This window comes from Achromobacter sp. 1012554356, assembly GCF_059760815.1.
Genome location: NZ_JCBANC010000029.1, coordinates 1 through 56922 on the forward strand (window position 1 = coordinate 1; position 56922 = coordinate 56922).

At 65.2% G+C, this 56922-nt stretch carries 50 protein-coding genes (1 of these 50 only partly in view); 33 read left to right on the forward strand and 17 right to left on the reverse strand.

All coding sequences use genetic code 11. The features are described from left to right. The first annotated feature begins 26 nt into the window (after window positions 1-26). A complete protein-coding gene (locus tag AC6LJW_RS16210) occupies window positions 27-794 on the forward strand; it encodes a phosphatase PAP2 family protein (protein WP_498087780.1) in 768 nt (255 codons plus the stop codon). On the opposite strand, the gene AC6LJW_RS16215 is transcribed toward AC6LJW_RS16210, so the two are convergent. The 3 genes from AC6LJW_RS16215 to AC6LJW_RS16225 are packed head-to-tail and all read right to left on the reverse strand — an operon-like array spanning window position 765 to window position 2250. Then, on the reverse strand, window positions 765-1199 hold the full coding sequence (locus tag AC6LJW_RS16215; RefSeq protein ID WP_498087756.1) for an NAD(P)-binding domain-containing protein: 435 nt from the start codon (window positions 1197-1199) through the stop codon (window positions 765-767). The genes AC6LJW_RS16210 and AC6LJW_RS16215 overlap by 30 nt on opposite strands. Continuing rightward, window positions 1196-1639 (reverse strand): PaaI family thioesterase, encoded by a 444-nt coding sequence (locus AC6LJW_RS16220; protein WP_056568297.1) that lies wholly within the window; start codon window positions 1637-1639, stop codon window positions 1196-1198. Before AC6LJW_RS16220 ends, AC6LJW_RS16215 begins: the two co-directional genes overlap by 4 nt. Next, a complete protein-coding gene (locus tag AC6LJW_RS16225) occupies window positions 1636-2250 on the reverse strand; it encodes a TetR/AcrR family transcriptional regulator (RefSeq protein WP_498087757.1) in 615 nt (204 codons plus the stop codon). Before AC6LJW_RS16225 ends, AC6LJW_RS16220 begins: the two co-directional genes overlap by 4 nt. Window positions 2251-2706: 456 nt before the next feature. Here AC6LJW_RS16225 and AC6LJW_RS16230 point away from each other — a divergent pair, with 456 nt between their 5' ends. The 17 genes from AC6LJW_RS16230 to AC6LJW_RS16310 all read left to right on the forward strand — a co-directional run bounded on the left by AC6LJW_RS16230 (window position 2707) and on the right by AC6LJW_RS16310 (window position 21729). Continuing rightward, complete coding sequence (locus tag AC6LJW_RS16230; RefSeq protein ID WP_498087758.1) at window positions 2707-3834, forward strand: porin; 1128 nt, start codon at window positions 2707-2709, stop codon at window positions 3832-3834. A 293-nt stretch (window positions 3835-4127) separates the two neighbouring features. Beyond that, a complete protein-coding gene (locus tag AC6LJW_RS16235; RefSeq protein WP_006217959.1) occupies window positions 4128-4487 on the forward strand; it encodes an NADH-quinone oxidoreductase subunit A in 360 nt (119 codons plus the stop codon). Window positions 4488-4526: 39 nt separating this feature from the next. Further along, a complete protein-coding gene (locus AC6LJW_RS16240) occupies window positions 4527-5003 on the forward strand; it encodes a NuoB/complex I 20 kDa subunit family protein (protein WP_006217960.1) in 477 nt (158 codons plus the stop codon). 79 nt (window positions 5004-5082) lie between these two features. After that, window positions 5083-5709 (forward strand): NADH-quinone oxidoreductase subunit C, encoded by a 627-nt coding sequence (locus AC6LJW_RS16245; protein ID WP_056568292.1) that lies wholly within the window; start codon window positions 5083-5085, stop codon window positions 5707-5709. Between the two features lie 3 nt (window positions 5710-5712). Beyond that, window positions 5713-6969, forward strand: coding sequence for an NADH-quinone oxidoreductase subunit D (locus AC6LJW_RS16250; RefSeq protein ID WP_056568290.1), 1257 nt, complete (start codon window positions 5713-5715; stop codon window positions 6967-6969). 47 nt (window positions 6970-7016) lie between these two features. Next, on the forward strand, window positions 7017-7511 hold the full coding sequence (nuoE, locus tag AC6LJW_RS16255) for an NADH-quinone oxidoreductase subunit NuoE (protein WP_105237725.1): 495 nt from the start codon (window positions 7017-7019) through the stop codon (window positions 7509-7511). Next, entirely contained in the window at window positions 7508-8875 is a 1368-nt protein-coding gene (gene nuoF / locus AC6LJW_RS16260) for an NADH-quinone oxidoreductase subunit NuoF (RefSeq protein WP_056568284.1), read from the forward strand. The genes nuoE and nuoF overlap by 4 nt, the downstream gene beginning before the upstream one ends. Window positions 8876-8890: 15 nt before the next feature. Further along, window positions 8891-11218: an NADH-quinone oxidoreductase subunit NuoG gene (gene nuoG, locus AC6LJW_RS16265; protein WP_056568281.1), complete on the forward strand. Its 2328-nt coding sequence runs from the start codon at window positions 8891-8893 to the stop codon at window positions 11216-11218. After that, the gene (gene nuoH, locus AC6LJW_RS16270; protein ID WP_056568279.1) at window positions 11218-12291 is read left to right on the forward strand and encodes an NADH-quinone oxidoreductase subunit NuoH; all 1074 of its coding nucleotides are present in this window, start codon (window positions 11218-11220) and stop codon (window positions 12289-12291) included. The genes nuoG and nuoH overlap by 1 nt, the downstream gene beginning before the upstream one ends. 20 nt (window positions 12292-12311) lie before the next feature. Further along, the gene (gene nuoI, locus AC6LJW_RS16275; RefSeq protein WP_008161196.1) at window positions 12312-12800 is read left to right on the forward strand and encodes an NADH-quinone oxidoreductase subunit NuoI; all 489 of its coding nucleotides are present in this window, start codon (window positions 12312-12314) and stop codon (window positions 12798-12800) included. Between the two features lie 17 nt (window positions 12801-12817). Beyond that, complete coding sequence (locus AC6LJW_RS16280; RefSeq protein ID WP_056568276.1) at window positions 12818-13468, forward strand: NADH-quinone oxidoreductase subunit J; 651 nt, start codon at window positions 12818-12820, stop codon at window positions 13466-13468. Then, the gene (gene nuoK, locus AC6LJW_RS16285) at window positions 13465-13773 is read left to right on the forward strand and encodes an NADH-quinone oxidoreductase subunit NuoK (RefSeq protein ID WP_006217969.1); all 309 of its coding nucleotides are present in this window, start codon (window positions 13465-13467) and stop codon (window positions 13771-13773) included. The genes AC6LJW_RS16280 and nuoK overlap by 4 nt, the downstream gene beginning before the upstream one ends. A gap of 17 nt (window positions 13774-13790) precedes the next feature. Further along, window positions 13791-15836, forward strand: coding sequence for an NADH-quinone oxidoreductase subunit L (nuoL, locus tag AC6LJW_RS16290; protein WP_498087759.1), 2046 nt, complete (start codon window positions 13791-13793; stop codon window positions 15834-15836). After that, window positions 15833-17335, forward strand: a complete 1503-nt coding sequence (locus AC6LJW_RS16295) for an NADH-quinone oxidoreductase subunit M (RefSeq protein WP_056568271.1) — start codon at window positions 15833-15835, stop codon at window positions 17333-17335. The genes nuoL and AC6LJW_RS16295 overlap by 4 nt, the downstream gene beginning before the upstream one ends. Before the next feature lie 9 nt (window positions 17336-17344). Further along, entirely contained in the window at window positions 17345-18829 is a 1485-nt protein-coding gene (gene nuoN, locus AC6LJW_RS16300) for an NADH-quinone oxidoreductase subunit NuoN (protein WP_056568268.1), read from the forward strand. A gap of 15 nt (window positions 18830-18844) precedes the next feature. Then, window positions 18845-19174 carry a DUF2818 family protein gene (locus AC6LJW_RS16305; RefSeq protein WP_056568266.1) on the forward strand — a complete coding sequence of 110 codons (330 nt, stop codon included), beginning with the start codon at window positions 18845-18847 and terminating at the stop codon, window positions 19172-19174. Between the two features lie 293 nt (window positions 19175-19467). Beyond that, window positions 19468-21729: a TonB-dependent receptor gene (locus tag AC6LJW_RS16310; protein WP_498087760.1), complete on the forward strand. Its 2262-nt coding sequence runs from the start codon at window positions 19468-19470 to the stop codon at window positions 21727-21729. A gap of 562 nt (window positions 21730-22291) precedes the next feature. Here the strand turns inward: AC6LJW_RS16310 and serB are convergent. Continuing rightward, entirely contained in the window at window positions 22292-23149 is an 858-nt protein-coding gene (gene serB / locus AC6LJW_RS16315) for a phosphoserine phosphatase SerB (protein ID WP_056568259.1), read from the reverse strand. Between the two features lie 25 nt (window positions 23150-23174). After that, entirely contained in the window at window positions 23175-26657 is a 3483-nt protein-coding gene (gene mfd, locus AC6LJW_RS16320; protein WP_427984184.1) for a transcription-repair coupling factor, read from the reverse strand. A gap of 29 nt (window positions 26658-26686) precedes the next feature. Here mfd and ispD point away from each other — a divergent pair, with 29 nt between their 5' ends. From ispD to AC6LJW_RS16335, 3 genes are all read left to right on the forward strand, one after another. Next, the gene (gene ispD, locus AC6LJW_RS16325) at window positions 26687-27370 is read left to right on the forward strand and encodes a 2-C-methyl-D-erythritol 4-phosphate cytidylyltransferase (protein WP_056568254.1); all 684 of its coding nucleotides are present in this window, start codon (window positions 26687-26689) and stop codon (window positions 27368-27370) included. Continuing rightward, window positions 27367-27858, forward strand: a complete 492-nt coding sequence (ispF, locus tag AC6LJW_RS16330; RefSeq protein WP_498087761.1) for a 2-C-methyl-D-erythritol 2,4-cyclodiphosphate synthase — start codon at window positions 27367-27369, stop codon at window positions 27856-27858. Before ispD ends, ispF begins: the two co-directional genes overlap by 4 nt. A gap of 176 nt (window positions 27859-28034) precedes the next feature. Beyond that, window positions 28035-30140 carry a DUF4344 domain-containing metallopeptidase gene (locus AC6LJW_RS16335; RefSeq protein WP_498087762.1) on the forward strand — a complete coding sequence of 702 codons (2106 nt, stop codon included), beginning with the start codon at window positions 28035-28037 and terminating at the stop codon, window positions 30138-30140. Window positions 30141-30240: 100 nt separating this feature from the next. Here AC6LJW_RS16335 and AC6LJW_RS16340 read toward each other — a convergent pair whose 3' ends face one another. From AC6LJW_RS16340 to risA, 4 genes are all read right to left on the reverse strand, one after another. Further along, on the reverse strand, window positions 30241-30759 hold the full coding sequence (locus AC6LJW_RS16340) for a carboxymuconolactone decarboxylase family protein (protein ID WP_013392160.1): 519 nt from the start codon (window positions 30757-30759) through the stop codon (window positions 30241-30243). Window positions 30760-30835: 76 nt separating this feature from the next. After that, window positions 30836-31384 (reverse strand): peroxiredoxin, encoded by a 549-nt coding sequence (locus AC6LJW_RS16345; RefSeq protein ID WP_006217982.1) that lies wholly within the window; start codon window positions 31382-31384, stop codon window positions 30836-30838. A gap of 60 nt (window positions 31385-31444) precedes the next feature. Beyond that, the gene (gene risS / locus AC6LJW_RS16350) at window positions 31445-32842 is read right to left on the reverse strand and encodes a sensor histidine kinase RisS (protein WP_056569466.1); all 1398 of its coding nucleotides are present in this window, start codon (window positions 32840-32842) and stop codon (window positions 31445-31447) included. A gap of 34 nt (window positions 32843-32876) precedes the next feature. Continuing rightward, window positions 32877-33611: a response regulator transcription factor RisA gene (gene risA, locus AC6LJW_RS16355; protein ID WP_003813882.1), complete on the reverse strand. Its 735-nt coding sequence runs from the start codon at window positions 33609-33611 to the stop codon at window positions 32877-32879. A gap of 131 nt (window positions 33612-33742) precedes the next feature. Here risA and tsaB point away from each other — a divergent pair, with 131 nt between their 5' ends. Together tsaB and AC6LJW_RS16365 are read left to right on the forward strand one after the other, a co-directional pair. Then, window positions 33743-34999 (forward strand): tRNA (adenosine(37)-N6)-threonylcarbamoyltransferase complex dimerization subunit type 1 TsaB, encoded by a 1257-nt coding sequence (gene tsaB, locus AC6LJW_RS16360; protein ID WP_498087763.1) that lies wholly within the window; start codon window positions 33743-33745, stop codon window positions 34997-34999. Next, window positions 34996-36027, forward strand: coding sequence for a uracil-DNA glycosylase (locus tag AC6LJW_RS16365; protein ID WP_498087764.1), 1032 nt, complete (start codon window positions 34996-34998; stop codon window positions 36025-36027). Before tsaB ends, AC6LJW_RS16365 begins: the two co-directional genes overlap by 4 nt. A gap of 74 nt (window positions 36028-36101) precedes the next feature. On the opposite strand, the gene lplT is transcribed toward AC6LJW_RS16365, so the two are convergent. Beyond that, entirely contained in the window at window positions 36102-37415 is a 1314-nt protein-coding gene (lplT, locus tag AC6LJW_RS16370) for a lysophospholipid transporter LplT (protein WP_056568239.1), read from the reverse strand. A gap of 264 nt (window positions 37416-37679) precedes the next feature. On the opposite strand from lplT, the gene smc reads away from it, so the two are divergent. Genes smc through ligA form a run of 3 tightly spaced genes read left to right on the forward strand, consistent with a single transcriptional unit; the run spans window position 37680 to window position 44432 of the window. After that, the gene (gene smc, locus AC6LJW_RS16375; protein ID WP_498087765.1) at window positions 37680-41213 is read left to right on the forward strand and encodes a chromosome segregation protein SMC; all 3534 of its coding nucleotides are present in this window, start codon (window positions 37680-37682) and stop codon (window positions 41211-41213) included. A 46-nt stretch (window positions 41214-41259) separates the two neighbouring features. Further along, the gene (locus tag AC6LJW_RS16380; RefSeq protein WP_498087766.1) at window positions 41260-42333 is read left to right on the forward strand and encodes a cell division protein ZipA C-terminal FtsZ-binding domain-containing protein; all 1074 of its coding nucleotides are present in this window, start codon (window positions 41260-41262) and stop codon (window positions 42331-42333) included. Next, window positions 42333-44432: an NAD-dependent DNA ligase LigA gene (ligA, locus tag AC6LJW_RS16385; RefSeq protein WP_427984046.1), complete on the forward strand. Its 2100-nt coding sequence runs from the start codon at window positions 42333-42335 to the stop codon at window positions 44430-44432. Before AC6LJW_RS16380 ends, ligA begins: the two co-directional genes overlap by 1 nt. Window positions 44433-44636: 204 nt before the next feature. Here ligA and AC6LJW_RS16390 read toward each other — a convergent pair whose 3' ends face one another. The 4 genes from AC6LJW_RS16390 to msrB are packed head-to-tail and all read right to left on the reverse strand — an operon-like array spanning window position 44637 to window position 46689. Next, complete coding sequence (locus AC6LJW_RS16390; RefSeq protein ID WP_056568229.1) at window positions 44637-45413, reverse strand: peptidylprolyl isomerase; 777 nt, start codon at window positions 45411-45413, stop codon at window positions 44637-44639. A 17-nt stretch (window positions 45414-45430) separates the two neighbouring features. Continuing rightward, window positions 45431-45700, reverse strand: a complete 270-nt coding sequence (locus tag AC6LJW_RS16395) for a BolA family protein (RefSeq protein ID WP_056568226.1) — start codon at window positions 45698-45700, stop codon at window positions 45431-45433. 6 nt (window positions 45701-45706) lie between these two features. After that, window positions 45707-46291: a septation protein A gene (locus AC6LJW_RS16400; RefSeq protein ID WP_056568223.1), complete on the reverse strand. Its 585-nt coding sequence runs from the start codon at window positions 46289-46291 to the stop codon at window positions 45707-45709. Next, a complete protein-coding gene (gene msrB, locus AC6LJW_RS16405; RefSeq protein WP_056568221.1) occupies window positions 46291-46689 on the reverse strand; it encodes a peptide-methionine (R)-S-oxide reductase MsrB in 399 nt (132 codons plus the stop codon). The genes AC6LJW_RS16400 and msrB overlap by 1 nt, the downstream gene beginning before the upstream one ends. 52 nt (window positions 46690-46741) lie before the next feature. Here msrB and AC6LJW_RS16410 point away from each other — a divergent pair, with 52 nt between their 5' ends. The 7 genes from AC6LJW_RS16410 (at window position 46742) to AC6LJW_RS16440 (ending at window position 53820) form a co-directional block, all read left to right on the forward strand. Further along, the gene (locus tag AC6LJW_RS16410; RefSeq protein ID WP_056568218.1) at window positions 46742-47419 is read left to right on the forward strand and encodes an energy-coupling factor ABC transporter ATP-binding protein; all 678 of its coding nucleotides are present in this window, start codon (window positions 46742-46744) and stop codon (window positions 47417-47419) included. Beyond that, complete coding sequence (locus AC6LJW_RS16415; protein ID WP_498087767.1) at window positions 47416-48012, forward strand: energy-coupling factor transporter transmembrane component T family protein; 597 nt, start codon at window positions 47416-47418, stop codon at window positions 48010-48012. The genes AC6LJW_RS16410 and AC6LJW_RS16415 overlap by 4 nt, the downstream gene beginning before the upstream one ends. Window positions 48013-48050: 38 nt before the next feature. Beyond that, window positions 48051-48608, forward strand: a complete 558-nt coding sequence (locus AC6LJW_RS16420) for a biotin transporter BioY (RefSeq protein WP_498087768.1) — start codon at window positions 48051-48053, stop codon at window positions 48606-48608. A 231-nt stretch (window positions 48609-48839) separates the two neighbouring features. Beyond that, window positions 48840-50003 carry an ABC transporter substrate-binding protein gene (locus AC6LJW_RS16425; protein WP_056568210.1) on the forward strand — a complete coding sequence of 388 codons (1164 nt, stop codon included), beginning with the start codon at window positions 48840-48842 and terminating at the stop codon, window positions 50001-50003. A 177-nt stretch (window positions 50004-50180) separates the two neighbouring features. Further along, the gene (locus AC6LJW_RS16430) at window positions 50181-51218 is read left to right on the forward strand and encodes a branched-chain amino acid ABC transporter permease (protein WP_056568208.1); all 1038 of its coding nucleotides are present in this window, start codon (window positions 50181-50183) and stop codon (window positions 51216-51218) included. Window positions 51219-51223: 5 nt separating this feature from the next. Then, the gene (locus tag AC6LJW_RS16435) at window positions 51224-53059 is read left to right on the forward strand and encodes a branched-chain amino acid ABC transporter ATP-binding protein/permease (RefSeq protein ID WP_056568205.1); all 1836 of its coding nucleotides are present in this window, start codon (window positions 51224-51226) and stop codon (window positions 53057-53059) included. Beyond that, window positions 53059-53820 (forward strand): ABC transporter ATP-binding protein, encoded by a 762-nt coding sequence (locus AC6LJW_RS16440; protein WP_056568204.1) that lies wholly within the window; start codon window positions 53059-53061, stop codon window positions 53818-53820. The genes AC6LJW_RS16435 and AC6LJW_RS16440 overlap by 1 nt, the downstream gene beginning before the upstream one ends. A 60-nt stretch (window positions 53821-53880) precedes the next feature. Here AC6LJW_RS16440 and AC6LJW_RS16445 read toward each other — a convergent pair whose 3' ends face one another. From AC6LJW_RS16445 to AC6LJW_RS16455, 3 genes are all read right to left on the reverse strand, one after another. Next, complete coding sequence (locus AC6LJW_RS16445) at window positions 53881-54597, reverse strand: IclR family transcriptional regulator (RefSeq protein ID WP_056568201.1); 717 nt, start codon at window positions 54595-54597, stop codon at window positions 53881-53883. Window positions 54598-54616: 19 nt separating this feature from the next. Then, on the reverse strand, window positions 54617-55513 hold the full coding sequence (locus tag AC6LJW_RS16450; protein ID WP_498087769.1) for an NAD(P)-dependent oxidoreductase: 897 nt from the start codon (window positions 55511-55513) through the stop codon (window positions 54617-54619). A 75-nt stretch (window positions 55514-55588) separates the two neighbouring features. Next, window positions 55589-56922, reverse strand: the 3' portion of a protein-coding gene (locus AC6LJW_RS16455; RefSeq protein ID WP_498087770.1) for an aldehyde dehydrogenase. It continues 121 nt past the right edge of the window; the window shows 1334 of its 1455 coding nt (coding positions 122-1455); the start codon falls outside the window, past its right edge; the stop codon is at window positions 55589-55591.

The following is a 56922-nucleotide window of genomic DNA, read 5'->3' on the forward strand; positions in this document are numbered from 1 at the left end:
CCACGTTCCTTTTTGATGGCGCTTTCATGACCGATGTCTACGCGGCATGGGCTGCGGCCCATGCCCTCTCTTTGTTTGTCGCGTTGCCGCTGGCTGCTGGCGGCGTGGCGCTACTGTTCATGCGTTGCCACGGCCGGCTGTCCGGCAACGGCCGCGCGGTACTGTTCGCCGCGACGGCGGGCGTGTCCTTTGCGGTGTTCCTGGCGCTGGCGCTGGCCGTCGAACGGCGCGGGACCGTCGTGGCGTTCGACAGCGCGCTCGCCAACGCGCTCAGCATGTCCATGTCGACGTCGATGCTCTGGCTGCTGTCCTGGATCACGTACCTGGGCGACCGCAACCTGCTCACGGTCGTCGCCGTGCTGATGACGCTAGCGCTGCTGTGGCGCGGGTCATGGCAGCTCGCGCTCTTTTGCGCCATCGCGACCGGCCTGAACGGCGCGCTCAACTGGCTGTTCAAGCATACGTTCGAACGGGTGCGCCCCGACCACGACCACGGCTACGCCATGGCAACCGGCTGGAGCTTTCCCAGCGGTCACTCCTCTGCGGCGATGGCTGTTTACGGCACGGCCTGCTACCTGATGTGGCGATTCGCGCCGCCCGGCTGGCGCCTGCCGTGCGTGGCGTTCATGGCCGCGCTCATCATGGCCATCGGCCTGAGCCGCATCCTCTTGCAGGTGCATTTCGCCAGCGACGTCGCCGCCGGGTTCGCGGTCAGCCTCGGGTGGCTGGTCCTGTGCGTGGCGGCCGTCGAGCGGCTGCACGTCTCAGGCAGGACGGTTCAGCGCGTCCAGTAGGCGCGCCTCGACGCCGGCAACGGCGCCCGCCTGCAGCGGCGCGCAGGTGTAGCGCCCGCCCGCGCACGCTATGGCCCGGTCAAGCTGCCGCATCCGGTCGGCGGGCGGCGGGTCCAGATCGATGATCAGCTTGCCGGCAATGGGCGCCGTGACCTGCCCGTCGCTGAAGCGTTCCAGCGTGCGATCGATCTCGCGTTCCCGGGGCAGGGCCAGCACGATGGTGTCGGACTCGGCCAAGGCTTCGCGCGCCGAGGTCGCCAGCGTTGCGTTGCCGCGAAAATCCTCGCAGCGGTCCGCTTCGATGTCGTAAAGCGTCAACGCAATGTCGGGATCGGCGGCCAGCAGCCGCCGCGCCGCACGCGTGCCGATCCTGCCCATGCCGACGATGCTGACGCGCGGACTCATGGCTTGGGCACCGACCACGTGCTCACGATATGGGCGACCGGCTCGTCCGAGCCTTCGCCCGTCAGCACGACTTCTCCCGCGGACAGACGGCCCACCTTGAGCAGGCGGGCGTGGGCATGGATGGCGCCCGCGGGGCTCTTGCGCAAAAAATTGATGGTCAGGCTGGCCGTGACCGCGTGGGCCTGCCCGGTCGCGCCCACCACGGCTGCATACATGGCCAGATCGGCCAGTCCCATCAGCATTGGCCCGGCAACGATGCCGCCCAGCCGCTGGTGCGTGTCCCGGGCGGGCAGCACGGCGTGCGCCGTGCCGTGGCCGATGTGCAGGATATCGATCCCCAACAGCATCGAGAACGGGTGCTGGTCGGCCAACAGCACGTGAAAGTCGGCAAGGCTGATCAGCGGCGCGCGCGCATCGGCGGCGAGGGCGGTTGCGGTCATCGTTGTTCCAGGGCGTGGCAATAGTTGTCCAGCAGCGCGTCGGCCTGCTGGCCCAGGGACTTGAGGCGGCGGGTATGCACCAGCAGCAACAGTCCCATCAGATAAGTGAACACGTTCATCTGCTCGGCCTGAACGAACTCGTCGCGCCAGCCCTTCGTGCGTGCCAGCGCCTGTCCGATCAGATCGATGCATTGCCGCAACCGGCTATTGAGCTTTTCGTCCATGTCCCGACCCAGCCCGCGCGGGCCAAGTCCCTGGAACAGATACATCCCCAGCGAAAAATCCGTGCGCCGCTGCGCGTAATACTCGAAGAACGCCCGGATTACGCCGCGTGCGGCCGACTGCGGCGCCTCGGCCTCGCCCGCCTGCGCCAGATGCGCGTGCAGCCGCTGCAGCGATCCATCCAGCAGTTCCCCATACAGCGCTTCCTTGCCCGCGAACCAGGGATAGATGGCGCCGGTCGTGCAACCTGCTTCCTTCGCGATGGCCCGGATCGTCGTCTTTTCCAGACCATCCCGCTCGAACACGCGCTGCGCGGCGTCCAGGATGATCTGCCTGCGCAGGGCGCTAAGGCGTTCGTTGCGGTCGGCACGGGGGGAGGGTGTTGACATGGCGCTCGGGGGCGATTCGATGTCACCGATCATATCGACGATTTTTATTAATAACAACGTTATTCACCCCGCACGTGATTACGATGATCTTCAGTGCCGGCATCATCCCGGCCGCTCCGGTTTACTGCCGCATGGCAGCCGGAGCCGCGAAGAAAGTAGCGTGACGAATGGGTTTTGGAATTGCCCGGAAAATTGGGGGCAGGGCCGAAAGTCGCATGGTTGCGCGCTCGGGCAGTTCGGTAAGGGTAAGCCCTAGCGATACGCGGCAAGCATCAGCGGGATGTTGCAACTTCCCAACAAGCCTGTCGCAAACCTGCACTTTTCTGATGCCGACCATAGCCAGTCCCCCCGATTTTTGATGCAATAGCGTCAACTTCCCTTCGCGGAGTTAGGGGGGCGGCAGGCTGGTTTGCTGGATTGCTGCTCTTGTCACTCAAATCAACGGAGATTTCTTAAATGAAAAAGACTCTGCTCGCTGCCGCCCTGCTCGCCGGTTTCGCCGGTGTCGCCCAGGCAGAAACGTCTGTCACCCTGTACGGCATCATCGACACGGGCCTCGGCTACAACAAGATCAGCGGCGGTACTGATGCCCAAAACGGCAGCCGTTTTGGCATGATCAACGGCGTCCAGAACGGTTCGCGCTGGGGTCTGCGTGGTTCGGAAGATCTGGGTGACGGCCTGCGCGCTGTTTTCCAACTGGAATCGGGCTTCAACTCGGGTAACGGCAACTCCGCTCAAGGTGGTCGTCTGTTCGGCCGTCAAGCCACCGTCGGTCTGGCCAGCGACAGCTGGGGTCAACTGGACTTCGGTCGCCAAACCAACATCGCGTCGAAGTACTTCGGCTCGATCGATCCGTTCGGCGCTGGCTTCGGTCAAGCCAACATCGGTGCTTCGATGAGCGCTGCCAACACGCAACGCTACGACAACATGGTCATGTATCAGACCCCGTCGTTCAGCGGCTTCCAGTTCGGCGTTGGCTACTCGTTCAGCGCTGACGACACGAAGACGACCGAAACCGGCTTCAAGACCGCCGACAACACCCGCGCCATCACGACCGGCCTGCGCTACGTCAACGGCCCGCTGAACGTCGCTCTGTCGTACGACCAGCTGAATGCCTCGAACCGTCTGCCGACCGCCTCGACCGACGCCACCCCGCGTATGTACGCCATCGGCGGTTCGTACGACTTCGAAGTCGTGAAGCTGGCCCTGGCCTACGCTCGCACGACCGACGGTTGGTTCGCCGGCCAAGGCACCAGCACCAGCACCATCGGTGGTGGCACGGGTTCCGTGAACTTCGGCACCAACCTGTTCGCTGATGGCTTCAAGGCCAACTCGTACCTGGTCGGCCTGTCGGCTCCGATCGGCGGCGCTTCGAACCTGTTCGGTTCGTGGCAGCGCGTTGATCCGTCGAACTCGAACCTGACGGGTGATGATTCCAACATGAACATCTACTCGCTGGGCTACACCTACGACCTGTCCAAGCGCACCAACCTGTACGCTTACGGTTCGTACGCCACGAACTACGCCTTCCTGAACGACCTGAAGTCGACCGCTGTCGGCGTCGGTGTCCGTCACCGCTTCTAATCCAATGCAGGGCGCAAGCCCTGTGTGGATTTAAAGCAAAAGCGAACGGGCCTCGGCCCGTTCGTATAAGCCACCCTTTCGGGGGTGGTTTTTTTTCGTCTGCTGACTGAATTCAGGCATACTACGACTTCGTGTCGTTCGAGCCGCACATGCTCGACATGCACCGACGAAAGCTGCGATTGTTCCATTTGAGGAATGCAGTCTTTCGCCTGCTATTCAAGCTACAGAGTTCAGCCGGAAGTAACCGCGCGAATGCTACAATCCTAAGGTTTGCGCATTTGACGGACGCCTGAATGAACCTGCAACAGTATTTTCCCGTCCTGCTGTTTATCGTAGTGGCCACCCTTATCGGGTTCGCGCTTCTAACGGCCGGCTCCCTCCTTGGCCCGCGGCGTCCTTACGCTGAGAAGCTCTCGCCTTACGAGTGCGGCTTCGAAGCGTTTGAAGATGCACGCATGAAGTTTGACGTGCGCTACTACCTCGTGGCGATTCTGTTCATTCTTTTCGACCTGGAAATCGCGTTCCTGTTCCCGTGGGCCATCGCCCAGGGCACCGTCGGACTCGTCGGTTTCTGGACGGTCATGGTTTTCCTCGCCGTGTTGACCGTCGGCTTCATCTACGAATGGAAAAAGGGCGCGCTGGATTGGGAGTGACCTTCGGGTTCATTTCACAGCACGTTATCAGAGACGAATATGGCTATAGACGGCATTCTCAAGCAAGGGTTCATCACTACCAGCGCCGACAAGTTCCTGAACTGGGCGAAGACCGGTTCGATGTGGCCCATGACCTTCGGTCTGGCCTGTTGCGCGGTTGAGATGATGCACGCGGGCGCAGCCCGCTATGACCTGGACCAATTCGGCATCATCTTCCGGCCCAGTCCGCGCCAGTCCGATCTTATGATCGTTGCCGGCACGCTGTGCAACAAGATGGCGCCCGCGCTGCGCAAGGTCTACGACCAGATGCCCGAGCCGCGCTGGGTGGTTTCCATGGGCTCCTGTGCCAATGGCGGCGGCTACTACCACTACTCGTATTCGGTGGTGCGTGGCTGTGATCGCATCGTACCGGTAGACGTCTACGTGCCGGGCTGCCCGCCCACGGCCGAGGCGCTGGTCTACGGCTTGCTGCAAATGCAGAACAAGATCCGTCTGACCAACACGATTGCGCGCTGATGCTTCGTGCGGTTCGACGGCAGGCCTCAGCCGCCGCGAACCTGCGAAACCAGCGTATCGGTTCACCTAAGCGTACAAGATGATGACCAGGCTCGAATCCCTGAAAAACAATTTGCAGACCACCCTCGGTGCGGACATCGCGCTGACCGAGGCGCTGGGCGAGCTGACGCTCGAAGTGCCCGCGGAGCAGTGGTTCTCCGTCTGCAACAAGCTGCGCACCGAAGCCGGCCTGCGCTTTGAAACCTGTATCGACCTCTGCGGCGTCGACTACCTGACCTGGGGCAACGGCACGCGCCAACTGCCCGAGGAAACCAACGTCCGCATCCACCGCGCGCGTTATGCCGTGGTGGCGCACTTGCTCTCCCTCGAGAACAACTGCCGGCTGCGCGTGCGCACCTGGGCGCCCGACGACGAGTTCCCGATGGTCGCCTCGCTGATGGAATGCTGGCCCACGGTCGGCTGGTTCGAACGCGAAGCCTTCGACCTGTACGGCATCGTCTTCGAAGGCCACCCGGACCTGCGCCGCATCCTCACCGACTACGGTTTCATCGGCCATCCGTTCCGCAAGGACTTCCCGCTGTCGGGCACCGTCGAAATGCGCTACGACCCCGAGCAACGGCGCGTCATTTACCAGCCGGTCACGATCGATCCGCGCGAGATCACCCCGCGCGTGGTGCGCGAAGACACCTACGGCATGGGGCGTTGAATCATGGCAGACATCAAGAACTACACCCTGAACTTCGGTCCTCAACACCCGGCCGCGCACGGCGTGCTGCGCCTGGTGCTCGAGCTTGACGGCGAAGTCATCCAGCGCGCCGATCCGCACATCGGCCTGCTGCACCGCGCTACCGAAAAGCTGGCCGAGCACAAGACCTACATCCAGGCGCTGCCCTACATGGACCGCCTGGACTACGTGTCCATGATGTGCAACGAGCACGCCTACGTCATGGCCATCGAAAAGCTGCTGGGCGTCGAAGCCCCGCTGCGCGCGCAGTACATCCGCGTGATGTTCGATGAAATTACCCGCCTTCTGAACCACCTGATGTCGCTGGGCTCGCACGCCCTCGACGTGGGCGCCATGGCGGTATTCCTGTACGCCTTCCGTGAACGCGAAGACCTGATGGACTGCTACGAAGCCGTCTCGGGCGCGCGCATGCACGCGGCCTACTACCGTCCGGGCGGCGTCTATCGCGACCTGCCGGATTCCATGCCGCAGTATGGCGACTCCAGCAAGTTCCGTGGCGACAAGGAAATGCGCGTCATGAACGACGCACGTTCGGGCTCGCTGCTGGACTTCATCGAAGACTTCACCAACCGCTTCCCCGCCTGCGTCGACGAGTACGAAACGCTGCTCACCGACAACCGTATCTGGAAGCAGCGTCTGGTGGGCATCGGCGTGGTCGATCCCGATCGCGCCAAGGCGCTGGGCTTCACCGGCCCGATGCTGCGTGGCTCGGGCGTCGCCTGGGATCTGCGCAAGATGCAGCCCTACGAAGTCTATGACCTGCTTGATTTCGACATCCCCGTGGGTGTCAACGGCGACTGCTACGACCGCTATCTGGTCCGCATCGCCGAGATGCGCCAAAGCAATCGCATCATCCGCCAGTGCGTGGAATGGCTGCGCAACAATCCCGGCCCGGTCATGATCGAGAATCACAAGATCGCCCCGCCGTCGCGTACCGCCATGAAGACCAACATGGAAGAGCTGATCCATCACTTCAAGCTCTTCACTGAAGGTTTCCACGTGCCCCCGGGCGAAGCGTATGCCTCGGTCGAGCATCCGAAGGGCGAATTCGGCATCTATCTGGTGTCCGACGGCGCCAACAAGCCTTACCGCCTGAAGATTCGGGCGCCCGGCTTTGTCCACCTGCAAGCGCTGGATGAAATGTCGCGCGGCCACATGATCGCCGACGCCGTCACCATCATTGGCACGCAGGACATCGTTTTCGGCGAGATCGATCGCTGATCCGCCCAGACAGTCACGAGCACGCCCGCATAACCCGGATTCAAACTATGCTGCTTTCCGAACAGGCCTACCAGAAAATCGACCGTGAACTGGCCAAGTTCCCGGCCGACCAGCGGCAGTCCGCCATCATGGCCTCGCTTGCCATCGCGCAAGAAGAGAAGGGCTGGTTGGCTACCGAAGTCATCGAAGACGTGGCCAAGTACATTGGCGTTCCGCCCATCGCGGTCCAGGAAGTCGCCACGTTCTACAACATGTTCGACGTCAAACCCGTCGGCAAGAACAAGATCGCCGTCTGCACGAACCTGCCCTGTGCCTTGCGCGACGGCGACCGTGCCGGCGAATACCTCAAGCGCAAGCTGGGCGTCGACTACCGCCAGACCACCGAAGACGGCCAGTTCACGCTGGTCGAAGGCGAGTGCATGGGCGCCTGCGGCGACTCCCCCGTGCTGATCGTGAACAACAAGCATATGTGCGTGCGCATGACCGACGAGAAGCTGGACGCGCTGGTCGCGGCCCTCAAGCAGCAAGGAGAGTCGGCATGAACGCGCCTGACCTGTACAAACAGTTCGCGCAGGGGCTGGATCCCGATCCCCTGAACGACCTGTCCAACTCGATGGCCCTGCACGGCCGCCACCTGCAGCCACAGATCATGGCCGACGTCGACGGCGCCAACTGGCGCCTGGCCGACTACGTCAAGCGCGGCGGCTACGAAGCCCTGAAGAAGATCCTGACCACCGGCATGAAGCCGGAAGACGTGATCGCCGAAGTCAAGGCGTCGGGTCTGCGCGGCCGTGGCGGCGCGGGCTTTCCGACCGGCCTGAAGTGGAGCTTCATGCCGCGCGCCTTTCCGGGCCAGAAATACCTCGTCTGCAACTCCGACGAAGGCGAGCCCGGCACGTTCAAGGACCGCGACATCCTGCGTTTCAATCCGCACATCGTGATTGAAGGCATGGCGATCGCGGCCTACGCCATGGGCATCAGCGTCGGCTACAACTACATCCACGGCGAAATCTTCGAAGTCTACGAGCGCTTCGAAGAGGCCCTCGAAGAGGCGCGTGCCGCCGGCTTCCTGGGCGACCGCCTGTTCGGTTCCGACTTCAGCTTCCAGCTTCACGCTTTCCACGGTTACGGCGCCTACATCTGCGGCGAAGAAACCGCGCTGCTGGAATCGCTGGAAGGCAAGAAGGGCCAGCCGCGCTTCAAGCCGCCGTTCCCGGCCAGCTTCGGCCTGTACGGCAAGCCCACCACCATCAACAATACGGAAACGTTCGCGGCGGTGCCGTGGATCATCCGCAACGGCGGCCAGGCCTACCTGGAAGTCGGCAAGCCGAACAACGGCGGCACCAAGCTGTTCTCGATCACCGGCGACGTCGAGCGTCCCGGCAACTACGAGATCCCGCTGGGCACCCCGTTCTCGACCCTGCTGGAACTGGCGGGCGGCATGCGCGGTGGCAAGAAGCTGAAGGCGGTCATCCCCGGCGGCTCCAGCGCCCCGGTCCTGCCCGCCGACATCATGATGGAATGCACGATGGACTATGACTCCATCGCCAAGGCGGGCTCGATGCTGGGCTCGGGCGCGGTGATCGTCATGGACGAGACGCGCTGCATGGTGAAGTCGCTGCTGCGACTGTCGTACTTCTATTTCGAGGAAAGCTGCGGCCAGTGCACGCCGTGCCGCGAAGGCACCGGCTGGCTCTACCGCATGGTGCACCGCATCGAAAACGGTCAAGGCCGTCCGGAAGATCTGGAGCTGCTGGATAACGTGGCCCTCAACATCATGGGCCGCACCATCTGCGCCCTCGGTGACGCCGCCGCCATGCCCGTCCGTGGCTTCCTCAAGCATTTTCGCGACGAATTCGCGCACCACATCGAGCACAAGTCTTGTGTGGTCCCGCAATATCTGTAGGTCTCAGGAACAGCAATGGTTGAACTAACCGTCGACGGCAACAAGGTCGAAGTGCCCGAAGGCAGCATGGTCATGCATGCCGCCCAGAAAGTCGGGCTTTACGTGCCGCATTTCTGCTACCACAAGAAACTGTCCATCGCGGCCAACTGCCGGATGTGCCTGGTTGAAGTGGAAAAAGCGCCCAAGGCGCTGCCCGCCTGCGCCACGCCCGTGACCAACGGCATGGTCGTCCACACCTGCTCTGAGAAGGCTCGCGCCGCTCAGAAGTCGGTGATGGAATTCTTGCTCATCAATCACCCCCTCGACTGCCCGATCTGCGATCAGGGCGGCGAATGCCAGTTGCAGGATCTGGCCGTGGGCTACGGCGGTTCTTCCTCGCGTTACCAGGAAGAAAAGCGCGTCGTGTTCCACAAGGACCTGGGCCCGCTGGTTTCCGCCGAGGAAATGTCCCGCTGCATCCACTGCACCCGCTGCGTGCGCTTCGGCCAGGAAATCGCCGGCGTCATGGAACTGGGCATGCTGGGCCGTGGCGAACACTCCGAAATCACCACCTTCGTGGGCCGCTCGATCGAGTCCGAACTGTCGGGCAACATGATCGACATCTGTCCGGTGGGCGCGCTGACCTCCAAGCCCTTCCGCTACAGCGCGCGTACCTGGGAACTGGCTCGCCGCCGTTCGGTCAGCCCGCACGACAGCTTGGGCGCCAACCTGGTCGTCCAAGTCAAGGGCGACCGCGTGATGCGCGTGGTCCCGTTCGAAGACGAAGCCGTCAACGAATGCTGGATCAGCGACCGCGACCGCTTCTCGTACGAAGGCCTGAACAGCGACGACCGCCTGTCCGCCCCGATGATCAAGGGCACCGACGGCAAGTGGCAGGAAGCCTCGTGGGCCGACGCCCTGCAGGCCGTGGCCCAAGGCCTGTCGCGCGTGCGTGACAGCTTCGGCGCTGGCCAGATCGGCGCGCTGGCGTCCGAATACGCCACCACCGAGGAATACGCGCTGCTGGGCCGCCTGGTCCGCTCGCTGGGTTCCGAGAACATCGACTTCCGTCTGCGCCAGACCGACCCGGCCTTCGACGCCGCGCTGACCGGCGCGCCGTGGCTGGGCATGCCCATCGCCGAACTCGACAACCTGGACCGCGTCCTGGTCGTCGGCTCGTTCCTGCGCAAGGATCATCCGCTGATGGCCCAGCGCCTGCGCCAGGCCGCAAAGCGCGGCACGCAGATCCTGATGGTCGACAGCGCCGCCGACGATCCCCTGATGCCCGTCACCGCGCGCATCACCGTGGCCCCCTCGGAATTGGCGCGCGCGCTGGCCGAAGTGGCCGTCGCGCTGGCCCAGGCCAAGGAACAGGCCGTGCCGGCCGAATTCGCCTCGGTCACGCCGGGCGAAAACGCCAAGCTCATCGCCGCCAGCCTCGCCTCGGGCGCCAACACCGCCGTCCTGATGGGCAACCTGGCTGTCGCCAGCGCCCAGGCCACCACGCTGGCCGCCAACGGCCGCGCCGTGGCTGACCTGACCGGCGGCAAGTTCGGCTTCCTGACGTCGGGCGGCAACACGGTCGGCGGTTATCTCGCCGGCGCCATCCCGGGCAAGGGCGGCAAGACCGCCGCGGCCATGCTCGCCGAACCGCTCAAGGCCTACATCGTCCTGCACGCCGAACCGCTGCTCGACGCCGACAACGGCCAGCAGGCCATCGCCGCGCTGCGCGGCGCGCAGTTCGCCGTCGCGCTCACGCCTTACCGTTCGGCCGCAGCCGAATGGGCCGACGTGATGCTGCCGGTGTCGCCGTTCACGGAAACCTCGGGCACGTTCGTCAACGCCCAAGGCCTGGCTCAGAGTTTCAAGGGCACGGTCGCGCCGTTCGGCCAGACCCGTCCGGGCTGGAAGGTCCTGCGCGTGCTGGGCAACGTCCTGCACCTGGCTGGCTTCGACGACGAGACCTCCGAGTCCGTGCGCGACGCCGTGCTGGCAAGCGGCGTCGAAGGCCGCCTGTCCAACGACGTCAAGGCCCCGCTGGGCCTCGGCCAGGCCATCACCGGCCTGGAACGCGTCGCTGATGTGCCGATCTACCGCACCGACGCCATGGTGCGCCGCTCGGAACCGCTGCAGGCCTCGCCGGCTTCGAAGAAGCCCGCCGCCGCCATGAACGGCCGCACCCTCACCAGCCTGGGCCTGACGGCCGGGGTCAAGGTGCGCGTGTCGGCCGGGCAGGGCGTCGTCGAACTGGAAACCGTGCAGGATGATGCCGTGGCCGATCGCGCCGTGCGCATTTCCGCCGCCTTCGAAACTACCGCTGCCCTGGGTGGCGCATTTGGTCAAATCAGCGTGGAGCGTGCCTGATGGAATGGCTCAATGTTCTTGAAAGCCACGGTCAGGCATTGCTGGGTCCGACGGTCTGGATGGTCCTCTGGACCCTCGTCAAGATCGTCATCATTGCGGTGCCCATCATCCTGTGCGTGGCCTACCTGACGTACTGGGAACGCAAGATGATCGGCGCCATGCACGTGCGCATGGGTCCGAACCGCGTCGGTTTCAAGGGGCTGCTGCAGCCGTTTGCCGACGTGTTCAAGCTGCTGACCAAGGAAGTCGTGGTCCCCAGCCAAGCCAACAAGGTGCTGTTCATCGTGGCCCCCGTGGTCACGCTGATGCCCGCGCTGGCGGCCTGGGCCGTCGTGCCGTTTGGCCCCGATGTCGTGCTGGCCAACGTCAACGCCGGCCTGCTGTACATCATGGCCATCACGTCCATCGGCGTGTACGGCGTGATCGTCGCCGGCTGGGCGTCCAACTCCAAGTACGCGTTCCTGGGCGCGCTGCGCGCCTCGGCCCAGATGCTGTCGTATGAACTGGCCATCGGCTTCGTGCTGGTGACGGTGCTGCTGGTGTCGGGCAGCCTGAACATGTCCGAGATCGTCAACGTGCAGAACCGCGGCTGGTTTGCCGAAAAGGGCCTGACGTTCATGTCGTGGAACTGGCTGCCGCTGTTGCCGCTGTTCGTGATCTACGTGATCTCGGCCGTCGCCGAAACCAACCGTCACCCGTTTGACGTCGTGGAAGGCGAATCCGAAATCGTGGCCGGCCACATGGTCGAATACTCGGGCATGGCATTCGCGCTGTTCTTCCTGGGCGAATACGCCAACATGATCCTGCTGTCGTGCATGGCATCGATCATGTTCCTGGGCGGCTGGGCTTCCCCGATCGATATCGCGCCGCTGACCTGGATTCCGGGTTGGATCTGGCTGGGTCTCAAGACGTTCTTCGTGGTCTCGTTGTTTGTGTGGTTCCGGGCTTCGTTCCCGCGCTACCGCTATGACCAGATCATGCGTTTGGGTTGGAAAATCTTCATCCCGCTGACCGGCGTCTGGCTGGTCGTGGTGGCGATCTGGATGCAGACGCCCTGGAACATTTGGCGCTAAGCGCCAAGCAGAGGCAGGATATGGAAGCGATCAAGGATTTCTTCGGCAGTCTGATGCTGACCGAGTTGCTCAAGGGCATGCGCCTGACGGGCAAGTATTTTTTCAAGCGCAAGGTCACCTTGCGTTACCCCCAGGAAAAGACCCCTGCGTCGCCGCGTTTCCGCGGCCTGCACGCCCTGCGCCGCTACCCCAACGGGGAAGAGCGTTGCATCGCGTGCAAGCTGTGCGAAGCCGTGTGCCCGGCGCTGGCGATCACGATCGAGTCGGACCAGCGCGACGACGGCACCCGCCGCACGACGCGCTACGACATCGATCTGACCAAATGCATTTTCTGCGGCTTCTGTGAGGAAAGCTGCCCCGTGGACTCCATCGTGGAAACGCACATCCACGAATACCACGGCGAAAAGCGCGGCGACCTGTATTTCACCAAAGACATGCTGCTCGCCGTGGGCGACCGCTACGAAGCCGACATCGCCCGCCGCCGGGCCGAAGACGCGCCTTACCGCTGAAGCCCAGGGTCTGATCCATGACTTTTACCACTGTCCTTTTCTACATACTGGCCGCCGTGCTGGTGATCGCGGCGTTCCGCGTGATCACCGCGCGCAGTGCGGTCACCGCCGTTTTGCACCTGATCCTGGCGTTCGCCAACGCGGCCATGCTCTGGATGCTGCTGGGCGCCGAGTTCCTCGCGCTGCTGCTGGTGCTGGTGTACGTGGGCGCCGTGATGGTGCTTTTCCTCTTCGTCGTGATGATGCTCGACATCCGGATGGACACCCTGCGCCAGGGCATGAAGACCTATCTGCCGCTCGGCCTGGTCATCGGCCTGGTGCTCGTGCTGGAAGTGTCCTTCGTGCTGGGCTCCATCTGGTACGGTTCCGGTCCCCAGGCGCAGCTGCCCAGCGACTACAACAACGCCCGCGCGCTCGGCGAAGCGATGTACACGCAGTACATCTACGCGGTTGAAGTTGGCGCCGCGCTGCTGCTGGTCGGCATGGTTGCCGCGATTGCGCTGACCCTGCGCCGCCGCCGCGACGTCAAGTACAACGACCCGGTCGCCGCTGTCCGCGTGCGTTCGAAGGACCGCTTCCGCATGGTGAGCATGCCCGCCCAGAGCGAGCGCGCCCAGGCCAAGCGTGACGCCTCGAACGGTGCCGCGCCCCAAGGAGAAAAACAATGACGCTGACGCTGGCCCACTATCTGATCCTTGGCGCGATCCTGTTCGCGATCGGGATCTTCGGCATCTTCCTGAACCGCCGCAACCTGATCATTCTCCTGATGTCCATCGAGCTCGTGCTCCTGGCCGTCAACATGAACTTCGTGGCGTTCTCCAGCTGGTTCGGCGACACCGCCGGCCAGGTGTTCGTGTTCTTCATCCTGACCGTGGCCGCCGCTGAAGCGGCGATCGGCCTGGCCATTTTGGTGCTGCTGTTCCGCAACCTGAACACGATCAACGTTGACGAACTCGATCGCCTGAAGGGCTGACGGGGTATTGGAAGAAAATGTCTAGCTCACCCAATCTCTACCTGCTCATCGCGCTGGCGCCGCTGGCCGGAGCAATTCTCGCGGGCCTCTTCGGCACCGGGTTCCTCGGCCGGCCCATCGGCCGCCGCGCCTCGCACGTCATTACCATCCTGGGCGTGCTCATCTCCGCCATCGGTTCGGTGGTGGTGCTGGGCGACGTGCTGAACGGCCTGCGTTTCGACGGCGCCGTCTACACCTGGAGCCTCATCGGTCAGACCAAGCTGGAAATCGGCTTCCTGATCGATCCGCTGTCGGCCATGATGATGGTCGTCGTGACGTCCGTGTCGCTGATGGTGCACATCTACACCATCGGCTACATGGCTGACGATCCCGGCTATCAGCGCTTCTTCTCGTACATCTCGCTGTTCACGTTCTCCATGCTGATGCTGGTGATGTCGAACAACATGGTGCAGCTGTTCTTCGGCTGGGAAGCGGTGGGTCTGGTGTCGTACCTGCTGATCGGTTTCTGGTACACCCGTCCGACGGCGATCTTCGCCAACATGAAGGCGTTCCTGATCAACCGCGTCGGCGACTTCGGTTTCGTGCTCGGCATCGGCCTGCTGTTCGCCTACGCCGGCACCATGCACTACGGTGAAGTCTTCGCGCAGGCCGACAAGCTGGCCGGCATGAAGCTGCCGGGCTCGGACTGGATGCTGCTGACCGTGGCGTGTATCTGCCTGTTCATCGGCGCCATGGGTAAATCGGCCCAGGTTCCGCTGCACGCCTGGCTGCCCGACTCGATGGAAGGCCCGACCCCGATCTCCGCGCTGATCCACGCCGCCACCATGGTGACGGCCGGTATCTTCATGGTCGCCCGTTTTTCGCCGCTGTTCGAACTGTCGGACACCGCGCTGTCGTTCATCATCGTGATCGGCGCCATCGGCGCGCTGTTCCTGGGCATCCTGGGCATCATTCAGAACGACATCAAGCGCGTCGTCGCGTACTCCACGCTGTCGCAGCTGGGTTACATGACCGTGGCGCTGGGTGCGTCGGCCTACTCGGTCGCGATCTTCCACCTGATGACCCACGCATTCTTCAAGGCGCTGCTGTTCCTGGGCGCGGGTTCGGTCATCATCGGCATGCACCACGACCAGGACATCCGCAACATGGGCGGCCTGCGCAAGTACATGCCCATCACCTGGATCACCTTCCTGCTGGGTACGCTGGCACTCGTCGGCACGCCGTTCTTCTCGGGTTTCTACTCGAAGGAAAACATCATCGAAGCCGCCGGCCAGGCCAATGTCTGGGGCGCGAGCTTTGCCTACTATGCCGTGCTGATCGGCGTGTTCGTCACGTCGCTGTACTCGTTCCGCGTGTACTTCCTGGTCTTCCACGGCAAGGAACGCTTCGACACCAGCGATCATGGCCACGGCCACGATGCGCACGGTCACGGTCATGACGACCATGGCCACGACGACCACGGCCACGGCCATCACGGCGGAAAGCCGCACGAGTCGCCCTGGGTGGTCACGCTGCCGCTGATCCTGCTGGCGATTCCGTCGGTGTTCGTCGGCGCGTGGGCGGTCGATCCCATGCTGTTCGGCAAGTTCTTCGACGGCGTCATCAAGGTCCTGCCGCAGCAGCATCCCGCGATGCACGTGCTGAGCGAGGAATGGCACGGCTGGGTCGCCTACGGCCTGCACGCCTTCCAGACCCTGCCGTTCTGGCTGGTCGTGGCTGGCTTCGTCATCTCCTGGTACTGCTACCTGATCAACCCGAAGGTGCCGGCCGCCATCAAGGCCAACCTGTCGGGCGTGAACAAGATCCTCGAGAACAAGTACTACGTCGACTGGGTCAACGAGCAGATCATCGCGCGCGGTTTGCGCTGCCTGGGCCGCGGCCTGTGGCAGACGGGTGATCGCGGCATCATCGACGGCATCCTGATCAACGGCAGCGCCCGTGTCGTGGGCTGGGTGGCAGCCATCAGCCGTCACCTGCAGTCCGGCTTCATTTATCACTACGCGTTCGCGATGATCATCGGCGTCATGGCGCTGGTGACTTTCTTTGTGCTGATTCCCCAATGATGGCAAGCGAGATGGCATCCAACACTTTTCCCTGGCTCACGCTTGCGATCTTTGTCCCGATCGTATTCGGCCTGCTGGTGCTGGCGGTGGGCCGTGACGACCGTCCCGGCCTGACGCGCGGCCTGTCGCTCGTCGGCTCGATCGCCGGCTTCCTGGTCACGATTCCGCTCTACACCGGTTTTGATTCCTCCACGGCCGCCATGCAGTTCGTGGAGAAGGCCTCCTGGATCGAGGCTTTCAACGTCAATTACCACCTGGGCATCGACGGCATCTCGATGTGGTTCGTGCTCCTGACCGCGTTCATCACCATCATCGTGGTGCTGGCCGGCTGGGAAGTGATCACCAGCCGCGTCGCGCAATACATGGCCGCCTTCCTGATCCTCTCGGGTCTGATGGTCGGCGTGTTCTGCGCGCTGGACGGCATGCTGTTCTACGTGTTCTTCGAAGCCACGCTGATCCCGATGTACATCATCATCGGCGTCTGGGGTGGCGCGAACCGCGTATATGCGGCCTTCAAGTTCTTCCTGTACACCCTGATGGGTTCGCTGCTGACGCTGGTCGCGTTCGTCTACCTCTGGCATGCCTCGGGCGGTTCGTTCGACATCCTGACGTGGCAGCAGACCAAGCTGGGCTACACCCCGCAGATCCTGATCTTCGTGGCGCTGCTTGCGGCGTTTGCGGTCAAGGTGCCGATGTGGCCTGTCCACACGTGGTTGCCGGACGCCCACGTGGAAGCGCCCACGGGCGGCTCCATTGTTCTGGCCGCCATCATGCTGAAGCTGGGCGCCTACGGCTTCCTGCGCTTCTCGCTGCCGATCGCCCCTGACGCGTCGCACAGCCTGGCCGGCATGATGATCACGCTGTCGCTGATCGCCGTGATCTACATCGGTCTGGTCGCGATCGTGCAGGACGACATGAAGAAGCTGGTGGCCTATTCGTCGGTCGCCCACATGGGCTTCGTCACGCTGGGCTTCTTCATCTTCAACACGGCCGGCGTCGAAGGCGCCATCGTGCAGATGATCTCGCACGGCTTCGTGTCGGGCGCCATGTTCATGTGTATTGGCGTGCTCTATGACCGCATGCACTCGCGCCGCATCGCCGACTACGGCGGCGTGGTCAACGTGATGCCGCGTTTTGCCACGTTCTTCATCCTGTTCTCGATGGCCAACAGCGGCCTGCCGGCCACCAGCGGTTTCGTCGGCGAATTCATGGTGATCATGGGCGCGGTCGAGCACAACTTCTGGATCGGCCTGCTGGCAGCCACGGCCCTGATCCTGGGCGCGGCGTACTCGCTGTGGATGGTCAAGCGCGTCGTCCTGGGCGATGTCGCCAACGACCACGTGCGCGAGCTGACCGATATCAATCGCCGCGAATTCGTGATTCTTGGCGTGATGGCGATCGCCGTGTTGTACATGGGGATCTATCCCAAGCCCTTTACCGACGTAATGCACGTGTCGGTCGAGGCCCTGCTGCAACACGTTGCCGTCTCGAAACTGTAAGACAAGACAATGATGCAATCCCAAATCGATTTCGCCCTGGCGACACCGGAAATCCTTCTGCTGATTTTCGGCCTGGCTATCCTGCTCGTCGACGCGGTCAGCAATCACCCCGAGCGTAAGCCGACGTTCCTGCTGACCATGCTTGCCCTGGGCGTGCTGACCGTCGTGTCGGCCGTGCAGTGGAAGAACGGCGTGGCTGGCTCGACGTTCAACGGCCTGTACGTCACGGACGAGCTGTCGCACCTGCTGAAGATCGCCTCGTATCTTGCCGTCGGCGTGACGCTGATCTACGGCCGCGTGTATGCGCAGGTTCGCGACATGATGCGTGGCGGCGAACTCTACGTGCTGACGCTGTTTGCGCTGCTGGGCCAGATGGTCATGATCTCCTCCGGGAACCTGATCTCGATCTACCTGGGCCTGGAGCTGATGTCGCTGGCGCTGTACGCGCTGATCGCCCTGCGCCGTGACAACGTCGTGGCCACCGAAGCCGCCATGAAGTACTTCGTGCTGGGCGCGCTGGCCTCGGGCTTCCTGCTGTATGGCATGTCCATGATCTACGGCGCAACGGGCCACCTGGACCTGACCGAAGTGTCCAACGTCATCGCCGCCGGCAAGGCCGAGAAGATGGCGCTGGTGTTCGGCATCGTGTTCCTGGTGTCGGGCCTCGCGTTCAAGCTGGGCGCCGTGCCGTTCCACATGTGGGTGCCGGACGTCTACCAAGGCTCGCCGACCGCCGTCACGCTGATCCTGGGCGGCGCGCCCAAGCTGGCCGCCTTTGCGATCACGCTGCGCCTGCTGGTCGACGGCCTGCACGGCCTGGCCGCCGACTGGCAGCCGATGCTGATGATCCTGGCCGTGCTGTCGCTGGCCATCGGCAACCTGACCGCCATCGCGCAGACCAACTTCAAGCGCATGCTGGCTTACTCGACCATCTCGCACATGGGCTTCGTGCTCCTGGGGCTGATGTCGGGTTCGGTGGCGGGCAAGCCGGAACTGTCGTCGGCCGCCTACGGCGCCTCGCTCTTCTACATGCTGACCTACGTGCTGACCACGCTTGCCAGCTTCGGCATCGTGCTGCTGCTGTCGCGCCAGGGCTTCGAGTGCGAACACATCGACGACCTGAAGGGCCTGAACCGCCGCAGCCCGTGGCATGCCGCCATCGTGCTGCTGCTGATGTTCTCGCTGGCCGGCATTCCGCCGCTGGTGGGCTTCTACGCCAAGCTGGCCGTGCTGCAGGCGCTGATCTCCGCGGGTCACGTCACGCTGGCCGTGGTGGCGGTGCTGTTCTCGCTGATCGGCGCGTTCTACTACCTCCGTGTGGTCAAGGTCGTCTACTTCGACGAGCCGGCGGCCGACGCTGCCCCGATGGTGGCCACGGCCGGTCAACGCGGCGTGCTGTCGATCAACGGCGCGCTGATCCTGGTGCTGGGTCTGTTGCCCGGTGGCTTGATGGCGCTGTGCGTGCAGGCCATCCGCTCGTCGCTGAGCCTCTAAGGACGGATAGCGGCCATGAACCAGACACTGGCGGTATGGCTGTTGATCGCGCTGGCGCTCGTCAGCGCGAATCTTCCTTTCCTGTCCGAGCGCGTTTTTGCCGTGCTGCCCTGGAAACAGGGCGGGGCGGCGGCGGTCAAGCCGTTCTGGATGCGCCTGATCGAAGTGCTGGTGTTCTACGCCATCGTCGGCGCGCTGGGTTTCGCGTTCGAGTCCACGCTGGGCAACCGCTTTGCCCAGACTTGGGAGTTCTACGCGATCACGCTCAGCCTGTTTCTGGTGCTGGCGTATCCTGGGTTTGTGTACCGGTATCTGTTCAAGCGGCATCCGCGTCTGCGGACTTGAAGACGCAGCGGCCCGCCCGCGTATCGATGCACCAAAGACGCCCCCGAACGGGGCGTTTTTTTATGCCGGCAGCAATACCGGCATCGGCCTTGCACGGCAAGAAAATCGCATGCAATCCGGCCCCTTTTTGACGTCTGATCCGTCCTGTGTTTTGCGCAAGATCAAAGCTGTTGTTTTTTTATCCTTTTGATTTGCAAGGACCTTTTGTTCAGGTTTCATTCAGCGCCGCCGTTCAGAATCGCAAACGACAAAAAAACAAGAATCGTTGTTGTTTACATTCTGGAGAAGTCGGTTTGAAGCCCCAAGATTCGTATTCGCTGAATACGCTCGCCACCTCGCTGGCCGCCGCCATTGCAGCGCCCGCGTTGTTCGTCAGCCCCTATGCAGCAGCCCAGTCCGCCGACGCCGGCGTGACGCAGTTGTCGCCCGTCCGCATCGAGGGCGAAAGCTCGTCGTACCAGACCTCGACCGCGCAGTCGCCCAAGATGACGGCGCCCTTGCTGGACACCCCGCGCACGGTGCAGGTCGTACCGCAGCAGGTGATCCAGGACCAGGCTGCGTCCACGCTGCAGGACGTGCTGCGCAACTCGCCAGGCATCACGTTCGGCGCCGGTGAAGGCGGCCGCCCGGGCGGCGACCTGCCGATCATCCGCGGCCAGAATTCCGCCGGCAGCATCTTCCTGGACGGCATTCGCGACAGCAGCACCCAGGTGCGCGATACGTTCAACCTGGAGCAGGTCGAGATCATCAAGGGTCCGGATTCGGTGTATTCCGGACGGGGCGGCGCGGGCGGCAGCATCAACATGGTCAGCAAGGCGCCGAAGGCCACGGACTTCACCGAAGCCACTGCGCAGATCGGGACGGACAACAACTACCGCGCCACCATCGACAGCAACTGGCGCCTGGGCGAGAAGGCGGCGTTCCGCCTGAACGTGATGGGCAACAAGGGCGACACGCCGGGCCGGGATGACGCCGTGGACTTCGAGCGCTGGGGCGTTGCGCCGTCGCTGATGCTGGGCGTGGGCACGCCGACGCGCATTACGCTGAGCTACTACCACTACCAAGACGACAGCATGCCCGACTACTCCATTCCGTATGACCCGAAGTCGGGCCAGCCGGTGACGGAGACGATGGGGGTGAGCCGCAAGTCGTTCTACGGCCTGACTGGCCGCGACTTCATGAAGACGCGCGATGACGTCGCCACGGTGGACTTCCAGCACGACTTCTCCGACAAGCTGCAACTGCGCAACGTGACGCGCTATGGCCGCGGCACAACCGATTTCGCGGCGACCAATCCCGACGACAGCAAGGGCAACATCCCGAATGGGCTGGTGTACCGCGCGCTCAAGTCGGGCTACCACGTCACCAAGACGTTCGCCAACCAGACCGACCTGACCGGCGAATTCGAGACCGGCAGCCTGAAGCATTTTTTCGACCTGGGCTTCGAGTACAGCAATACCAAGCAGGACAAGGACAGCTACACGCAGACGATCGCCCGTGGTCCGATGAACTGCAAGGTGAGCGCCACCGACCTGTCGAACCCGGCGCTGTGCACGTCGTTGTGGGATCCGAATCCCCACGACGACTACACCGGCAGGCTGACCCGCAACGACAATCCGGCCGTCTACAACACGGACACGCTGGCGCTCTACGGCTTTGACACCATCAAGTTCAACGAGCAGTGGCAGGCCAGCCTGGGCGCGCGCTGGGACAACTACCGCACCAGCGGCAGCAACATCGCGCGCGGCCGCAGCGATCCGGCCAGCACCCCCGCGTTCTACAGCACGAGCCGCGAGGACAACCTCTTCAACTATCAGGTCGGCCTGGCGTACAAGCCGGTGCCCAACGGCACCATTTACGCCACGTATGGCACCTCGTCGACGCCTTCCGCCATTGCCGGCGGCGCGATCAGCGATGCGACGTCGCTGTCGACGTCCTCGCTGGAGCCGGAAAAGAGCCGCACGGTGGAACTGGGCACGAAGTGGCAGGTGTTTGACGACAAGCTGACGCTGTCCGCAGCGGCGTTCCAGGACATCCGAAAGAACACCAGCGTGGCCGTGTCGGCAACCGAGGTGGCGCAGGTGGGCGAAGCCAAGGTGCGCGGCATCGAACTCGGATTCTCGGGCGCCATCACGCCGAAGTGGAACGTGTTCGGCGGCTACACCTTCATGGACAGCGAAATGACCAAGGGCGCGTACAACAGCGGCGCCGTCGGCCAGGATCTGCCCAACACGCCGCGCAATGCCTTCAGCCTGTGGACGACCTACAAGGTGCTGCCCAAGCTGACGATCGGCGGCGGCGCGTATTACGTCGACAAGGTGTACGGGAATTCGGACGCCACGAAAAACGCCGACGGCTCGCCCAAGGCACGCTGGGTGCCGTCGTATTGGCGCTTTGACGCGATGGCCGGCTACGAATTCAACGAGCACTTCTCGGCGCAGTTGAACGTATTGAACATCTTCGACGAGACGTACTACACCAAGGCCTATGCCGCGCACTACGCGGCGCTGGGCACGGGCCGGGCGGCGCTGCTGTCCCTGCGCGTACGGTACTGATCAAGGGGCGCCGCGTCAGCGGCGCCGACTTGCATGAAAAAAGCCACCTCGTTTGTCGAGGTGGCTTTTGCTTTTGAAAGGGGGGCTGGCGTCCGCTGCTGCACGGTGTCTGACACCCGTTGAGACATTGCTGCAAGCTGATGGTCATCTCCCTAGGGTGTCAGACACCTTGTCGAAGGTGGGCGTCCGCTGCTGCCCGGTGTCTGACACCCGTTGAGGCATTGCTGCAAGCTGATGGTCATCTCCCTAGGGTGTCAGACACCTTGTCGAAAGGGGTGGGCGGCCGCTGCTGCACGGTGTCTGACACCCGTTGAGGCATTGCTGCAAGCTGATGGTCATCTCCCTAAGGTGTCAGACACCTTGTCGAAAGGGGTGGGCGTCCGCTGCTGCACGGTGTCTGACACCCGTTGAGACATTGCTGCAAGGTGACGGTCATCTCCCGAGGGTGTCAGACACCTTGTCGAAGGTGGGCGTCCGCTGCTGCACGGTGTCTGACACCCGTTGAGACATTGCTGCAAGCTGACGGTTATCTCCCTAGGGTGTCAGACACCTTGTCGCGGGATCAGCTTTCGAACCAGTTCAGCACGCCGTCCAGCCCCGAGACATTCAGCGCGTAGCGCGTCTGCTGACGCACCAGCGGCTTGGCGTGGTAAGCCACCGGGAAGCCGGCGTTGGCCAGCATCTTCAGGTCGTTGGCGCCGTCGCCCATGGCGATGATCTGGTCTGTCGAGGCGCCGTGCGTGCGTGCGAATTCCCGCAGGTGCGTGGCCTTGGCGTCGGCGTCCAGGATGTCGCCCAGCACGCGGCCGGTGAGCACGCCGTTTTCGATTTCAAGGGTGTTGGCGTGGGCGCTGTCCAGGTTCAGGCGGGCGCGCAGGCGTTCGGTGAAGAACGTGAAGCCGCCCGACACCAGCAGCACCTTGATGCCGGCGGCCTGGGCCGTGGTGATCAGGCGCTCGGCGCCGGGATTCAGACGCAGCTTTTCCTCGTAGACCTGGTCCAGCGCACCCGCCGGCGCGCCCTTGAGCAGCGCCACCCGGCGGCGCAGGCTTTCCGCGAAATCCTTGATCTCGCCGCGCATGGCGGCTTCGGTGATTTCCGACACCTTGTCCTTCACGCCGACCACGCCCGCGATCTCGTCGATGCACTCGATGTTGATCAGGGTCGAGTCCATGTCCATGGCCAGGATCTTGCAGTTGGCCAGCTTCAGGCCGGCGGGCACGAAGGCGGCGTCGACGCCGCGCGCGTCGGCCCAGGCGCACACCACGGCGCGCGTCTCGTCGTCATGCTGCACGTCGAGCAGGCGGGCCGCGGTGTTGCTGATGCGCGCCACGCCCTGGGCCTGGGCCAGGGCGGCGAGCTGCTCGGCATGTTCGATGGCGAGGCCGGGGGATTGGACGACGAGATTGTGGGTAGTCATGGCGGATGGATAAAGGTGTCGGGAATTACTTGAGGGCGCGCAGGACGGCGCGCACGGCGTCGGCGCGGGCCGGAACTTGTGGCGCCTTGATTTCAACGCGCAACTTGTCCTGCCCAGCCAGCTTGATGTGGCGCTGCCGCTGCACGAGCTCGATGATGCGGGCCGGATCGACCGAGGTCTTGGGACCAAACTGGATCAGCGCCTGGGTTTCGCTGGCATCGATCTTGACGATGCCCAGCGGCTGGGCCGCCAGGCGCAGGCGGTGCGTGGCCAGCAGCGTCTGCGCCGCTTCAGGCAGCTTGCCGAAGCGGTCGATCAGCTCTTCCTGGATGCGGATCAGGTCGTCTTCGTCGGCCGCGTGCGCCAGCCGCTTGTAGATGGCCAGCCGCGCGTGCACATCGGCGCAATAGTCCGACGGCAGCAGCGCCGGGGCGTGCAGGTTGACTTCGCACGCGAGGTTGAAGGGCGCGTCCAGGTCGGGCTCTTCGCCCGCGCGCAGGGCGCGCACGGCCTCGTTGAGCATCTCGTTGTACATCGAGAAGCCGACTTCCTGGATGTTGCCCGACTGCGAATCGCCCAGGACTTCGCCGGTGCCGCGGATTTCGAGGTCGTGCATGGCCAGGTAGAAGCCGGAGCCCAGCTCTTCCATGGCCTGAATGGCTTCCAGCCGCTTCTTGGCGTTGCTGGTGATCGCGTCCTCGCCCGGCGTCAGCAGGTAAGCATAGGCCTGATGGTGAGAGCGCCCGACGCGGCCGCGCAGTTGGTGAAGCTGCGCGAGTCCGAAGCGGTCCGCGCGGTGGATCACGATGGTGTTGGCGCTGGGCACGTCGATGCCGGTTTCGATGATGGTGGTGCACAGCAGCACGTTGTAGCGCTGCTGATAGAAGCCCTTCATCACCTGTTCGAGCTCGCGCTCGGGCATCTGGCCGTGCGCAACGGCGATCCGGGCCTCGGGCACCAGTTCTTCGAGGCGCGCGCGCCGGTTGTGGATGGTTTCGACTTCGTTGTGCAGGAAGTAGCACTGGCCGCCACGCTTGAGCTCGCGCAGCAGGGCTTCGCGCAGCGTGCTGCCGTCCTCGCGCCGCACGAAGGTCTTGATGGCCAGGCGTTTTTGCGGCGCCGTCGCAATGACGGAAAAGTCGCGGATGCCCTCCAGCGACATGCCGAGCGTGCGCGGGATCGGCGTGGCGGTCAGCGTCAGCACGTCGACCTCGGCACGCAGCGACTTGAGCGCTTCCTTCTGGCGCACGCCGAAACGGTGTTCCTCGTCGATGATGACCAGGCCCAGGCGCTTGAACTTCACGTCCTTCGACAGGATCTTGTGCGTGCCGATGACGATGTCGACGCGGCCATCGTTGATGCCTTCAATGGCGCTGGAGACTTCCTTGGCCGAGCGGAAGCGAGAGAGTTCCACGACGCGCACGGGCCAGTCGGCAAAGCGGTCGGAGAAGGTCTGCGCATGCTGCTCGGCGAGCAGGGTGGTGGGGCACAACAGCGCCACCTGCTTGCCGTTGGCGACGGCCAGGAAGGCGGCGCGCAGGGCGACTTCGGTCTTGCCGAAACCGACGTCGCCGCACACCAGGCGGTCCATCGGCCGGCCGGAGGTCATGTCGCTGATCACGGCCTGGATGGCGGCGGCCTGGTCGGCCGTCTCTTCGAAGCCAAAGCCCTCGGCAAACGCCTCGTAGTCGTTCAGCGGCAGGTTGAACGCAAAACCTTCGCGCGCGGCGCGCTGCGCGTACAGCGCCAGCAATTCGGCGGCGGTGTCGCGGACCTGCTTGGCGGCCTTGCGGCGGGCCTTGTCCCATTGGCCCGAGCCCAGTTGGTGCAACGGCGCGGCCTCGGGGTCGGCGCCGCTGTAGCGCGCGATCACGTGCAGTTGCGACACGGGCACGTACAGCGTGCTGCCGTTGGCGTACTCAAGATGGAGGAATTCCATCTCGCCTTCGCCCATGTCCATGTTGACCAGGCCGTGGTAGCGCCCGATGCCGTGCTGGGCGTGGACGACGGGGTCGCCCTCGCGCAGCTCGGACAGGTCGCGCACCATGGCTTCGACGTTGCTCGCGCGTTCCTGGTCGCGCTTGCCGCGGCGGCCGGTGGTTGCCAATCCGGGGTAGAGGTCGTTCTCGGTCAGGAAGGCGAGGTTTGCTTCGGGCAGTTCAAACCCGATGCCCACCGGCGAGGCGACGATGCCGAAATGCGCGTCCGAGGCCAGAAAGGCCTCGATGGTATCGGGCTGCGCATCGGGCGTGACGCCGAACTCGTTCAGCATTTGCACCAGGGTTTCGCGCCGGCCGGCCGAATCGGCGCACAGCAGCACGCGGGTGTGCCGCTTCTGCACCAGCGTGCGCAGCTTGGCGATGGGGTCTTCGGCGCGGCGCGCCACGCTGACATCGGGCGCGGCCCGGAAGTCCGGGTGCGGCTGGCCCGTGGTCAGCGACAGGCGGCGGAACGCCTTCAGCCGGCCATACAGCGATTCATTGTCCAGGAACAGGGCGGACGGCGGCAGCACGGGGCGTTCGCGGTCGCTTTTCAGGAAGCCGTAGCGGCTGGTCGTGTCCTGGTTGAAGCGCTGGATCGCGTCGTCGATGTCGCCCACCGTGACCATGACCGTGCCTTCGGTCACGTAATCGAACAGCGTGGCGGTTTCTTCGAAGAACAGCGGCAGGTAGTACTCGACGCCGGCAAACGGGATGCCGTTGCCGATGTCTTTATAGGGCAGGGCGCGGGAAGGATCGCCTTCGAAGATCTCGCGAAAGCGCGCCCGGAACCGGTTGCGCGAGTCTTCGTCCATCGGGAACTCGCGGCCCGGCAGCAGCTGCACCTCGCGCACGGGGTAAAGGCTGCGCTGGGTGTCGACGTCGAAACTGCGGATCGTCTCGATCTCGTCGTCGAACAGGTCCAACCGGTACGGCACCACTGAGCCCATCGGGAACAGATCGATCAGGCCGCCGCGCAGGCAGAATTCGCCCGGCGAGGTCACCTGCGTAACGTGGTTGTAATTGGCCAGCGTCAGCTGCGCGCGCAGCGCCGCTTCGTTCAGCCTGTCCTTCTGCTTGAACGAGAACGTGTAGGCAGCCAGGAACGAGGGCGGCGCCAGGCGGTACAGCGCCGTGGTGATGGGCACGGTCAGCACGTCCACCGTCTTCGTCATCAGCGAGTGAAGCGTGTGCAGGCGCTCGGAGATCAGATCCTGGTGCGGCGAGAACGCGTCGTAGGGCAGCGTTTCCCAGTCGGGCAGTTGCCGCACGCGCAGGCCGGGCGCAAACAGCTGGATTTCCTCGGCCAGCCGCTGCGCTTCGAGGGGCTCGGCGGTCAGGATGACCAGCGGCACGCCGGCTTGGCGCGCCAGATCCGCCAGCAGCCAGGCGTCGCCGGAGCCCGGCGGCCGGGGCTGGGCGTAGCGCGTGCCGGGCTTCAGCGCGGACAGGGTGGGGACCGTGGCGGGGACGGGCGGTGCGGCCGTGGCGAAGGAGGAAGGGGCGGGCATCAGGCTGGAAGCGGACATCAAGCGAACGATTATAAAATCTCCGCACCATGTCTGACTCAATCATCGCAATCGTGCCCGCCGCCGGCGTCGGCGCCCGCGCCAGCCGGCCCGGGCACGAAGCCGTTCCGAAGCAATACCGTCCATTGGCCGGACAGCCCATGCTGCGCCACGCGGTATGCGCGTTGCTGGCCGACGCACGCGTGTCGCAGGTGCGCGTGGCGGTCACGCCGGGCGACGGCTGGGTCGACGCCGCGCTTGCCGGCTTGCCGCGCACCGTCTGGCGTGCCTGCGGTGGCGCGACGCGCGCCGATACGGTCGCGGGTGCGCTGGCCGACAGCGGGGTCGAAGACGATACCTGGGTGCTGGTGCACGACGCGGCTCGCCCGGGTTTGCCCGCCGCGGCGTTGGGACGGCTGATCGACGCGTGCCTGGCCGACCCGGTGGGCGGGCTGCTGGCCCTGCCGGTGGCCGACACGGTCAAGGGCGGCCATGAGCGCGTGGAGCGAACGCTGGATCGCAACGGCCTGTGGCTGGCGCAGACGCCGCAGATGTTCCGTGCGGGCGTGCTGCGCGATGCGCTGACCGCGGCCTCGGTAAACGGCGTTACCGTCACCGACGAGGCCTCGGCCATCGAGGCCGCCGGCTATGCGCCGCTGCTGGTCGCGGGCGCGATGCGCAACTTCAAGGTGACGTGGCCGGACGATTTTGAACTGATGGAAAAATGGCTATGAGCATTCCTTTTCGCGTGGGGCAGGGCTTTGACGTGCACGCGCTGGTCGAAGGCCGGCCGCTGATCATCGGCGGGGTCACGATCCCCCATACGCATGGCCTGCTGGGCCATTCGGATGCCGACGTGCTGCTGCACGCGATCACCGACGCGCTGCTGGGCGCCGCGGGCCTGGGCGACATTGGCCGGCACTTTCCGGATACCGATCCGGCGTTCAAAGGCGCCGACAGCCGTGTGCTGCTGCGCGAGGCCATGGCGCGCGTGAGCAAGGCGGGCTGGAAGCCGGTCAATATCGACGCCACGCTGCATGCCCAGGCGCCCAAGATCGGCCCGCACGCCCCTGCCATGGTGAAGAACATCGCCGCAGATACCGGCCTGGCCGAGTCCGAGGTCAACATCAAGGCCAAGACCAACGAAGGCCTGGGCTACTTGGGCCGCAAGGAAGGCATCGCGGCCACGGTCGTCACCTTGCTTGCGCGCGCGGACAGCTGACGCGCCATGCCCATCGTGGCGTTCGCGCCACGCCCTCCCTTCGAATAGACAGCCGCCCGTGCCGCCAGGCCGGGCGGCTTTTACGTTGGAATACATCTTTAACAAATAAATAAGCGGATCGCTTTGTTCTGACTTACGCTGCGCGACTTGAAATCTGACTAATCAGGGACACTCAGATGCGACTACGTGGCGCGGGGCTACTTTTTGTGCTGGCCGCTTTTGCTACCTCCGCCCACGCGGCCTATGAAAAGCAGCTGGGTCCGTTGGCCGGCACGGTCAAGCAGCAGCTTTTGCAGGGCTGGCACGTCGGCGAGCAGGACGGCTGGTTCACGCTGCGCAACAGCGACGTGCCGGGCGGCGAGCAGACGTTCTACGTCAACCCGGGTCCCGCCCCGGAGAACGGCCGCATCACCGATGTCAACGTGATGGTCACCTCGAAGAGTCCCAAGGCGTCGATCGGCATCGCGCTGAACAACACGGCGCGCAAGGGCCTGTGCCTGCTGGAGATCCGCGCGGACCGCAACATCCTGCTGTTCTGTCTGGAAGGCCAGAAGCGCCGCGACATCGCGTCGGTTCCCAACGTCGCCAAGCTGGACGGCACCGACCGCATCCGCGTGGTGGAAGTGCCGGGCGCCGCGCGCTTCCTGGTCAATGGCCAGAAGATTGGCGATATCGAGGATGAGGCCGCACTGGGCAGCGAAATCGGCATCATGGCCTATGACGAAGGCACGTTCGGGATCGCCGATTTCATGATCATCTCGGACGTGGCCGGCAAGCCGGTCGGGGTCGGAGCGCAAGGGGCCACCGGACAGGGCAGCGCCGGACAGGGCAGCGCCGGGGCAGGCGCGCCCCGCGTGCCGTCGGCCGCGTCGCCGCCCGCCCAGTCCCCCGCCGACAACACGCCCGCGCTGGCCGGCGCCGGTCCGTATCCCCGCTTTGGCGGCGACACCCTGCGCATCGTCGCGGTCTACATCGGCATCATGCGCAGTATTTTCCTGCACGAGTTCGGGCACGCCCTGATCGGCGAGCTGGAACTGCCGTCCACGGGCGCGGAAGAAGACGCGGTCGACATGTATTCGGCCTTGCGGATCGTCGAGCCCACCATCTACCCGTCCGACAATGAGGACGTCAACGTCATGGCCCGCGAGGCCGCCACGTATGCGGCCCTGCAGTGGTATTACAGCGGCATGCTGGCGGAGAAAAGGGGGGCGTCGACAAATTCGGCCTGGCAGGACGAGCACACAGGCGACTTGAAGCGCTTCCGCAACATGCTCTGCATCATGTATGGCGGTAATCCGGCCGTCTTCGAAACCGTGGTCAAGCACGTCGGGTTCGAGGACCGGACCAAGTCACGTTGCACCGACGAATTCAACAAGCAGAACCGTGCCTGGCGCCACCTGTTGGCACCCCACACCCGCGTGGGCACCTGGACGCCAGACGGCCAGCAACCGGCCAACGCGCCCGGCGCGCCGGTCAACGTGGTGCTCGAACCCTCCAAGCGCAAGATCGGCAACCTGTTCGCGACGGCCCTTTCCAACGCCGTCACAAACAGCGTCAAGGACCTGGGCAAGACCTACGTCCTGCCGCGGCCGATCAATGTGACGTTCAAGGATTGCGGCCAGTTGAACGCCTGGTACAACCCGCGTGAGGGGTCGATCACGATGTGCTACGAGCTGATCGAGAACATCGCGGTGATGATCTCCGACATCGAAATGGGCACGGTCGGTGGCGAGGTCGTTGCCAACAAGGGGGGCGGTGCGCAGACAGCGCCGCGGCAAGCCCCCTCGGCGGGGCAGGGCATGCCCGCGTTGCCCGCCGGCGCCTTCGACGAACTGAAGGACTTCGGCGTGCCGCCGACCAGCCTGCTGTTCTCGTCGCCTTACCGGGGCCCGACGCCCGTCAAGCACACGCGCGCCGACGTCATCACGACGGGCGACCTGGTCAAGCTGATCAATAACGAGAAGAACATCCTGATCATCGACACCAGCGCGGGGCGGGATACGCTGCCTATCGCCTACCCGCTGCCCGATGCCGGGTCGGACGGCAGCGTCGCGGACCACCTGCAAGGCGCGCTGGACGACTGGCTGAAGAAGAAGACCGGCGGGCAGCGCAACGCGCCCATCGTGTTCATGGGCGCGGGCATGAATGACCGCTCGGCCTACAACGGCGCGTTGCGCGCGGGGTCGCTCGGCTGGCGCGCCTATTGGTATCGCGGCGGCATGGAGGCCTGGACCGCCAACGGCCTGCCTACCGCGCCGGTGAAACCCGCCGCCGGAAAATAGCCCGGCGTTCTACTTGCTCGCAATGGCGCCGCGCCACCGGCAAAAGAAAAAGCCCCCCTGCGTGATGGAGGCGGGGGTTTTTACGGGCGGCGAGGGCTGCTTACTTGCCCTGGGCGGCCAGCGCCAGCGCGGCGGCGTTGACGACGGCGGCGATACGGCCGGCATCGCGCAGCTGTTCGGTCGACAGGCCGTCGTTCTTCAGGTTCTCGTAGTGCGAGGCCACGCAGAAGTGGCACTTGCCGATGATGGACGCCACCAGCGCGAACAGCTCGAAGCGCTTCTTGTCCACGCCGCCGTGGGTGGCGTAGGCATTCATGCGCAACTGGGCCGGCAGGCTCTTCAACTGGGCGTCGCCGGTCATCTCCACGTAGGGATACCAGGTGTTGTTCATGCCCATGAGGGCGGAGGCGGTCAGCGCGGCGTTCGCGTCGCCTTCCGACAGGCCGCTCTTGAAGGCTTCAACCAGCACCGGGCTGCGCGCGGCATAGGCGGCGGACAGGGCGGCGCCGACGGCGTCTTCGGGAGCCAGCGTCGAGCGGGCGATCACGGCGTCCAGATTCAGGCGGATGTCCTTGGCCCAATCCGGGAGCTGTTCCTTAATGGTCGTAAGAAATTCCATAGTTTTTACCTATAATCTAGCGCAGTTAAAGCCCGGCGCGGGCCCCTGCAGGGCAGGGTCCGGACCGGGCTGGAAATTACAGCGTGGCGCCGCCAACCGTACGGTTGCACGGGCACAGTTCGTCGGTTTGCAGACCGTCGAGCAGACGCAGAACTTCTTCGGGGTTACGGCCCACGTTCAGGTTGTTCACCGAAACGTGCTGAATCGTGTTGTCCGGGTCAACGATGAAGGTGGCGCGCAGGGCAACGCCAGCACCCTTTTCACGCACGCCCAACTGGTCGATCAGGGCGCCGGTGGTGTCGCCGAATTGGTAGTGACCCAGCTTGTTCAGGTCCGGGTGCTCACGGCGCCAGGCCAGCTTGACGAATTCGTTGTCGGTCGAACCGCCCAGCAGGACGGCGTCGCGGTCTTCGAAATCCTTGGCCAGCTTGTTGAAGCCGACGATTTCGGTCGGGCAAACAAACGTGAAGTCTTTCGGGTAGAAGTAGATCACCTTCCACTTGCCGGGGAACGAGCTTTCGGTGATGTCTTCGAACGCGGACACGCCGTTTTCTTCGTGCTGGTTGAAGCCGGGCTTGACGCCGGTGACCTTGAAGGGTTCGAGTTTGTCGCCAACAGTTTTCATGTTTACTCCCGTAGTTGTTGGGTGGAGATGAGGCATCGCCCCAAAACCATAAATTCTACGCTATGGATTATCGTTGTCTAATTGATAATTCCTAAACTTGGCTTTGGGCAGCTCTATCCGCGCGGTCAGTCCGCCGCCCTCCCGGGGCAGCATTCGAAGCGACCCCCCGACGTGCTTAAGCAGGCGTTCGACGATGGCCAGACCCAGTCCCGCGCCACTGACGCCGGTGCGCGCGGCCTCGCCGCGGGAGAACGGGCGAAGCAGGCGGTCCACGTCCTCGGGCGCGATGCCGGGGCCGCGATCGGACACCTCGATGACGATCATGCTGCCTTCGGCCTGCAATGTCATGTTCAGGTGCGCCATGCCGTCGTCGGGCGAGCGGCCGTAGCGGCGCGCGTTCTCGATCAGGTTGCTGACGATGCGCTTCAGGTCCAGGGCGGTGATGCGGGCGCGCAGGCCGGGTTCCAGCGAGGCGTCCAACTCGCCGCCCAGCGAGGCGGTGTGGCTGCGTTCGCGTTCGTACAGTTCGGCCAGCACGGCGGAAATGTCGGTGGCCAACTGCGGCAGGGTGCCCGCGGGACGGGCGTACTCCATGAGCTGCCCGATGCTGTGGTCGATCTGGCCCAGGTCTTCGTCGATGGCCTGCCGCGCGTCTTCGGACACGCCGCTGAGCTCGATTTCGAGCCGCATGCGCGCAAGAGGCGTGCGCAGGTCGTGTGAGATGCCCGCCAGCATGAGCTCGCGGTCGGCCTCGGCCTGGCGCAAGTCCTTGGCCATGCGGTTGAACGACGCATTCAGGTCGCGGATTTCCAGCGGGCCCTGTTCGGGCAGGGCCGCGGGCGTTTCGCCGCGCGACAGCACCTGGGCGGCTCGCGCCAACCTGGATAGCGGCCGGTTCACGAAGCCCACGCTGACCGCGGCGCCCACCAGAGACAGCAGTAGCGCCGTGGCGCCCCAGCCCAGCCACTCGATCCCGCCTGTGAGGCCTATCTGTTCACGCTCGAACACCAGCCAGTACAGGTCTTTTTCGATCTGGAAGCTGACCCAGAAGCCGGGCACCTGGTTCACGCCCCAGGCGATCTGCGTTTCCGGGCCGAAGCGCGTGCGGATGTGCTGCGCCACACGCTGCCAGTAGTCGTCGTCGGGAAGGGCTTCGGCGAAGTCGGTGACTTCGCGCGGATAGACCTGGATACCTTCGTTGGTGGCCAGGTCGAGAAGGAGCTTGCTGCGCTCGCCGTTATGCGAATAGATCAGCGCGGTGCGCGTGATATTGACGGCCGTGATCACCCGCTGCGCCATTTGATTGGCGCGCGGTCCCAGCTCCATGCTGAAAAATACTTGAAGCCACGCGCCCAGGCTGACCAGCATCAGCGCGGCGAGCAAAAGGAACGTGCGGCCGAACAAGCCGAGCCGCAAACGGGATGTCAGGTTCCTGAATGTTCTGCGCAAGCGCGGCACGACGCTGCGCTCCTGCACCGGGCGGGCCAGCCGATCAGCTACCACCGTCCGGCACGAACACGTATCCTAGACCCCAAACGGTCTGGATGAATACGGGCTTGGACGGGTTCGGCTCGATCAGTTTGCGCAGACGCGAGATCTGGACGTCGAGGCTGCGATCGAAGGCTTCGTATTCGCGGCCGCGGGCCAGTTCCATGAGCTTGTCGCGCGACAGGGGAATCTTCGGATGGCGCGCAAAGACCTTGAGCACCGAGAATTCACCCGTAGTGATGGGCACCTGTTCGCCGTTGCGCGTGAGCGTGCGGGTGGACAGATTCAGCACGTAGGGGCCGAAGGCGATGGATTCGTTTTCCTGGCTGGGGGCGCCGGGGTGTTCCTCGGTGCCGCGGCGGCGCAGAATCGCATTGATGCGCGCCAGCAGTTCGCGAGGATTGAACGGCTTGGACAGGTAGTCGTCCGCGCCCATCTCAAGGCCGACGATGCGGTCGATTTCTTCCGCCTTGGCCGTGAGCATGATGATGGGGGTGTTGTCGTGGCCACCGCGCAGCCGGCGGCAGATGGACAGACCATCCTCGCCGGGCAGCATCAGGTCCAGCACGAGCAGGTCAAAATGCTCTCGTTGCCAGAGTTTGCCCATCTCTTTGGCGTCTTCGGCGACGAAAACGTTGAATCCCTGTTCGGACAAGTACCGGCGCAACAGATCGCGCAAGCGCGGATCGTCGTCAACGACGAGGATTTTTCGGGTGGGGGTGGTGTTTTGCGTGTTCATGGCCGGAAATGTAACAGTGACAAGAACCCGGGGCTAGAGGGCGTTCACAAGATATTACACATTGCGAACCCTGGTTGAAATCCCCCTTACACCCGGGGGTAACAGCGGCTTATTTCGTACAATCTGCATCTATGGAACTAAACCTGCTGGCACTGGAAACTTCGTCGTCACGTTGTGGCGTGGCCCTTTTGCGGGCGGTCGACGGCCGTCTGGAGATCAGCGTCCGCGAACACGAAGGATCACAGGAACACGCCGAGCGCCTACTGCCTATGGCCGATGCGCTGCTTGCCGAGGCCGGCATCGCGCCGTCCGGCTTGCATGCCGTGGCGTTCGGGCAGGGGCCCGGCGGCTTTACTGGCCTGCGCGTGGCCTGCGGGGTCGCCCAGGGCATGGCCCTGGGGCTGGGCATCCCGGTGTTGCCCATTGTTTCGCACCAGGCCGTGGCCGCCGACGTCGAGAGCACGCCCGGCGACGCGATCGTCGTGGCCCTGGACGCCCGCATGAACGAGGTATATCTGGCAGTCTACCGCCGCCGCGACGCGGCGGGCGATGAATCTGTCTGGGAAACGCTTCAGGCCCCCATGCTGATTGCCGCCGCCGAGGTCGTGCCCTGGACGGCGCACCATCTGCCGAACTGGTCGGCCCGGACTGGCCAGCCTCTGACGCCGCTGCTGGCCGGGGATGCCTGGGAGGCCTATGCCACCGACATGGCCGTGCCCGCCGAATGGCGCCGGGCCGTCGATGCCCAGCGGCCGCAGGCCGCCAGCGTGGCGCGGCTTGCCCGCCAGGGTTGGTTGCGGGGCGAAACGCTCGCGCCGGAGCTGGCCGCGCCGCTTTATGTGCGCGACAAGGTGGCGTTCACCACCGCCGAGCGCCTGCGTGGCGAGGGCGGCAATCCCAAGGCGCAGCCCTCGCTTGCCGCGCCGGTCCCGCAGCCCATGACGGATGCCGATCTGGACGACGTCGTGGCCCTGGAGGCCCAAGTGCAGGCCTTCCCATGGACCCGCGGAAACTTCACGGACGCGCTGGCGTCGGGCTATGGCGCCTGGACCTTGCGGCGCGAGGGCAAGCTGGCGGGCTTTTGCATCCTGATGTTTGCGCCGGACGTGGCGCATCTGCTGGTGATTGCGGTGGCCCAGGACCTGCATCGCCAGGGGTTGGGCGGCGTGATGCTCGACTGGTGCGAGCAGCAGGCGCGCGAACGCGGGCTCGAAGGCCTGCTGCTGGAAGTGCGGCCGTCCAACATGTCCGCCATCAGTTTCTACAAGGGACACGGCTACCTGCAGATCGGCATCCGCCGTGCCTATTACCCTGCCCAGAAGGGCGGCCGCGAGGACGCCATCGTCATGCAGAAGCGCTTCGGCGAACCCCACGGAGCACCGGCATGAGCCCGATGGATGCCGCGCCGCGCCAGGCGCCGCCCCGCATCAACCCGTTGCAGCGTATCTGGCTGCGCGAGCTTGGCATGGAGCGGCTGTGGCTGCGCACGCCGGCCGCGGCGCTGGCCGCCGCGCCGAACGCCAAAACGGCCGCGGTGGCGCCAGCCGCCGTGTCCGATGGCGTGCCGAACGCTGCGGCGCATTCCCCTGTCGTCGCCGCGGCTCCCGTGGAAGTGCGGCGTCCCGGCCCGGCGATTGTGCCGGCGGCCGAAGCCTCCCCGGCCGCTGCACCCGCCGATACACCTGTCAGCACACCCGCCGTTGCGCCCGCCAAGCCGGCAGAGCCGGCAACGGGACGCGCATCAGCCATTCCCGCTTCGATCCTGAACCGCACCGGCCCCCCGCCGCGTCCCGCGCCGAAGGTCGAGGTCCAGGAAGCGGCGCCGCCGCCGATTCCCGTGGCCGAGGCCGTCAAGGATGCCAATCTGGAGCAGCTGGCGGCGCAGGTCGTGGCGTGCGCGGCGTGCGGCCTGTGCAAGGGACGCCGCCATGCGGTCGTCGGGCAGGGCGCCCAGCCCACCCGCTGGCTGGTGGTGGGCGAGGCCCCCGGCGAACAGGAAGACCGCCAAGGCCAGCCCTTCGTGGGCCGGTCCGGCCAATTGTTGGACGCCATGCTGGCGGCGGTGGGCATGAGCCGCGAGCGGGACGTTTTCATCACCAACGTGATTAAGTGCCGTCCCCCGGGCAACCGCAATCCCAAGCCCGAGGAAATCGCGGCCTGCAGCCCGTACCTGATGCGGCAGATTGCGTTGCTGAAACCCGAGCGCATCCTGGTGCTGGGCCGGTTCGCGGCGCAGACGCTGCTGGGCACCGACGCCACCATCGGCAACCTGCGCGGCCGCGTCCATCACCTGAAGACGGACGAAGGCGTGCAGATTCCGGTGGTCGTGAGTTACCACCCCGCCTATCTGCTGCGCAGCCCGTCCGAGAAGGCGCGCGCCTGGCAGGATCTGAAGCTGGCCGCCCGCGAACTGTAGCGGGCAGCGGGCAATAAAAAACCGGGCGTCTGCCCGGTTTTTTGTTGCTGCATCAAGCACTTGGCGCGTTTGCCTCAGTGCGTCGAATCCAACGCGCGGCCATGGCCTTCCTGGCCGATCTGGTCATGCAGGTCGGGGTTGGCCTGCATGTTGCGCTTGCTCCAGCGCATGAACACCACCATCAGCACGGCCACCACGGTGCCGAAGATGACGATGATCACGTTGATCGGCAGTTGCAGCCACAGCAGCAGCGTGTACATCGCCACCATGAGCAGGATGTTGAGTTGTTCGTTGAAGTTCTGAACGGCGATCGAATGGCCCGCCGACAGCAGCACGTGGCCGCGGTGCTGGAGCAGGGCGTTCATGGGCACTACGAAGAAACCGGCCAGGCCGCCCGTCAGCAGCAAGAGGAGATAGACGCTCCAGGGCTGGTAGACCAGCGGCATCAGCAGCACGACGAGACCCATCATGGCGCCGACCGGCAGCACGGCGAGCGCGCGGCGCAGCGGAATGCGCCCGGCCAGGATCGACCCGACCACCGTGCCCAGCGCTGCCACGCCCATCAGCATCGAGGCCTTGTCGAGCTGGTAGCCCAGATGGCTGCGGCCCCATTCGATGACGATGAGCTGCAGCGTGGCGCCGGCGCCCCAGAACAGCGTGGTGACCGCCAGGGAAATCTGGCCCAGCTTGTCCTTCCACAGCACGCAGACGTAACCCCAGAAGGTGCGGATCAGGCGCACCGGGTTCTTCTGCTGGGGCGGATAGCGCACGTGCGTGCGGGGAATCATCAGGTTGCACAGCGCCGCCAGCAGGTACACGAAGGCGATGACAAGGATGGCCGCTTCGGCCGGCGTGTGGACCAGGCTGCCAATGAAGGAGTGGCTGAGCAGGGCGGTGGATACCGACGAGGAGATCAGGAGGCCGCCCAGGACCGTGCCGAGGATGATGGAGAAGACCGTCAGGCCCTCGATCCAGCTATTGCCCTTGACCAGCATGGTCGGCGGCAGCATTTCCGTCACGATGCCGTACTTGGCGGGCGAGTAGGCGGCGGCGCCGATGCCCACCACGCCGTAGGCGGCGCAGACCAGCCAGGTCTGGTATTCGGGGGCGACGCCTATGCTGGCGTACGAAAACATCAGCAGACAGCCCGCGACCTTCAGGGCATTGGTGGAGAACATCACGCGGCCCTTGGGGTAGGAGTCCGCGATGGCGCCGACGAAGGCGGCCAGCACGACATAGGCCAGCGCGAACGACCATTTCATCATGGGCGCCAGCCAGTCAGGGCCGTGCAACTCCTGTATCAAGGCGATCGCTGCGATGAACAGCGCATTGTCCGCCAATGACGAGAAGGCCTGCGCCGCCATGACCAGATAGAAACCACGTTTCAAGAATGTCCCCGTTCTTCGGCCAGAGCCCGGCCAGTCCGCGTGAAAATTATGTGTCGTGCCAAAAAGTGTCAGGGAGTATAGCCGGAGCCTTGCGGCCAGCCATTGCGCGTTTGCCCGCGGGTTGCCCGGCCCCAACGTCTGGGTTCAGACTGCCTGCGGTATCATACGACCCATATGAGAGCCGGCCCTTCTTGGGCCGGTTTGCAATCTGTGCGGCAGGTCCGTTAACGCCTTTCGTTCAACCCACCCCGTCGTCATCGTACTGTGCGCCTTACTCAGCTCAAACTCGCCGGCTTCAAGTCCTTCGTCGATCCCACCGTCATCCCCGTGCCCAGCCAGCTGGTCGGCGTGGTGGGGCCCAATGGTTGCGGCAAATCGAACATCATTGACGCCGTGCGCTGGGTGCTGGGCGAGGCCAAGGCGTCGGAACTGCGTGGCGAGTCCATGCAGGACGTCATTTTCAACGGGTCGGGCAACCGCAAGCCGGCCGCCCGGGCCTCGGTCGAAATGGTGTTCGACAACAGCGAGGGGCGCGCTGCGGGACAATGGAGCACCTACGCCGAAATCGCGGTGCGCCGGGTCCTGACCCGCGACGGCACCAGCAGCTATTTCGTCAACAACCAGCAGGTCCGGCGTCGCGACATCCACGACATCTTCCTGGGCACCGGCCTGGGCGCCCGCGGCTACGCCATCATCGGGCAGGGCATGATCAACCGCCTGATCGAAGCCCGTCCCGAAGAACTGCGCGTCTTCCTGGAAGAAGCAGCCGGCGTGTCGCGCTACAAGGAACGCCGCCGCGAGACCGAAAACCGCCTGTCCGACACGCGCGAGAACCTGACCCGCGTCGAAGACATCCTGCGCGAACTGAACAGCCAGCTCGAAAAACTGGAAGCCCAGGCCGAAGTGGCCACGCGTTACCGCGAGCTCCAGGCCGACGGCGAGAAGAAGCAGCATTCGCTGTGGTTCCTGAAGGAAACCGGGGCGCGCGAAGAGCGCGCCAAGAAGGCCCAGGAGATGGCGCAGGCCCAGAACGAACTGGAAGCCGCCATCGCCGGGCTGCGTGCCGGCGAGGCCGCGCTGGAATCCCGGCGCCAGGCCCATTACGCCGCCAGCGACGCGGTCCATACCGCCCAGGGCGCCCTGTACGAGGCCAATGCCCAGGTCAGCCGCCTGGAAGCCGAAATCCGGCACGTGGTCGACTCCCGCAACCGCTTGCAGGCGCGCCGCGATCAACTCCAGCAGCAGATCGCGGAATGGACCAGCCAGCGCGAGCACTGCACGGAACAGATCGCCCAGGCTGAAGACGACCTGGCCGCCGCCGCGGCCCGCACCGAAGAGGCGCGCGCCACCGCTGAAGACGCGCAGGCCGGCCTGCCCTCGGTCGAGCAGCGCGTGCGCGAAGCCGCCGCCGGCCGCGACGAGATGCGCGCGGCCCTGGCCCGCGTCGAGCAGAACCTGGCGCTGGTCGCACAGACCCAGCGCGATGCCGACCGCCAGATGCAGACGCTGGAGCAGCGCCGCGAACGCCTGCAACAGGAACTGCGCGAACTGCACAGCCCCGACCCCGAGCGCCTGGAACAGCTGGCTGGCGACCGCGCCGCCGGCGAAGACCAGCTCGAGGCCGCCCAGGAAGAACTGGCCACGCTGGAAGGCCGTGTACCCGAGGCCGACGCCGAGCGCAGCCGTGCCCAGGGCGGCGCCCAGACCGAAGCCCAGAACCTGGCCCGCCTGGAAGCCCGTTTGTCCGCGCTCGTGAAGCTGCAGGAGGACGTGCAGAAGCAGGGCGCGCTGGAACCGTGGCTGGCCAAGCACGAACTGGCCGGACTGTCGCGCCTGTGGCAAAAGCTGCACGTCGAGCCGGGCTGGGAAACCGCCCTGGAATCGGCGCTGCGCGAACGCATGGCCTCGATGGAGGTGCGCAACCTGGATTGGGCGCGCGCCTTTGCCGAAGACGCGCCGCCCGCCCGGCTGGCGTTCTATCAGTTGCCCGTCGCGGCGCCCGCACCCGCGGCGCCGGCCGGCTTCACGCCGCTGGCCAGCCTGCTGCGCATCACCGATCCCGACCTGCGCACGCTGCTGAACGAATGGCTGGCCGGCGTCTATACGGCCAATGACCTGACCCAGGCCCTGGCCCTGCGGGCGACCCTGCCCGCCGGCGCCGCCTGCGTGGTCAAGGCCGGCCATCTGATCGACGCGCACAGCGTGCGTTTCTACGCGCCCGATTCCGAACAGGCCGGCCTGCTGGCCCGCCAGCAGGAAATCGAGAACCTGCAGCGCGAGATCAAGGCCCAGCAACTGATCGCCGACCAGGCGCGCGCCGCCGTGGCCCGCGCGGAAGCCGCATGGCAGCAGGTGTCCCAGGCCATCTCCCCGGCGCGCACCCGCGTGGCCGAGGTCACGCGCCGGGTGCACGACATCCAGTTGGAACACTCCCGGCTGCAGCAGCAGGCCGAACAGTCCGGCGAGCGCGCCTCGCGCCTGCGCCAGGACCTTGAAGAAATCAAGGCGCACGAGGAAGACCTGCGCGCCACCCGCGAAGAGGCCGAGGCCCGCTTCGAAACGTTGGACGAAGAACTGGCCGAGCACCAGTCCAAGTTTGCCGATGCCGAAATGGACGGCGAGACGCTGGCGGCGCAAGCCGAGGCGGCCCGCACCCGGCTGCGCGAACTGGAGCGCGCCGCCCAGGAAGCCGAATTTGCCGAGCGCGGCATCCAGGTGCGCATCACCGACCTGCAACGCAACCAGCAACTGGCCGCCGACCAGAGCCAGCGCGGCGCGGTGGAACTTGAACACCTGATGGGCGACCTGGTCGAGCTGGACGCGTCCGCGTCGCAGGCCGGCCTGCAGGACGCCCTGGAAATGCGCGCAGAGCGCGAGGAAGCGCTGTCGCGCGCCCGCCAGGAGCTCGAGAACCTGGCCGCCTTGCTGCGGGGCGCCGACGAAGACCGCCAGCAACAGGAGCAGACCCTGGAACCGCGCCGCGCGCGCATCATGGAACTGCAACTGCAGGAGCAGGCCGCGCGCCTGGCCGAAGAGCAGTTCACCGAACAGCTCAACGCACGCGAAGTCGACCGCGAGGAACTTGCCCAGTTTTTGGCCAACCAGCCCGACGAATGGCGCCGCGCAAGCTGGCTGCAACAGGAAGTCGGCCGCATCTCGCGCCAGATCGAAGCGCTGGGCTCGGTCAACCTGGCCGCGCTCGACGAACTGAACACCTCGCGCGAACGCAAGGGCTTCCTGGATTCGCAGCACCAGGACCTGATGACCGCCATCGAGACCCTCGAAGACGCCATCCGCAAGATCGACCGCGAGACGCGCGAATTGCTGCAAGAGACGTTCAACATCGTCAACGGCCACTTCGGCGAGCTCTTCCCCAAGCTCTTCGGCGGGGGCGAGGCCAAGCTCAGCATGACCGGCGAGGAAATCCTCGACGCCGGCGTGCAGGTGATGGCGCAGCCGCCGGGCAAGCGCAACAGCACGATCCATCTGCTGTCGGGCGGCGAAAAGGCGCTGACCGCGACCGCGCTGGTGTTCGCGCTCTTCAAGCTGAACCCCGCGCCATTCTGCCTGCTGGACGAGGTGGACGCGCCGCTGGACGACGCCAACACCGAGCGCTATGCGAACTTGGTCGCCAACATGAGCGAGCAGACGCAGTTCCTCTTCATCTCGCACAACAAGATTGCGATGCAGATGGCAAAGCAATTGATCGGCGTAACCATGCAAGAGCAAGGGGTTTCGCGTATCGTTGCGGTAGACATAGATTCGGCCGTCCAGATGATGGCCTCCGAAGCGGCATAAACCCAATATTGAGAAAGGCGCCGCCTTCCTGGCGCGGGATTTATACATGAGTGATTTGCAGATCGGGCTGATTGCCCTGGGCGTCTTGCTGATACTGCTGGTGTTGGGATTCAACTGGTGGCAGGACCGTCGCGTCCGTCGCAAGATGCAGAGCCATTTCCCCACCTCCGAACAGGATCCGCTGCTGGGCGCGGGTGCGGGGGCCGCAAGCGCCGCCCCGGCCGGCGCTGCCCGGCGCGAACCCGGCATGGGCGGCGAACCTGCGCGCGTCCAGCCCGGCCAGCCTGCGCCCGTGGATCCCGGCAGCGATGCCGACGACACGGAAGAACCCGATCCCGCCTGCGAAGTGGTCATCGAAGTCAACTTCGCCGAGCCCGTGCGCGGCTCGGATCTGCTGCCCTACATGCAAAGCCTGCGCAGCGTGGGCCGCAAACCCATGCGCGTGTTTGCCGAAACCGACCAGCGCCGCCACCGCGCGCGCGTCCATTCGGGCGAGTCCTATGCGTCCATGCAGCTTGCCGTGCTGCTGGCCAACCGCAGCGGTCCCCTGACCGCCATCGAATGGTCGCAGGCCTGGGCGCGTGCCCAGGACATGGCTGAACGCTTCGACGCCACGATTGAAGGGCCCGACCAGCAAGCCGTGCTGGAGCAGGGCGCCCGCCTGGACGACACCTGCGCGGCCCTGGACACCCAGGTTGGCCTGACCCTGCTGCTGGGCTCGGCCCAGCCGGCGGCCGAAGTGCTGGCCGTGGCACGTGACATCGGTTTTGTTGCCGACGGCAACCGCCTGGCCTGGCCCAACGAGAACGGCGTGGCCCGCTTCACGCTGGCCCGCGCGGACGGCGCGGCCTTCGACGCGGGCATGGGCGGCATCGAGCGCCTGTACCTGCTGCTCGACGTGCCTTGCAGCCCCGCCGACACCCGCGCGTTTGGCCGCATGGTCGACGTGGGCCGCGACCTGGCCTCGCGCCTGCGCGCCGAACTGGTCGACGATCAGGGCAAGCCCCTGGCCGACGGCTCCGAGACCGTCATCGACGAGCGCCTGCAGGTCCTGTTCGGCCAGCTTGAACAAGCGGGCCTGCCCGCCGGCAGCGAGCGCGCCCAGCGCGTGTTTGCCTGATGGCCAGCGGGTCCGGCGAGAATCCGGCGCAAGCCGCCGCGCGGCTGCGCGCCGAGATCGAACAGCACAACGTCCGTTATTACGTTTACGACGAGCCCTCCGTCTCGGATGCCGAGTACGACGGGCTGATGCGGGATTTGCAGGCCCTCGAGGCCGAGCACCCGGATCTGGTCACGCCGGAGTCTCCCACGCAGCGCGTGGGCGCCGCGCCGGTGTCCGCGTTTGGCAGCGTGCGCCACGTGGTGCCGATGCTGTCGCTGAACAACGCGTTTTCCGAAGAGGAAGTCGCCGCCTTTGACCGCCGTGTCACCGACACGCTGCGGGGCGCTGGCATGCTGGGGCCTGCGCAGCAGCCGGACTACTTCTGTGAGCTCAAACTCGACGGCCTGGCGATCAGCCTGCGCTACGAGGACGGCCGTCTGGTGCAGGCCGCCACCCGCGGCGACGGCCAGACGGGCGAGGACGTCACGTCCAACATCCGCACGATCAAGGCGATTCCGCTGCAACTGAAGGGCGCGGCCCCGAAGGTGCTGGAGGTGCGCGGCGAGGTGCTGATGAATCGCGCCGACTTCGAAAAGTTGAATGCGGCGCAGGCCAAGCGCGACGAAAAGATTTTCGTGAATCCCCGCAATGCAGCGGCGGGCAGCCTGCGCCAGCTCGATCCGCGCATCACGGCCAAGCGGCCGCTGCGCTTCTTTGCCTATGGCTGGGGCGAGGTCCAGGGCCTGCCCGGCTCGCAAAGCGGCCAGTTTGATGAATCCTCGGCCGGCGCGGACCAGGCGTCGCAACTGCCTGAAAAATCCCACGGCGCCATGCTGGAATGGCTGGCCTCGCTGGGGCTGCCGGTCAATGTGGTGCACAACCACCGGGCAAGCGGCGCGGAAGGCCTGATGGACTTCTACGCCAAGGTGGGCGCCGTGCGCGCGAACCTGCCCTATGACATCGACGGCGTGGTCTACAAAGTGGACTCCCTGCCGGCGCAGAAGGTGCTGGGCTTCGTGGCGCGCGCGCCGCGCTTTGCATTGGCGCACAAGTTTGCCGCCGAAGAGGCCACCACGACGCTGGTGGACATTGAAGTGCAGGTGGGCCGCACGGGCGCCATCACCCCCGTCGCGCGGCTCAAGCCCGTGTTCGTGGGCGGCGTCACCGTCACCAACGCCACGCTGCACAACGAAGACGAGATCCGCCGCAAGGACGTGCGCATCGGCGACACGGTCATTGTGCGGCGCGCCGGCGACGTGATTCCCGAGGTGCTGGCCCCGGTTTTGGAAAAGCGGCCCGAGGACGCGCGGGAATTCGTCATGCCGACGGAATGCCCGGTCTGCGGATCGGCCATCGAACGCCTGGAAGGCGAGACCATCGCGCGCTGCACCGGGGGCCTGTTCTGCGGCGCCCAGCGCAAGCAGACGCTGTGGCATGCCGCCAGCCGCAAGGCGCTGGATATCGAAGGCCTGGGCGAGAAGCTCGTGGACCAATTGGTGGACAGCGGCCGCGTCAAGACGCTGGCTGACCTGTACAGCCTGCGTCCGCTGGAGCTCGTGGGCCTGGACCGGATGGGCCAGAAGTCCGCCGACAATCTGGTGGCCGCCATCGAGAAGGCGCGCTCGCCGAATCTGTCCCGGCTGCTGTTCGCGCTGGGCATCCGGCATGTGGGCGAGACCACTGCGCGCGACGTCGCGCGGCACTTCGGCAGCATCGACGCCATCATGGATGCGGATGAAGACGCCTTGTCGTCGGTGCCCGACGTTGGGCCTGTCGTGGCCGCGTCGATCCGCCATTTCTTTGCCGAGCAGCACAACCGCGACGTGATCGGGCAGCTCAAGGCGCAGGGCGTGAACCCCGTTGCCGAAGCCGCGCCGCAAGCCGACACGCTGGCCGGAAAGACCTTCGTGCTGACGGGCACGCTGCCGACCTGGACGCGTGAAGAGGCTTCGATGCACATCCAGGCGGCCGGCGGCAAGGTCAGCGGCTCGGTGTCCAAGAAGACGGCCTATCTGGTGGCGGGCGAGGACTCCGGCAGCAAGCTGACCAAGGCTCAGGAACTGGGCGTGCCGGTGCTGGACGAGGACGGACTGAAGGCGCTGTTGGGCGTTTCCTAGCCAGGAGACCTTGCCGCGTTCGAATGAAGGGCTGCACGCCACCGGCGTGTGGCCCTTTTTGTTGCTTGCTGGGGGTGGGTGTCAGACACCCCGCAGAGATAGTCGTCAGCCTGGGGCGGGTCTCAAGGGGTGTCAGACACCGGGTTGCCCAGCCAAAAAAAAACTGCCCGCGATCGGCGGGCAGTTTTCTGAGCTGAGCGGGCCTTATTGGATCTTGGCCTTTTCGCGCAATTGCTTCTGGTAGTCGGCCAGGGTTTGCTGGCGCAGCATTTCTTCCAGTTGCGGACGGACCTGATCCATCGGCGGGAATTCGACCGGACGGGTGTCGTCGACCATGATGATGTGCCAGCCGAATTGGGTCTGGACCGGCTTGTCGACCAGTTGGCCCTTCTTCAGTTGCGTCACGGCTTGCGCGAACGGCTGCACGTAGTTGGTCGGAGGAGCCCAACCCAGATCGCCACCCTTTTCGGCGCTGCCGGGGTCTTTGGAGTTCTTCTTGGCCAGGTCGTCGAACTTGCCCTTGTTGCTCTTCAGTTGGGCCAGCAGGTCGTTCGCCTTCTTCTCGTCTTCGACGAGGATGTGGCGGACCTTGTATTCCATCTTGCCGGCTTGTTCCTTCTTGATCTTTTCGTATTCGGCGGTGACTTGGGCGTCGGTGACCGGGTGCTTGGCCAAGTAGTCGGCCATCAGGGCGCGAACCAGGATGCCTTGGCGGGCCAGTTCGATCTCGGTCTGGACGTCAGCCTGCTTGGCGATGCCGCTGGATTCGGCGGCTTGCACGAAGATCTGACGGTTGATCATTTCCTGCTTGACCTGTTCGCGCAGTTGCGGCGAATCGGTGGCGCCCTGGCCGACCAGGAGCTTGACGAATTGATCCAGGCTCTTTTGCGGGATGGCCTTACCGTTGACGGTAGCCACGTTTTGCGCAAAAGCAGGCACGGCGATGACGCAGGCCGCAGCCAGCATGACGATGCGTTTCATGAATATCCTTTTACTTTCTATTTGGGAGCCTGGGCGTCAAGCGCAAGCGCATGAATCGGATAGGGGATCAAATCTTGCAAATGATGATACACCAGCCGGTGTCGCGCAACGGCGGAGAGCCCCGCAAAGCAAGGCGCTACGATGATTACGCGATAGTGGCCGGCGCCGTTTTTACTGCCTTCGTGGCCGGCATGCAAATGGGAGTCGTCCAGGATGTCCAGACTGATGGGTTCCAGGACGGCGAGGCGTTCCCGGATCAGGGCGATGCGGTCGGTGTTTTCTGACATAAAAGCTCAGGGCTTGCCGGGAGGCGTGGCGTCCGGGCCGGCCGGCGTGTTTTCTTCGGGCTGGATGTGCTTGCCCAGCCACAGCGACTGGCCAATGACGAAGACGATCATCAATCCCATCAGGCCAAAGGCTTTGAAACTGACCCACTGCGACTCGGTGAAGTGGCCCGAGAACGCAACGTACAGATTGAGCGCGCCGGCGATCAGGAAGAAGCCGGCCCAGATCAGGTTGAGCTTGTCCCACGCTGCATCCGGCAGCTGGATCTGCTTTTCCATCAGGCGCCGGATCAGGTTGCGCTTGAACAACAGGCGGGCAAAGACCAGCGCGCCGCCGAACATCCAGTACAGCACCGTGGGCTTCCATTTGATGAAGACGTCGCTGTGCAGCCAGATGGTGGCGCCGCCGAACACCAGGATGACCGTCAGGTTGATCCAGTGCATGGCTTCGGTGGGGCGGCCGGTGGCCTTGAGCCAGACGATCTGCGCCACGGCAGCCGCCATGGCGACGCCCGTGGCCGTGAAGATGTCCGTATACCTGTAGGCGATGAAGAACAGGAGCAGCGGAAAGAGGTCGAACAGGAACTTCTTCATCAGTCTTCTAGGGGCTCAAACGTCATCGACAGGGAGTTGATGCAGTAGCGCAGGCCGGTAGGCTCGGGGCCGTCGGGAAAGACGTGGCCCAGGTGCGCGTCGCAGACGTTGCACAGGACTTCGGTGCGGACCATGCCGTGCGTGGTGTCGCGTTCCTCGCGGACGAGTTCGGGGTCCAGGGCCTGGAAGTAGCTGGGCCACCCGCAGCCGGCGTCGAATTTGGTGTCGGATGCGAACAGCGCCGTGCCACAGCCGACGCAGCGGTAAATGCCAGGTGTGAAAGTATCCCAGTAGCGCCCCGTGAACGCGCGTTCGGTACCTTTTTGACGGGTGACCACGTATTCTTCGGGGGAAAGCTGGGCGCGCCATTCGGCGTCGGTTTTGCGTACTTTTTCCATATGAGCTCTTGGAGTCGCGATGCCCGAAATGGTTCGGGCATAATCCCGCCCCATGTTAATCGAGTTTGACCAGGCGGTAGTGTCGACGCCCCAGGCGGAAGTGTTGCGCGGGGTGAGCGTCACCCTGGCCGAACGCCGCATCGGCATCGTCGGCCCCAATGGCGCCGGCAAGAGCACAATGGCGCGTTTGGTCAACGGCCTGGTGGTGCCGTCTTCGGGCAGCGTGCGCGTGGACGGGCTGGATACGCGGCAGGATCTGAAAGCCGTGCGCGCGCGCGTCGGCTTTGTGTTCCAGAATCCCGAAAACCAGATCGTCTTTCCCATCGTGCGCGAAGACCTGGCGTTTGGCCTGAAGCGCCTGGCGCCCGACCGCCAGCAGCGCGAGGCGCGCATCGACAGCCAGTTGGCCCGCCTGGGCGTGGGCCACCTGGCCGACCGCAGCAGCCACACGCTGTCCGGCGGTGAGCGCCAACTGGTGGCGCTGGCCGCCGTGCTGGTCATGGAGCCGGCCCTCATCGTCTTTGACGAACCCACCACGCAGCTCGATCTGCGCAACCGCAACCGGGTGCGCGCCGCCATCGACGGGCTGCCTCATGACGCCATCGTCGTCAGCCATGACCTGGAATTGCTCGAAGACTTCGACCGCGTGCTGGTCGTGCGCGACGGCACGATAGCGGCCGACGACACGCCCGCCGCGGCGCTGCGCTGGTACCGGGAACACTGCGGATGATGGAGCCCCTGTACGTCACGGGCGACACGCCGCTGCACCGGTTGCCGGCGTGGGGGAAACTGCTGGCGCTGTTGGCGGCCGGCGCGGGCCTGTTCGTGCTGCGCGATCCGCTCTGGCTGGCGTTCGCCTTTGGTTTCTCGGTGGCGCTGGTCTGGTCCACGGGCGTGGCCGCGGCGGCCGTCTGGCGTCAGGTGCGCGGGCTGCTCTGGGTGCTGCTGGCCGTGGCGCTCTTCACCGGCTGGTTCCAGGGCCCCTTGGAGGCCCTGGCCGTGGTGCTGCGCGTGGCGGCAATGGTGGGGCTGGCTCTGGCCGTCACGCTGGCCACCCGCACCTCGGACCTGATTGCCGTTTGCGAAAAGGCATTGCGGCCGCTGGAGCGCACGGGTCTCGTCGACGCCGAAAAGGTGGCGCTGGCGCTTGCGCTGACGCTGCGCTTCGTGCCCGAAATCTGGCGCAATTTCCAGGAGATCCGCGAGGCCCAGGCCGCGCGCGGGCTGGGGGCGAATCCGGTCGCGCTGATCGTGCCGCTGATCGTGCTGACGTTGAAGCGGGCGCAGGAAGTCTCTGAAGCGATCGACGCGCGCAGCGTCTGACGGCCGCGCGCCCTGAACTCATCTACAAGGGGAAGACCATGAAATCGAACAACACGGTGCTGGTTGCGCTGTTTGCGGCGCTGATCGTCGTGCTGAGCCTGATGCCGCCCATCCCGATGCCCGGCATTCCGGTGCCCATCACCTTGCAGACGCTCGGGGTCATGCTGGCCGGCGCCATGCTCGGCCCCGTGCGCGGCGCGCTGGCGTGCCTGCTGTATCTGGCGCTGGCGGCGATCGGCCTGCCGGTGCTGCCGGGTGGGCGTGGCGGGCTGGGGGCGTTTTTTGGCCCGACCGGCGGATTTCTGATCGGCATGGTGGCGGGCGCATTCGTGACGGGCTGGTTGGCGCGCCGTTTGGCCGCCCGCGGATCGGGCACCTGGAAAGGGCTGGCGGGCTATGTCGCCGCCTGCGTCGTCGGCGGCATCGTGGTGGTGTATGCGGTAGGCGTGCCGTGGCTGGCGGCCGTGGCGAAGATGGACATGGCAAAGGCTGGGGGCGCGGTCGTGGTGTTCCTGCCCGGCGATCTGGTCAAGGCCGTGGTGGCCGCGTGGGTGGCCTCGCGCGTCGAGCGGGTGTTCCCGATGCTGGGCCGCTGATCGCCAAGGGAATCCCCCAACATGACGCCTGCGACCCTTTCAAGTACAAGTTCGCCATTAACAAATGCGTTCGCCAGATCATGATTTCCGTAGCACATCAGGGAATTACCGTAGTTGCGGTAGGTCATCTGATACTGTTTTAACCATATAATATTTTTTTCTGTATAACTTTAAACAGGCTCGCTTCGCCTCGGTCGAGGCACATAAGAGCCAACCACAGGAGACAAAAACATGCGCAAGCACTTCGGCTTGTCCGCGGCCGCCGCCGCCGTAGCCCTGACTCTGCCGCTTCTGGCGAACGCACAGGTCAAGGTTGGCGTGACCGTGGCCAGCACCGGCCCCGCCGCCTCGCTTGGCATCCCCGAGCGCAACACCGTGGCACTGCTGCCCAAGGAAGTCGCCGGCCAGAAGATCGAATGGATCGTGCTGGACGACGCCACCGACACCACGCAGGCCGTCAAGAACTCGCGCAAGCTGGCCACCGACGACAAGGTCGACGTGCTGATCGGCACGTCCGTCACGCCGGGTTCGCTGGCGATGGTCGACGTGGCCGCCGAAGCCAAGGTGCCGATGATCAGCGTGGCCGCCAGCGCCAAGATCGTCGAACCCGTTGACGACAAGCGCCGCTGGGTCTTCAAGACCCCGCAGAACGACGCGCTGATGGCCGGCGCCCTGGCCGACGCGATGTCCAAGTCCAAGGTCAAGACCCTGGGCTTCATCGGTTTTGCCGACGCCTACGGCGACGGCTGGCTGGACGTGATGCAGAAGGCCGCCAAGGCCAAGGGCATCGAGATCGTCGCCGTCGAAAAATACGGCCGCACCGACACCAGCGTGACGGGCCAGGTGCTCAAGCTGGTCGGCGCCAAGCCGGACGCCATCCTGATCGCCGGCGCCGGCACCCCGTCCGCGCTGCCGCAAAAGGAACTGAAGGCCCGCAACTACGGCGGCACCATCTACCAAACCCACGGCGCCGCCAACAACGACGTGCTGCGCGTCTGCGGCAAGGACTGCGACGGCATGCTCCTGCCGGCCGGCCCGCTGCTGGTCGCCGCGCAACTGCCTGATAGCAACCCGGTCAAGAAGTCGGCCCTGGCCTACGTGGAAACCTACGAAAAAGCCAACGGCGCCGGTTCGACCAACACGTTCGGCGGTCACATGTGGGATGCCGGCCAACTGGTCGTCGCCGCACTGCCTGTGGCCCTGAAGACGGGCGCCAAGCCCGGCACGCCGGAATTCCGCGTTGCGATGCGCGATGCCCTGGAAGGCGTGAAGGACCTGGCCGTGTCGCAAGGCGTGTTCAATATGTCGCCCACGGACCACGCCGGCTTTGACGAGCGCTCGCGCGTCATCGTCAAGGTGGAAAACGGCAAGTGGGTCTACCAGCCCGGCCTGTAATCCCCCTGTATCGCCCGAGCGCGGGCCGCCCCATCGCGGGCGTCCCATGCGCGGGGGGCGGCACACCGCCCGCCGCGCCGCGCCCGGCAGGACTTCGCACCGGCCTTTCCGGCCGGTGTGTCGTATCAGTGTTCCGGGTGGGGTCGGAACACCAAGAAACCACAAGGTAGTTGTTAGATGGATTCCTCAATTGCGCTGATCCTGCTGCAAGACGGTGTCGTCAACGGCGCCATCTATGCCCTCCTGGGCATGGCTCTGGTGCTGGTTTTCGCCGTCACGCGCGTCATTTTCATTCCCCAGGGCGAGTTCGTGGCGTTCGGCGCCCTGACCCTGGCCATGCTGGTGGACGGCAAAGTGCCGGGCACCGCCTATCTGCTGCCGCTGCTGGGCCTGGTGTGCCTGGCGCTTGAGCTGGTGCGCGCCGTGCGCACGCGCAGCGCCGCCGGCCTGCCCAAGACCATCGCCACCTGCGTCGTGCTGCCGCTCGCGCTGTTCTGGCTGACCAAAAGCTACACCGGTCCCGAGAACTCGCTGTGGCTGAACATGCTGCTGACGCTGTTCCTGGTGGTTCCGATGGGTCCGATGGTCTATCGCATCGTCTACCAGCCGCTCGCCGAAGCCACCGTGCTGGTGCTGCTGATCGTGTCCGTCGCCGTGCACTTCGCGCTCATGGGCCTGGCGCTCGTGTTCTTTGGCGCCGAGGGCTGGCGCACGCCGGCATTCGTGAGCGGGCAGGTCGACCTGGGCTTCATGACCTGGTCAGCGCAGAGCCTGTTCGTGGTCGCCACGTGCGCGCTGCTCATCATTGCCTTGTGGGTGTTCTTCGGCAAGACGCTGTACGGCCGCGCGCTGCGCGCCACCGCCGTCAACCGCCGCGGCGCGCGCCTGGTGGGTATCAGCACCAACATGTCGGGCTCGCTGACGTTCACGCTGGCCGTGGGCATCGGCGCCATGTCCGGCATGCTGATCGCGCCCATCACCACGGTCTATTACGACACGGGTTTCCTTATCGGCCTGAAGGGCTTTGTCGGCGCCATCATCGGCGGCCTGGCCAGCTATCCCATCGCGGCGGCCGGTTCGCTGCTGGTCGGCGTGCTGGAATCCTTCTCGTCGTTCTGGGCCAGCGCATATAAGGAAGTGATCGTCTTCACCCTGATCATCCCGGTTCTGGTCTGGCGTTCGTTCAGCACCCATCACGCGGACGAAGAGGAATAACAGCCATGAACCGCATTCTGCTTGCCGTTTTTCTCGTCGTCCTGGCGGGCCTGCCGATGGTGTCGGCCACGCCCGAGTTCTGGGTGACGCAACTGAACTACATCGGTCTGGCCAGCCTGGTCGTGCTGGGCCTCGTGCTGCTGACCGGTGTCGGTGGCCTGACGTCCTTCGGCCAGGCCGCGTTCGTCGGCCTGGGCGCCTACACCACGGCCTACCTGACGACGCAGTACGACGTGTCCCCCTGGCTGGCGCTGCCCGCGGGCCTGATCCTGACCGCCGTCGTGGCCTACCTGCTAGGCGCGATCACGCTGCGCCTGTCGGGACACTATCTGCCGCTGGGCACCATCGCCTGGGGCCTGTCGCTGTATTACCTGTTCGGCAACATCGACTGGCTGGGCAAGCACGACGGCATCGCTGGTATCGAGCCCATCAGCATCTTCGGCATGTCGCTGGCCAATGGCCGCCACATCTATTACCTGATCTGGATCTGCGTCCTGCTGGCGCTGTGGGCCACGCGCAACCTGCTCAACTCGCGTCCCGGCCGCGCCATCCGTGCGCTCAAGAGCGGGGCGGGCATGGCCGAGTCCATGGGCGTCAACACGGCTGCCTACAAGATCGTGATCTTCGTGTGGGCGGCCCTGCTGGCCTGCGTGTCGGGCTGGCTGTATGCGCACATGCAACGCGCCGTCAGCCCCAGCCCCTTCGGCCTGAACTACGGCATCGAGTACCTGTTCATGGCGGTGGTCGGCGGCGCCGGGTATGTGTGGGGCGCCTTGCTGGGTTCCAGCGTCATCCTGGTGCTGAAGGACCAGTTGCAGAACCTGCTGCCCAAGCTGCTGGACACCAACGCCAACTTCGAGATGATCGTCTTCGGCGTGCTGCTGATCCTGATGCTGCAATACGCGCGCAACGGCCTGTGGCCGATCCTTGCGGGCTGGTGGGGCAGCATTACCGGCGCCAACGGCTCGCGCCGCAATCTGGCGCCGCCTGCCGCGGCCCCGGCCCTGCCGACGCGCGAGCGTCCGCAGCCCGGCCAGGTCGTGCTGGAAGTGGACGCCATCCGCAAGGAGTTCGGCGGCCTGGTGGCGGTGAACGACATCACCTTCAAGGTCAGCTCGGGCGAAATCATGGGCCTCATCGGCCCCAACGGCGCCGGCAAGAGCACGACCTTCAACCTGATCAGCGGCGTGCTGCCGGTGACGCGCGGCCAAGTCACGTTCATGGGCCAGCGCATCGACAACCGTTCGGCGCGCGAGATCGCCAAGATGGGCGTGGGCCGCACGTTCCAGCACGTGCAGTTGCTGCCGGGCATGACGGTGCTGGAAAACGTGGCGCTGGGCGCGCACCTGCGTTCGGACGTGGGCGTGCTGTCGGGCGCGCTGCACTCGGACCGCGCCCGCGAAGCGCAACTGCTGCATGAAGCCGCCGAGCAGCTCAAGCGCGTGGGCCTGGGCGAATACCTGTACGAACAGGCCGGCAACCTGGCGCTTGGCCAGCAACGCATCCTGGAAATCGCGCGCGCGCTGGCGTGCGATCCCGTGCTGCTGCTGCTGGACGAACCGGCCGCGGGCCTGCGCTACAAGGAAAAGCAGGACCTGGCGCGCGTGCTGGAACAGCTTCGCGCCGAAGGCATGAGCATTCTGCTCGTTGAACACGACATGGATTTTGTGATGCGCCTGACCAACCACCTCGTGGTGATGGATTTCGGCACGAAGCTGGCCGAAGGCGTGCCGGCCGACGTGCAAAAGAACCCGGCGGTGCTGGAAGCTTACCTGGGCGGCATCGACGATGACCTGCCCGAAGCGGACCAGGCCAAGCCCGTGCCGGCGGGAGGCGTGTAATGAGCGCACCCAATTCCCCCGTTCTCGAAGTCAGCAACCTGTCGGCCCGCTACGGCAAGGTCGGCGCGCTGGCGGGCGCCACGCTCAGCGTGCCGGCCGGCAGCATCGTCACCGTGATCGGCGCCAACGGCGCCGGCAAGTCCACGATGCTCAACGCCATCATGGGTTCGCTGCCGCAGACTGGCCACGCCGCCGGCACCGTGCATTACGCCGGTGCGGACGTGTCGGGCTGGATGGTCGAACGCCGCGTGGCGGCGGGCATGTCGCTAGTGCCCGAGCGCCGCGAGCTGTTCGGCACCATGTCGGTCGAAGACAACCTGCTGCTGGGCGGTTTCCGGCGCTACCGGGCCCGCGAAAGCGGCTGGCGCGACACGCTGAACGAAGTGTTCGATCTGTTCCCGCGGCTGCGCGAACGCCGCGCCCAGCAGGCCGGCACCCTGTCCGGCGGTGAACGCCAGATGCTGGCTGTGGGCCGTGCACTGATGGCCAAGCCCACGCTGCTGATGCTGGACGAGCCCAGTCTGGGTCTGGCGCCGCGCATCGTGCGCGAGATCTTCCACATCATCGCGCGCCTGCGCGAGACCGGCGTGGCGATTCTGCTGGTCGAACAGAACGCCCGCGCGGCGCTGCAGGTGGCCGATTACGGCTACGTGCTGGAAACCGGCGAGGTCATCCTGCACGGTCCGGCCCGTGAATTGGCCGGTGATCCGAAGGTGATTGAAAGCTATCTGGGGTTGGGTAAGGGCGCGGAAGCGGCCTGACGCCAGGCGGGATAGGGAAAACGCCGGCGCCGTCATTTGGCTGTCGCTGTTTGCCCGCAGTCACTTGCCCGACGGCCAGCGCCCGCCCAGCGCGCGCGTGGCTTCGGCCGCGGCGTCCTGCACGAGCTTGCCCATCTTCTTGACGGCGGTGGGCGAGTAACGCTCTTTGGGACCCGACAACGAGATGGCGCCGCAGATGTCGCCGTCCGGTCCGAAGACCGGGCTGGCTACCGCCGCGCAATTGGGGTCGCGCTCGCCCATGGAGGTGAGCATCAGCCCGGCCTGCGACGGCGGCTGTCCGTCAACCAGATATGCGGTGAGCAGCTTGCCGGCAGCGCCTTTGTCCAGCGGCAGCAGGTCGCCGACGCGGATGCGGTCCAGCGTCGAATGATGCGAATCGACGCGCAACAGGCACACGCGCGACTGCGCGTCGTGATAGACGTGAAAGGACGCACTTTCGGTGCCCTTGTCGACCAGGCCTTCCAGCAGCGGCAGGATGGTTTCGGTCAGGCGGTAGGTGGCCTCGTAGGCCCGCCCGAGGTGGTGGGCATACGGCCCCAGCGCATAGCGCCCGTCGGCGCGGCGCACCACGAGGGCCGCCTTTTCGAGTGAAGCGATGAGCCGCAAGAGCGTGCTCTTGTAGAACCCCGTGGCCCGGGAAAGATCGGCAAGCGTGATGGGATCGGTGCGTTGCGCGACCGCCCCGACGATGGTCAGGGCGCGTTCGACGGCGGCGACGCCGTCGGTGGAATTATCCTGAGTAGGGGTACGACTCATTGGAACGATAGGGGGGTGATTACGCGGTGGTTCCCGAGTCCGGATCGATCACCCGGCTGATGACGGGGAAATAGCGGTTGCCGTGACCCTGGGCGAGCGCAGCGTCGAACCAGTGATCCACGTTGCGGGCTCCCAGCGCCTGTACGCCGGTCTGTTCTGCCAGCGCCAGCGCGTAGCGCAGGTCTTTGCGGGCGTAGTCCACAGGGAAGGCTTTTTCGGGAAAGTCTGCGGGCAGAATAGCCTTTAAGCCGTGGTTGCGCAACGCGAAGCTGTCCGCCGAGCCGCGTGTGAAGGTCTCCAGCAGGACGCGCGGATCGACCCCCGAACGGCGCGCGATGGCGCGGGCTTCGGACAGCGCCACTACCGTCTCGAAGAGCACCATGTTGTTCAGGATCTTGACGACCTGACCGCTGCCGACCGGGCCGCAATGCGTGATTTCGTTGGCAAACGTGGAGACCAGCGGCTTGACGCGCGCGAACACGCTTTCATCGCCGCCGATCATGACCGACAGCGTGCCGGCCTCGGCCGCGGCGCGGGTGCGGGCGACGGGCGCATCGATGAAAATCGCGCCCTTGGCCGCAAATTCGCCCGCCAGCTCGCGCGTCACGTCGACGGGCGAGGTGCTCAGGTCCACGATCAACTGACCGCTGCGCGCGTTCGCCAGCAGGCCGTCAGCGCCGCGGGCAAGCTGCGCCACGACCTCGCCGGACGGCAGCGACAGGAACACCACGTCGCATTCGCGCATGATCTGCGGGGCGGTCGCCGCGGTGACGTTGTGCGCGGCCAGCCGTTGCAGGGGGGAGGGGTCGTTGTCGCAGCCCAGCACGGGCACGCCGCCCTTGACGGCCAGATTGCGGCAGATGGGCTCGCCCATGACGCCCAGGCCGATAAAGCCGGCTCGTTGAAATTCAGGCATGAGGATAGTCTCCGATGAAGTGTTGGAGGGGCCGCGGCCGGCGGCCCCGAATGATGTTGGGAAAAAGAGGACGGCCTACATGCCGAAATAGATGCCCTTGGATTGCTGGTACAGACGCAGTCCGCTCACGCCTTTCTCGCGCCCGATGCCGCTTTGCTTGAAGCCGCCAAAGGGCGTCGAAATGGAGAGCTGTTTGTACGTGTTGATCCAGACGCTTCCCGCCTCCAGCTGCCGGGCCACGCGCCAGGCGCGGCGGTAGTCCGCCGTCCAGACGCCGGAGGCCAGGCCATAAGCGCTGTCGTTGGCCTGGTCGATCAGATCGTCTTCGTCATCGAAGACCAGCGCGCAGAGCACCGGTCCGAAGATCTCTTCGCGCACGACATGGGCGTCCCGCGACAGGCCGCCAAGTATGGTGGGGCGGTAGAACGCGCCGGCCTCAAGGGCCTTGCCCTCTGGTCGAGAGCCGCCCAGCAGCACCTCCGCGCCATCGCGGCGTGCGCCATCGACCATGCCTTCGATCTTTTCGCGATGACCGAAGGACGCGATCGGACCCATCTGCGCGCCATCCGCGTCGGGCAAATCGACCTTCAGGCGGCTGGCGCGCGCCACGAGCTTCTCGATGAAGGTCTGGGCGATGCTGCGCTGCACGTACAGGCGGGAACCGGCCACGCAGGATTGGCCGCTGCCCTCGAAGATGCCGCCGATGACGCCGTCGATCGCGGCGTCCTGGTCAGCATCTTCGAACACGATGTGCGGTGATTTGCCGCCCAGTTCCAGCGCCACGGGCATCAGCTTTTCCGCCGCGGCATGCGCGATGGCGCGGCCGCTGCCGGTGCCGCCCGTGAACGACACCATGCGCACGCCGGGGTGCTCGACCAGACGCCGCCCCACGGTGGCGCCCAGACCGGTCACCACGTTCAGGATGCCCGGCGGCAGGCCGGCTTCGAGGGCAATGCGGCCCAGCGCCAGCGCCGGCGACGAGGTGACTTCGGAGGGCTTGAGAATCACGGCGTTGCCCGCGGCCAGCGCGGGCGCGACCTTCTGCGCCTCCATCGTGAGCGGCGAGTTCCACGGCGTGATCGCCACGACCACGCCGTAGGGGTCGTAGTGCGTCATTGACAGGTAGTTGCCGCGCGCGGGCGTGACCTCCGCACCCAGCGTTTCGCACACCCCGGCGTAGTAGCGGAACGTGGCCGCCGCGCTGGCGACCTGCGCCTTGCACTCAGCCCACACCTTGCCGTTTTCGATCATCTGCAACTGCGCAAGCAGCTGCGCGTTCTGGTCCATGCCGTCGGCGATGCGGCGCAGAATTGCGGCGCGCTGGTGCGGCAGCATGTCGCGCCATGCCGGCTGACGCTGCGCGTGCCAGGCAGCTTGAACTGCCTGGTCGACCTGCGCATCCGACGCCG

Bases quoted from the DNA above. Each gene is read 5' to 3' on its own strand.
- AC6LJW_RS16245 (WP_056568292.1), top strand. From the start codon at position 5,083: ATGATGACCAGGCTCGAATCCCTGAAAAACAATTTGCAGACCACCCTC.
- AC6LJW_RS16440 (WP_056568204.1), top strand. From the start codon at position 53,059: ATGAGCGCACCCAATTCCCCCGTTCTCGAAGTCAGCAACCTGTCGGCC.
- nuoL (WP_498087759.1), top strand. From the start codon at position 13,791: ATGTCTAGCTCACCCAATCTCTACCTGCTCATCGCGCTGGCGCCGCTG.
- AC6LJW_RS16390 (WP_056568229.1), bottom strand. From the start codon at position 45,413: ATGAAACGCATCGTCATGCTGGCTGCGGCCTGCGTCATCGCCGTGCCT.
- nuoE (WP_105237725.1), top strand. From the start codon at position 7,017: ATGCTGCTTTCCGAACAGGCCTACCAGAAAATCGACCGTGAACTGGCC.
- AC6LJW_RS16445 (WP_056568201.1), bottom strand. From the start codon at position 54,597: ATGAGTCGTACCCCTACTCAGGATAATTCCACCGACGGCGTCGCCGCC.
- AC6LJW_RS16430 (WP_056568208.1), top strand. From the start codon at position 50,181: ATGGATTCCTCAATTGCGCTGATCCTGCTGCAAGACGGTGTCGTCAAC.
- AC6LJW_RS16210 (WP_498087780.1), top strand. From the start codon at position 27: ATGACCGATGTCTACGCGGCATGGGCTGCGGCCCATGCCCTCTCTTTG.
- AC6LJW_RS16215 (WP_498087756.1), bottom strand. From the start codon at position 1,199: ATGAGTCCGCGCGTCAGCATCGTCGGCATGGGCAGGATCGGCACGCGT.
- AC6LJW_RS16335 (WP_498087762.1), top strand. From the start codon at position 28,035: ATGCGACTACGTGGCGCGGGGCTACTTTTTGTGCTGGCCGCTTTTGCT.
- AC6LJW_RS16380 (WP_498087766.1), top strand. From the start codon at position 41,260: ATGAGTGATTTGCAGATCGGGCTGATTGCCCTGGGCGTCTTGCTGATA.
- AC6LJW_RS16395 (WP_056568226.1), bottom strand. From the start codon at position 45,700: ATGTCAGAAAACACCGACCGCATCGCCCTGATCCGGGAACGCCTCGCC.
- AC6LJW_RS16425 (WP_056568210.1), top strand. From the start codon at position 48,840: ATGCGCAAGCACTTCGGCTTGTCCGCGGCCGCCGCCGCCGTAGCCCTG.
- msrB (WP_056568221.1), bottom strand. From the start codon at position 46,689: ATGGAAAAAGTACGCAAAACCGACGCCGAATGGCGCGCCCAGCTTTCC.
- AC6LJW_RS16435 (WP_056568205.1), top strand. From the start codon at position 51,224: ATGAACCGCATTCTGCTTGCCGTTTTTCTCGTCGTCCTGGCGGGCCTG.
- AC6LJW_RS16305 (WP_056568266.1), top strand. From the start codon at position 18,845: ATGAACCAGACACTGGCGGTATGGCTGTTGATCGCGCTGGCGCTCGTC.
- ligA (WP_427984046.1), top strand. From the start codon at position 42,333: ATGGCCAGCGGGTCCGGCGAGAATCCGGCGCAAGCCGCCGCGCGGCTG.
- AC6LJW_RS16400 (WP_056568223.1), bottom strand. From the start codon at position 46,291: ATGAAGAAGTTCCTGTTCGACCTCTTTCCGCTGCTCCTGTTCTTCATC.
- nuoF (WP_056568284.1), top strand. From the start codon at position 7,508: ATGAACGCGCCTGACCTGTACAAACAGTTCGCGCAGGGGCTGGATCCC.
- tsaB (WP_498087763.1), top strand. From the start codon at position 33,743: ATGGAACTAAACCTGCTGGCACTGGAAACTTCGTCGTCACGTTGTGGC.
- AC6LJW_RS16345 (WP_006217982.1), bottom strand. From the start codon at position 31,384: ATGAAAACTGTTGGCGACAAACTCGAACCCTTCAAGGTCACCGGCGTC.
- AC6LJW_RS16250 (WP_056568290.1), top strand. From the start codon at position 5,713: ATGGCAGACATCAAGAACTACACCCTGAACTTCGGTCCTCAACACCCG.
- AC6LJW_RS16410 (WP_056568218.1), top strand. From the start codon at position 46,742: ATGTTAATCGAGTTTGACCAGGCGGTAGTGTCGACGCCCCAGGCGGAA.
- AC6LJW_RS16415 (WP_498087767.1), top strand. From the start codon at position 47,416: ATGATGGAGCCCCTGTACGTCACGGGCGACACGCCGCTGCACCGGTTG.
- nuoI (WP_008161196.1), top strand. From the start codon at position 12,312: ATGGAAGCGATCAAGGATTTCTTCGGCAGTCTGATGCTGACCGAGTTG.
- ispF (WP_498087761.1), top strand. From the start codon at position 27,367: ATGAGCATTCCTTTTCGCGTGGGGCAGGGCTTTGACGTGCACGCGCTG.
- AC6LJW_RS16420 (WP_498087768.1), top strand. From the start codon at position 48,051: ATGAAATCGAACAACACGGTGCTGGTTGCGCTGTTTGCGGCGCTGATC.
- AC6LJW_RS16230 (WP_498087758.1), top strand. From the start codon at position 2,707: ATGAAAAAGACTCTGCTCGCTGCCGCCCTGCTCGCCGGTTTCGCCGGT.
- nuoK (WP_006217969.1), top strand. From the start codon at position 13,465: ATGACGCTGACGCTGGCCCACTATCTGATCCTTGGCGCGATCCTGTTC.
- AC6LJW_RS16365 (WP_498087764.1), top strand. From the start codon at position 34,996: ATGAGCCCGATGGATGCCGCGCCGCGCCAGGCGCCGCCCCGCATCAAC.
- AC6LJW_RS16295 (WP_056568271.1), top strand. From the start codon at position 15,833: ATGATGGCAAGCGAGATGGCATCCAACACTTTTCCCTGGCTCACGCTT.
- nuoN (WP_056568268.1), top strand. From the start codon at position 17,345: ATGATGCAATCCCAAATCGATTTCGCCCTGGCGACACCGGAAATCCTT.
- AC6LJW_RS16280 (WP_056568276.1), top strand. From the start codon at position 12,818: ATGACTTTTACCACTGTCCTTTTCTACATACTGGCCGCCGTGCTGGTG.
- AC6LJW_RS16235 (WP_006217959.1), top strand. From the start codon at position 4,128: ATGAACCTGCAACAGTATTTTCCCGTCCTGCTGTTTATCGTAGTGGCC.
- AC6LJW_RS16240 (WP_006217960.1), top strand. From the start codon at position 4,527: ATGGCTATAGACGGCATTCTCAAGCAAGGGTTCATCACTACCAGCGCC.
- serB (WP_056568259.1), bottom strand. From the start codon at position 23,149: ATGACTACCCACAATCTCGTCGTCCAATCCCCCGGCCTCGCCATCGAA.
- nuoG (WP_056568281.1), top strand. From the start codon at position 8,891: ATGGTTGAACTAACCGTCGACGGCAACAAGGTCGAAGTGCCCGAAGGC.
- mfd (WP_427984184.1), bottom strand. From the start codon at position 26,657: ATGTCCGCTTCCAGCCTGATGCCCGCCCCTTCCTCCTTCGCCACGGCC.
- ispD (WP_056568254.1), top strand. From the start codon at position 26,687: ATGTCTGACTCAATCATCGCAATCGTGCCCGCCGCCGGCGTCGGCGCC.
- AC6LJW_RS16340 (WP_013392160.1), bottom strand. From the start codon at position 30,759: ATGGAATTTCTTACGACCATTAAGGAACAGCTCCCGGATTGGGCCAAG.
- AC6LJW_RS16220 (WP_056568297.1), bottom strand. From the start codon at position 1,639: ATGACCGCAACCGCCCTCGCCGCCGATGCGCGCGCGCCGCTGATCAGC.
- AC6LJW_RS16225 (WP_498087757.1), bottom strand. From the start codon at position 2,250: ATGTCAACACCCTCCCCCCGTGCCGACCGCAACGAACGCCTTAGCGCC.
- AC6LJW_RS16450 (WP_498087769.1), bottom strand. From the start codon at position 55,513: ATGCCTGAATTTCAACGAGCCGGCTTTATCGGCCTGGGCGTCATGGGC.
- nuoH (WP_056568279.1), top strand. From the start codon at position 11,218: ATGGAATGGCTCAATGTTCTTGAAAGCCACGGTCAGGCATTGCTGGGT.
- risA (WP_003813882.1), bottom strand. From the start codon at position 33,611: ATGAACACGCAAAACACCACCCCCACCCGAAAAATCCTCGTCGTTGAC.